The sequence below is a fragment of the Sporosarcina luteola genome, assembly GCF_023715535.1.
In the GTDB taxonomy this organism is placed as follows: domain Bacteria; phylum Bacillota; class Bacilli; order Bacillales_A; family Planococcaceae; genus Sporosarcina; species Sporosarcina luteola_B.
In genome coordinates this window covers 1-57,671 of sequence record NZ_JAMBOI010000003.1, presented here as the reverse complement: position 1 = coordinate 57,671, position 57,671 = coordinate 1, and the positions used below count along the sequence as shown (strand labels likewise).

The 57,671-nt window shown below is 46.7% G+C and carries 60 protein-coding genes, 6 tRNA genes and 1 rRNA gene; 49 read left to right on the top strand and 18 right to left on the bottom strand.

The features are described 5' to 3' along the window. Positions 1-35 precede the first annotated feature (35 nt). Both M3191_RS07245 and M3191_RS07240 read left to right on the top strand, forming a co-directional pair. Positions 36-479 carry an RrF2 family transcriptional regulator gene (locus M3191_RS07245; protein WP_251699455.1) on the top strand — a complete coding sequence of 148 codons (444 nt, stop codon included), beginning with the start codon at positions 36-38 and terminating at the stop codon, positions 477-479. Between the two features lie 36 nt (positions 480-515). Continuing rightward, positions 516-1,442: a manganese-dependent inorganic pyrophosphatase gene (locus tag M3191_RS07240; RefSeq protein WP_251699453.1), complete on the top strand. Its 927-nt coding sequence runs from the start codon at positions 516-518 to the stop codon at positions 1,440-1,442. Positions 1,443-1,766: 324 nt separating this feature from the next. On the opposite strand, the gene M3191_RS07235 is transcribed toward M3191_RS07240, so the two are convergent. Continuing rightward, entirely contained in the window at positions 1,767-3,203 is a 1,437-nt protein-coding gene (locus M3191_RS07235; protein ID WP_251699451.1) for an FAD-dependent oxidoreductase, read from the bottom strand. Between the two features lie 44 nt (positions 3,204-3,247). Between M3191_RS07235 and M3191_RS07230 the strand changes: the two genes are divergently transcribed. Then, positions 3,248-3,898 (top strand): DsbA family oxidoreductase, encoded by a 651-nt coding sequence (locus M3191_RS07230; protein ID WP_353056513.1) that lies wholly within the window; start codon positions 3,248-3,250, stop codon positions 3,896-3,898. Positions 3,899-4,144: 246 nt separating this feature from the next. On the opposite strand, the gene M3191_RS07225 is transcribed toward M3191_RS07230, so the two are convergent. From M3191_RS07225 to M3191_RS07195, 7 genes are read right to left on the bottom strand one after another with little or no spacing between them, the layout of a single operon-like run. Continuing rightward, positions 4,145-4,531, bottom strand: coding sequence for a Na+/H+ antiporter subunit G (locus tag M3191_RS07225; RefSeq protein ID WP_251699449.1), 387 nt, complete (start codon positions 4,529-4,531; stop codon positions 4,145-4,147). Beyond that, entirely contained in the window at positions 4,509-4,793 is a 285-nt protein-coding gene (locus M3191_RS07220; protein WP_251695370.1) for a Na(+)/H(+) antiporter subunit F1, read from the bottom strand. The genes M3191_RS07225 and M3191_RS07220 overlap by 23 nt, the downstream gene beginning before the upstream one ends. Continuing rightward, positions 4,790-5,272 (bottom strand): Na+/H+ antiporter subunit E, encoded by a 483-nt coding sequence (locus tag M3191_RS07215; protein WP_251699447.1) that lies wholly within the window; start codon positions 5,270-5,272, stop codon positions 4,790-4,792. The genes M3191_RS07220 and M3191_RS07215 overlap by 4 nt, the downstream gene beginning before the upstream one ends. Before the next feature lie 23 nt (positions 5,273-5,295). Continuing rightward, positions 5,296-6,780 carry a Na+/H+ antiporter subunit D gene (locus M3191_RS07210; protein ID WP_251699445.1) on the bottom strand — a complete coding sequence of 495 codons (1,485 nt, stop codon included), beginning with the start codon at positions 6,778-6,780 and terminating at the stop codon, positions 5,296-5,298. Then, positions 6,773-7,111: a Na(+)/H(+) antiporter subunit C gene (locus M3191_RS07205; protein ID WP_251699443.1), complete on the bottom strand. Its 339-nt coding sequence runs from the start codon at positions 7,109-7,111 to the stop codon at positions 6,773-6,775. The genes M3191_RS07210 and M3191_RS07205 overlap by 8 nt, the downstream gene beginning before the upstream one ends. A 3-nt stretch (positions 7,112-7,114) precedes the next feature. Further along, a complete protein-coding gene (locus M3191_RS07200) occupies positions 7,115-7,537 on the bottom strand; it encodes a Na(+)/H(+) antiporter subunit B (protein WP_251699441.1) in 423 nt (140 codons plus the stop codon). Further along, positions 7,524-9,935: a Na+/H+ antiporter subunit A gene (locus M3191_RS07195; protein ID WP_251699439.1), complete on the bottom strand. Its 2,412-nt coding sequence runs from the start codon at positions 9,933-9,935 to the stop codon at positions 7,524-7,526. Before M3191_RS07195 ends, M3191_RS07200 begins: the two co-directional genes overlap by 14 nt. Before the next feature lie 284 nt (positions 9,936-10,219). Between M3191_RS07195 and M3191_RS07190 the strand changes: the two genes are divergently transcribed. Then, a complete protein-coding gene (locus M3191_RS07190) occupies positions 10,220-10,894 on the top strand; it encodes a histidine kinase (RefSeq protein ID WP_251699437.1) in 675 nt (224 codons plus the stop codon). A 55-nt stretch (positions 10,895-10,949) separates the two neighbouring features. On the opposite strand, the gene murB is transcribed toward M3191_RS07190, so the two are convergent. Further along, positions 10,950-11,861, bottom strand: a complete 912-nt coding sequence (gene murB, locus M3191_RS07185; protein WP_251699435.1) for a UDP-N-acetylmuramate dehydrogenase — start codon at positions 11,859-11,861, stop codon at positions 10,950-10,952. A 299-nt stretch (positions 11,862-12,160) separates the two neighbouring features. On the opposite strand from murB, the gene M3191_RS07180 reads away from it, so the two are divergent. Continuing rightward, complete coding sequence (locus tag M3191_RS07180) at positions 12,161-12,688, top strand: YceI family protein (protein WP_251699434.1); 528 nt, start codon at positions 12,161-12,163, stop codon at positions 12,686-12,688. A 282-nt stretch (positions 12,689-12,970) separates the two neighbouring features. Here M3191_RS07180 and M3191_RS07175 read toward each other — a convergent pair whose 3' ends face one another. Next, positions 12,971-14,023 carry a P1 family peptidase gene (locus tag M3191_RS07175; protein WP_251699432.1) on the bottom strand — a complete coding sequence of 351 codons (1,053 nt, stop codon included), beginning with the start codon at positions 14,021-14,023 and terminating at the stop codon, positions 12,971-12,973. Positions 14,024-14,273: 250 nt separating this feature from the next. Here M3191_RS07175 and M3191_RS07170 point away from each other — a divergent pair, with 250 nt between their 5' ends. From M3191_RS07170 to M3191_RS07160, 3 genes are read left to right on the top strand one after another with little or no spacing between them, the layout of a single operon-like run. Continuing rightward, complete coding sequence (locus M3191_RS07170; RefSeq protein ID WP_251699430.1) at positions 14,274-14,645, top strand: ArsR/SmtB family transcription factor; 372 nt, start codon at positions 14,274-14,276, stop codon at positions 14,643-14,645. Beyond that, positions 14,626-16,734 carry a heavy metal translocating P-type ATPase gene (locus M3191_RS07165; protein ID WP_435368147.1) on the top strand — a complete coding sequence of 703 codons (2,109 nt, stop codon included), beginning with the start codon at positions 14,626-14,628 and terminating at the stop codon, positions 16,732-16,734. Before M3191_RS07170 ends, M3191_RS07165 begins: the two co-directional genes overlap by 20 nt. 30 nt (positions 16,735-16,764) lie before the next feature. Further along, positions 16,765-17,871, top strand: coding sequence for a GNAT family N-acetyltransferase (locus M3191_RS07160; protein WP_251699426.1), 1,107 nt, complete (start codon positions 16,765-16,767; stop codon positions 17,869-17,871). A gap of 31 nt (positions 17,872-17,902) precedes the next feature. On the opposite strand, the gene M3191_RS07155 is transcribed toward M3191_RS07160, so the two are convergent. Then, positions 17,903-18,058 (bottom strand): lmo0937 family membrane protein, encoded by a 156-nt coding sequence (locus M3191_RS07155; RefSeq protein ID WP_153009923.1) that lies wholly within the window; start codon positions 18,056-18,058, stop codon positions 17,903-17,905. A 119-nt stretch (positions 18,059-18,177) separates the two neighbouring features. Between M3191_RS07155 and mntR the strand changes: the two genes are divergently transcribed. From mntR to M3191_RS07130, 5 genes are all read left to right on the top strand, one after another. After that, complete coding sequence (gene mntR / locus M3191_RS07150; protein ID WP_251699423.1) at positions 18,178-18,588, top strand: transcriptional regulator MntR; 411 nt, start codon at positions 18,178-18,180, stop codon at positions 18,586-18,588. A gap of 19 nt (positions 18,589-18,607) precedes the next feature. Next, positions 18,608-19,468: a CvfB family protein gene (locus tag M3191_RS07145; protein WP_251699421.1), complete on the top strand. Its 861-nt coding sequence runs from the start codon at positions 18,608-18,610 to the stop codon at positions 19,466-19,468. Positions 19,469-19,526: 58 nt separating this feature from the next. Continuing rightward, on the top strand, positions 19,527-20,414 hold the full coding sequence (locus tag M3191_RS07140) for a DUF1002 domain-containing protein (protein WP_251699419.1): 888 nt from the start codon (positions 19,527-19,529) through the stop codon (positions 20,412-20,414). Between the two features lie 45 nt (positions 20,415-20,459). Further along, positions 20,460-20,741: a GNAT family N-acetyltransferase gene (locus M3191_RS07135; protein ID WP_251699417.1), complete on the top strand. Its 282-nt coding sequence runs from the start codon at positions 20,460-20,462 to the stop codon at positions 20,739-20,741. 351 nt (positions 20,742-21,092) lie between these two features. Continuing rightward, positions 21,093-21,566, top strand: coding sequence for a DUF4064 domain-containing protein (locus M3191_RS07130; protein ID WP_251699416.1), 474 nt, complete (start codon positions 21,093-21,095; stop codon positions 21,564-21,566). Between the two features lie 43 nt (positions 21,567-21,609). Here the strand turns inward: M3191_RS07130 and M3191_RS07125 are convergent, their stop codons facing one another. Further along, entirely contained in the window at positions 21,610-22,110 is a 501-nt protein-coding gene (locus M3191_RS07125; RefSeq protein ID WP_251699414.1) for a GNAT family N-acetyltransferase, read from the bottom strand. Positions 22,111-22,392: 282 nt separating this feature from the next. On the opposite strand from M3191_RS07125, the gene M3191_RS07120 reads away from it, so the two are divergent. The 3 genes from M3191_RS07120 (at position 22,393) to M3191_RS07110 (ending at position 24,002) form a co-directional block, all read left to right on the top strand. Beyond that, positions 22,393-22,737 carry a hypothetical protein gene (locus M3191_RS07120; protein WP_251699412.1) on the top strand — a complete coding sequence of 115 codons (345 nt, stop codon included), beginning with the start codon at positions 22,393-22,395 and terminating at the stop codon, positions 22,735-22,737. A gap of 137 nt (positions 22,738-22,874) precedes the next feature. Then, complete coding sequence (gene yidC / locus M3191_RS07115) at positions 22,875-23,699, top strand: membrane protein insertase YidC (RefSeq protein ID WP_251699410.1); 825 nt, start codon at positions 22,875-22,877, stop codon at positions 23,697-23,699. A gap of 57 nt (positions 23,700-23,756) precedes the next feature. Continuing rightward, positions 23,757-24,002: a hypothetical protein gene (locus M3191_RS07110; RefSeq protein ID WP_251699408.1), complete on the top strand. Its 246-nt coding sequence runs from the start codon at positions 23,757-23,759 to the stop codon at positions 24,000-24,002. Positions 24,003-24,041: 39 nt separating this feature from the next. On the opposite strand, the gene M3191_RS07105 is transcribed toward M3191_RS07110, so the two are convergent. Continuing rightward, entirely contained in the window at positions 24,042-25,196 is a 1,155-nt protein-coding gene (locus M3191_RS07105; RefSeq protein ID WP_251699407.1) for an MFS transporter, read from the bottom strand. Positions 25,197-25,335: 139 nt separating this feature from the next. Between M3191_RS07105 and M3191_RS07100 the strand changes: the two genes are divergently transcribed. After that, positions 25,336-26,313, top strand: a complete 978-nt coding sequence (locus M3191_RS07100; protein ID WP_251699404.1) for a M15 family metallopeptidase — start codon at positions 25,336-25,338, stop codon at positions 26,311-26,313. A 52-nt stretch (positions 26,314-26,365) separates the two neighbouring features. Here the strand turns inward: M3191_RS07100 and cls are convergent, their stop codons facing one another. Further along, positions 26,366-27,817 (bottom strand): cardiolipin synthase, encoded by a 1,452-nt coding sequence (cls, locus tag M3191_RS07095; RefSeq protein ID WP_251699402.1) that lies wholly within the window; start codon positions 27,815-27,817, stop codon positions 26,366-26,368. A 276-nt stretch (positions 27,818-28,093) separates the two neighbouring features. Between cls and M3191_RS07090 the strand changes: the two genes are divergently transcribed. Continuing rightward, entirely contained in the window at positions 28,094-29,419 is a 1,326-nt protein-coding gene (locus M3191_RS07090) for an L-cystine transporter (RefSeq protein ID WP_285853282.1), read from the top strand. A 42-nt stretch (positions 29,420-29,461) separates the two neighbouring features. Here M3191_RS07090 and M3191_RS07085 read toward each other — a convergent pair whose 3' ends face one another. Further along, the gene (locus M3191_RS07085) at positions 29,462-30,688 is read right to left on the bottom strand and encodes a helix-turn-helix domain-containing protein (protein WP_251699398.1); all 1,227 of its coding nucleotides are present in this window, start codon (positions 30,686-30,688) and stop codon (positions 29,462-29,464) included. Positions 30,689-30,811: 123 nt separating this feature from the next. Here M3191_RS07085 and M3191_RS07080 point away from each other — a divergent pair, with 123 nt between their 5' ends. After that, on the top strand, positions 30,812-32,113 hold the full coding sequence (locus M3191_RS07080) for an MFS transporter (RefSeq protein WP_251699396.1): 1,302 nt from the start codon (positions 30,812-30,814) through the stop codon (positions 32,111-32,113). A 16-nt stretch (positions 32,114-32,129) separates the two neighbouring features. Further along, a complete protein-coding gene (locus M3191_RS07075) occupies positions 32,130-33,401 on the top strand; it encodes a S41 family peptidase (RefSeq protein WP_251699394.1) in 1,272 nt (423 codons plus the stop codon). A 58-nt stretch (positions 33,402-33,459) separates the two neighbouring features. On the opposite strand, the gene M3191_RS07070 is transcribed toward M3191_RS07075, so the two are convergent. Then, entirely contained in the window at positions 33,460-34,620 is a 1,161-nt protein-coding gene (locus tag M3191_RS07070) for an MFS transporter (protein ID WP_251699393.1), read from the bottom strand. A gap of 297 nt (positions 34,621-34,917) precedes the next feature. Here M3191_RS07070 and M3191_RS07065 point away from each other — a divergent pair, with 297 nt between their 5' ends. Next, positions 34,918-35,058, top strand: a complete 141-nt coding sequence (locus tag M3191_RS07065; protein WP_201024334.1) for an Lmo0850 family protein — start codon at positions 34,918-34,920, stop codon at positions 35,056-35,058. A 215-nt stretch (positions 35,059-35,273) separates the two neighbouring features. On the opposite strand, the gene M3191_RS07060 is transcribed toward M3191_RS07065, so the two are convergent. Then, the gene (locus M3191_RS07060; protein WP_251699391.1) at positions 35,274-36,473 is read right to left on the bottom strand and encodes an FtsW/RodA/SpoVE family cell cycle protein; all 1,200 of its coding nucleotides are present in this window, start codon (positions 36,471-36,473) and stop codon (positions 35,274-35,276) included. A gap of 321 nt (positions 36,474-36,794) precedes the next feature. Here M3191_RS07060 and M3191_RS07055 point away from each other — a divergent pair, with 321 nt between their 5' ends. The 6 genes from M3191_RS07055 (at position 36,795) to M3191_RS07030 (ending at position 43,883) form a co-directional block, all read left to right on the top strand. Then, a complete protein-coding gene (locus M3191_RS07055; RefSeq protein WP_251699389.1) occupies positions 36,795-37,859 on the top strand; it encodes a D-alanine--D-alanine ligase in 1,065 nt (354 codons plus the stop codon). A 12-nt stretch (positions 37,860-37,871) separates the two neighbouring features. Further along, positions 37,872-39,245 (top strand): UDP-N-acetylmuramoyl-tripeptide--D-alanyl-D-alanine ligase, encoded by a 1,374-nt coding sequence (locus tag M3191_RS07050; RefSeq protein WP_251699388.1) that lies wholly within the window; start codon positions 37,872-37,874, stop codon positions 39,243-39,245. Continuing rightward, on the top strand, positions 39,242-39,946 hold the full coding sequence (locus tag M3191_RS07045; RefSeq protein WP_251699386.1) for an alpha/beta hydrolase: 705 nt from the start codon (positions 39,242-39,244) through the stop codon (positions 39,944-39,946). Before M3191_RS07050 ends, M3191_RS07045 begins: the two co-directional genes overlap by 4 nt. 357 nt (positions 39,947-40,303) lie before the next feature. Next, positions 40,304-41,800, top strand: a complete 1,497-nt coding sequence (locus tag M3191_RS07040) for a DEAD/DEAH box helicase (protein ID WP_251695337.1) — start codon at positions 40,304-40,306, stop codon at positions 41,798-41,800. Between the two features lie 108 nt (positions 41,801-41,908). Further along, entirely contained in the window at positions 41,909-42,388 is a 480-nt protein-coding gene (locus M3191_RS07035; RefSeq protein ID WP_251699384.1) for a PH domain-containing protein, read from the top strand. Then, positions 42,381-43,883, top strand: coding sequence for a PH domain-containing protein (locus M3191_RS07030; protein WP_251699382.1), 1,503 nt, complete (start codon positions 42,381-42,383; stop codon positions 43,881-43,883). The genes M3191_RS07035 and M3191_RS07030 overlap by 8 nt, the downstream gene beginning before the upstream one ends. Positions 43,884-43,922: 39 nt before the next feature. Here the strand turns inward: M3191_RS07030 and M3191_RS07025 are convergent, their stop codons facing one another. After that, entirely contained in the window at positions 43,923-44,528 is a 606-nt protein-coding gene (locus tag M3191_RS07025; protein WP_251699380.1) for a rhomboid family intramembrane serine protease, read from the bottom strand. 96 nt (positions 44,529-44,624) lie between these two features. On the opposite strand from M3191_RS07025, the gene acpS reads away from it, so the two are divergent. The 22 genes from acpS to M3191_RS06915 form a co-directional block, all read left to right on the top strand. Continuing rightward, positions 44,625-44,978, top strand: a complete 354-nt coding sequence (acpS, locus tag M3191_RS07020; protein WP_251699379.1) for a holo-ACP synthase — start codon at positions 44,625-44,627, stop codon at positions 44,976-44,978. An 86-nt stretch (positions 44,979-45,064) separates the two neighbouring features. Further along, on the top strand, positions 45,065-46,069 hold the full coding sequence (locus tag M3191_RS07015) for a LolA family protein (protein ID WP_251699377.1): 1,005 nt from the start codon (positions 45,065-45,067) through the stop codon (positions 46,067-46,069). 68 nt (positions 46,070-46,137) lie between these two features. Then, positions 46,138-47,244 carry an alanine racemase gene (gene alr / locus M3191_RS07010; protein ID WP_251699375.1) on the top strand — a complete coding sequence of 369 codons (1,107 nt, stop codon included), beginning with the start codon at positions 46,138-46,140 and terminating at the stop codon, positions 47,242-47,244. A 171-nt stretch (positions 47,245-47,415) separates the two neighbouring features. Then, entirely contained in the window at positions 47,416-47,682 is a 267-nt protein-coding gene (locus tag M3191_RS18530; protein ID WP_285853249.1) for a transcriptional regulator, read from the top strand. Positions 47,683-47,686: 4 nt separating this feature from the next. Next, the gene (locus tag M3191_RS07000; RefSeq protein WP_060205884.1) at positions 47,687-48,037 is read left to right on the top strand and encodes a type II toxin-antitoxin system PemK/MazF family toxin; all 351 of its coding nucleotides are present in this window, start codon (positions 47,687-47,689) and stop codon (positions 48,035-48,037) included. Positions 48,038-48,194: 157 nt separating this feature from the next. Then, positions 48,195-49,025, top strand: a complete 831-nt coding sequence (locus M3191_RS06995; protein WP_251699373.1) for an RsbT co-antagonist protein RsbRA — start codon at positions 48,195-48,197, stop codon at positions 49,023-49,025. Beyond that, on the top strand, positions 49,022-49,384 hold the full coding sequence (locus M3191_RS06990) for an STAS domain-containing protein (RefSeq protein WP_251695330.1): 363 nt from the start codon (positions 49,022-49,024) through the stop codon (positions 49,382-49,384). The genes M3191_RS06995 and M3191_RS06990 overlap by 4 nt, the downstream gene beginning before the upstream one ends. A 2-nt stretch (positions 49,385-49,386) precedes the next feature. Next, positions 49,387-49,788 carry an anti-sigma regulatory factor gene (locus M3191_RS06985; RefSeq protein WP_251699371.1) on the top strand — a complete coding sequence of 134 codons (402 nt, stop codon included), beginning with the start codon at positions 49,387-49,389 and terminating at the stop codon, positions 49,786-49,788. Positions 49,789-49,802: 14 nt separating this feature from the next. After that, positions 49,803-50,813, top strand: a complete 1,011-nt coding sequence (locus M3191_RS06980; protein WP_251699369.1) for a PP2C family protein-serine/threonine phosphatase — start codon at positions 49,803-49,805, stop codon at positions 50,811-50,813. A gap of 75 nt (positions 50,814-50,888) precedes the next feature. After that, a complete protein-coding gene (locus M3191_RS06975) occupies positions 50,889-51,230 on the top strand; it encodes an anti-sigma factor antagonist (RefSeq protein ID WP_251628231.1) in 342 nt (113 codons plus the stop codon). Next, complete coding sequence (gene rsbW, locus M3191_RS06970) at positions 51,217-51,690, top strand: anti-sigma B factor RsbW (protein WP_285847146.1); 474 nt, start codon at positions 51,217-51,219, stop codon at positions 51,688-51,690. The genes M3191_RS06975 and rsbW overlap by 14 nt, the downstream gene beginning before the upstream one ends. Next, complete coding sequence (sigB, locus tag M3191_RS06965) at positions 51,665-52,450, top strand: RNA polymerase sigma factor SigB (protein WP_251695326.1); 786 nt, start codon at positions 51,665-51,667, stop codon at positions 52,448-52,450. Before rsbW ends, sigB begins: the two co-directional genes overlap by 26 nt. Beyond that, positions 52,450-53,046: a PP2C family serine/threonine-protein phosphatase gene (locus M3191_RS06960; RefSeq protein ID WP_251699361.1), complete on the top strand. Its 597-nt coding sequence runs from the start codon at positions 52,450-52,452 to the stop codon at positions 53,044-53,046. The genes sigB and M3191_RS06960 overlap by 1 nt, the downstream gene beginning before the upstream one ends. A gap of 88 nt (positions 53,047-53,134) precedes the next feature. Next, entirely contained in the window at positions 53,135-55,294 is a 2,160-nt protein-coding gene (locus tag M3191_RS06955) for a Tex family protein (RefSeq protein WP_251699359.1), read from the top strand. A gap of 21 nt (positions 55,295-55,315) precedes the next feature. Then, a complete protein-coding gene (locus M3191_RS06950) occupies positions 55,316-55,768 on the top strand; it encodes a SprT family protein (protein ID WP_251699357.1) in 453 nt (150 codons plus the stop codon). A 610-nt stretch (positions 55,769-56,378) separates the two neighbouring features. Further along, positions 56,379-56,453: transfer RNA gene (locus M3191_RS06945), tRNA-Glu, on the top strand. A 102-nt stretch (positions 56,454-56,555) separates the two neighbouring features. Next, positions 56,556-56,630 (top strand) — tRNA-Gln (locus M3191_RS06940). 187 nt (positions 56,631-56,817) lie between these two features. Then, positions 56,818-56,893 (top strand) — tRNA-Lys (locus tag M3191_RS06935). A 64-nt stretch (positions 56,894-56,957) separates the two neighbouring features. Further along, positions 56,958-57,044: transfer RNA gene (locus M3191_RS06930), tRNA-Leu, on the top strand. 21 nt (positions 57,045-57,065) lie between these two features. Next, a tRNA-Arg gene (locus M3191_RS06925) sits at positions 57,066-57,142 on the top strand. A gap of 10 nt (positions 57,143-57,152) precedes the next feature. Continuing rightward, positions 57,153-57,226 (top strand) — tRNA-Gly (locus M3191_RS06920). 224 nt (positions 57,227-57,450) lie between these two features. Next, positions 57,451-57,671: ribosomal RNA gene (locus M3191_RS06915) — 16S ribosomal RNA — on the top strand; the annotation flags it as partial.

Sequence of the window (57,671 nt, the reverse complement as noted above, 5' to 3'; positions counted from 1 at the left end):
ATCGTTATAATGGGATGGTGATTGGCGGTGAAACTATGCGGTTGACGTTATATACGGATTACTCTTTGCGGGTGTTAATGTATGTAGGCTCAAAGGAAGTCGGAGAGCTTTCGACGATCCAAGAGATCTCGGATCGTTACCAAATTTCCAGAAACCATCTGACAAAGGTAGTTCATGAATTAGGAAAGATGGGTCTTGTGGAAACTGTGCGCGGCCGGGGCGGTGGAATCCGCCTAAACGTGAAGCCTGAGGATATAAATGTTGGAGATCTTGTCCGAAAGACGGAAGACGATTTTTATCTAGTCGAATGTTTCCGGGAGGATGGCAATCATTGTATCCTTTCGTCCGTCTGCAGATTGAAAGGTGCTTTGCATGAAGCGCTAATCGCATATTTGGCAGTTTTGGACAAGTATACGATTGCAGATTTTTTAGTAAATCAAGATGAGCTAGCAGCAATTTTGTTCAGCAAACCTTTATGATAGAATAAATAGGAATAGATCTGTAGGAGGATTACGATGGCAAAAGTATTAGTATTTGGACATAAAAACCCTGACACCGATTCAATTACGTCGGCGATCAGCTATGCTTATTTGAAACAACAGCTTGGAATGGATACGGAAGCAGTGCGCCTAGGTTCCATTTCAGGTGAAACTGCTTACGCGCTTGGCCAATTCGGATTTGAAGCTCCGCGATTGATTGAAAAAGCGGCACCGGAAGCACAGCAAGTCATCCTTGTCGACCATAATGAAAAGCAGCAAAGCGTCGATGATCTGGATGAAGTGCAAGTCATCGAAGTCGTCGATCATCACCGGATCGCCAATTTCCAGACGTCAGACCCGCTCTATTACCGCGCTGAACCGGTCGGTTGTACGGCGACAATATTGAAAAAGCTTTATAAGGAAAATGGCGTCGACATTCCAAAGGATATTGCGGGACTCATGCTCTCCGCGATCATTTCGGATTCACTGCTGTTCAAATCGCCTACATTCACGGAAGAGGACCGAGCAGCGGCTGAGGAATTGGCTGCGATTGCAGATGTGGATGCCCAAGTATATGGTCTTGAAATGCTGAAGGCGGGCGCGGATTTGAGCGGAAAATCGCTTGAAGAACTTGTGTCGCTTGATGCAAAGGAATTCACGATTGGGGATGCGAAAATCGAAATCGCCCAAGTGAACGCGATTGAAGTCGATGATGTCATGAGCCGCCAAGCTGAAGTGGAAGTTCTCTTAAACAGCATTATCGAGGAAAAAGGGTTGGATCTGTTCCTGTTCGTTGTAACGGACATCCTGAACAACGATTCGACCGTCATTGCGCTCGGCAAGTCTGCTGAACGCGCTTGTGCCGCATTCAACGTCGCTTTGACGAACAATACAGCTACCTTCAAAGGTGTCGTCTCCAGGAAGAAGCAAATTGTACCTGTTTTAACAGAAGCATTGAAATAATCAAAAGCGGAGGGCGCTCGCTCAGGCGCGACAGGCATAAGCCAGACATGCGAAACGGCGCTCTTTGCCGTGCAGCAGGGCTGGCTTATGACCCGAGCGGCTAGCGCCCGGAGCTGGATGAAATAATGAAGGTTGTGCTCTTTTTAGAGGCACAACCTTTTTTGATTTGATTGATGTCAACTTATCGTTCATTTCCCGAAGGATATCGATCATTTCCTGGAGGTTATCGTTCATTTCCCGGTAGTTATCGGTCACTTTTCAAGAGTTATCGTCATTTCGGGACCTTTGACACATCAAAATAGCGATGAAATTTGAGTAACACAATCATCCCAAATCCAATGGCTTCGTTGCAGGGCCTTCGAGGACGGAGCCATCCCTCCGGAAACGGGATCCATGGCATGGACAATCCCACGTCTGGTCGGCTTCATTCCATCTCGTCCTGCACCCCATATGTGTGCACATAGGGGAGTTGGTCCTTGAAATATGCCCGCCGGTGAATTCCTTCAGCACGAGCCCCGTATTCTTCAAAGCTTGGACGAGGAACGAGCCGAAGCCGGTGCGGTCGGGGGCATAGAGCGAAGCGGCCCTGTTCTGGCGGCCGACGATCTGGTCGCTGATGATCCGCGCGCTGGCAAGCGAATTGGAGAGCCCCCATTTCCTGAACCCCGTATTTAAATGAACATACGGCAGACTGCTAGAAATGCAGCCTGCATATGGAATGAGATCAGGCGTCTGCGGATCCTGTGCAGACCAGCCGTATTTCATCGCGTCAAGCTGATAGACATCCCTTAATTCGGAGGACAATGTTTCATAATGCACTTGCGTCTCTTTTTCCATCCCAGCCTGATGCCCTTCGCCGGATAAAAGGAAATGTGTTTTTCCATCGATATGAGCTGTCCGTACCGAACGCTTCGGATTGTCGACCGAAATATATTGCCCTGTCAACGGCATATTCGCTGGGGCGGAAACGATATAGGAACGGCCGACGATCAATTTCAGGATCTGTAATCCCCTCAGCGCCTCTATCGGGTAATGGGTACAGAGAACAAGTTCATTGAATTGAATTTCATTTTCCGAATTTGTGTAAAGCAATCGTTTTTTCAAATCCATGAGACGCACATCCGATTTCTCGAAAATGCGCGCGCCGGCTTTGACAGCCATTTTCGCCAAATGTTGCCCGAAGCGCACTGGATGGATCTGTGTTTCGTCTTTCACTGTCAACATCAACTCGGTTTTCAAAGGAAGCTCGCTGTTCCTGCTAAGTTCCCCCACGATTCCGATGTCGTCATAAGCCTTTTTTTCATCTTGAAGCCGTTCGGTCCCGTATTTGGACTGTGCAAAAAGGATGGAATCCGCGTTGCGAAGTTCATCCCATTCCGCGAATGAACGCCCGAACAGCACAGCTTGCCGGTTCACCTCATAATAAATCTTTGCATTTTCGCGTCCGAACTGCTTGATCAGGTCTGCATAGACGACGTCATGCTGCACGGTCAATTTTCCAGTCGAATTGCCTGTAGCCCCGCACAGGATTTCGTCTTTCTCCAGCAGGATGACGTCTTTTCCTTCTTTCGCTAGAAAGTAGGCGTTTGCGATTCCGCTCAACCCTCCGCCAATAATGCAAACATCGCATGATAGGTCTTTATCCAAAGCGGGGTAGGAATCCCGCGGGTAAGCTGTCTTTAACCATAGTGAGTTGTACATGATATAGCCCTCCAATTGATCTTCGATAACGATAGCAGCAGGCATATTCATTGTTGCCATTTTGATTGGAATCTAAAATGAAAGAAGAAAGGTGGTCGTAATTTATGAAAATAGAAATCTGGTCAGACTATGTATGCCCATTTTGTTACATTGGAAAAAGGAGATTGGAGGAAGCATTGAGAGCGACGGACTTAGAAGGCAAGGCCGAGGTCGTGTTCAAAGCGTACCAATTGGATCCGAACACACCTGTAGGCGCGGGAAGTCCGGTGCCGGAAGACTTGTCGAAGAAATATGGCATCAGCTTGGATGAAGCAAAAAACATGTTGGAGAATGTTGCAGCGCAGGCAAAAACTGTCGGACTCGACTTTGACGTCGAAAGCATGAAGGGGGCGAACACACTCAACGCCCATCGACTCGCCAAACTTGCCGAAACGGAAGGCAAGGGGGATGCGGTATCGGAGCGCCTGCTGCAAGGCCACTTCGTGAAAGGGGAAGCAGTCGACAACGAAGCTACTTTGCTCGCCATTGCCGAAGAGGCGGGAATTCCGAAAGAACGCGCAGAGCAGATCCTTCAATCCGATGAATTTGCAGATGACGTGAACAGAGATATCGAAGAGGCAGGGCAAATCGGAGTAAAAGGCGTTCCATTCTTTGTCATCAACCGAAAGTATGCCATTTCGGGAGCACAGCCAGTCGAAGCCTTCGCGGAAGCATTGAAAAAAGTTGCAGACGAAGAAGGCATTCAACCCAATTAAAAGTGCTAGGTACAGAGGACAAAGGTGTCTGCAAGGATGACAATTCCGATTTTAATAAATATTATTTCCTATATTGCTTTAAGAAATTCCCGTTGATTGAAGCGGAAGGCGGTGACTCCAGCGGGAACAGCGCGAGCTGAAAGCCCCGCAGGAACGCAGTGACGAGGAGATTGAAGCCGTGCCCGCGGAAAGCGTCCGCCTGAAGTGAAAATCAACTTTGTTACTCGGCATAAAAAAACGACGGTTCTAGCTTTTTTCGCTAGAACCGTCATTTTTGCTTTCATCTTTATATAAAACCTCATACAACTCATCTTCCGTCGATATATCCGCGAGCTTCACCTTCGAGCGGTACGCAGCACGGACAATCAGATGACCTGCCACTGGCGCTGTGAGAAACACAAAAACGATACCGAGAAGCACACGCACGCTGACAAACTGCTCACGGAACAAGAAATATAGAAAAGTACCAGACAGCGTCAGCAATACTGCCAGGGTAGAGCTCTTCGTAGCAGCGTGTGATCTCGTATAGATATCCGGCAATCGGATAAGCCCGAAAGCACTAATGACACTCGCAATCCCGCCGGTTAAAATTAGCACAGCCCCTATGAATTCACCGATCTCGTTTACGCTCAACGATGACACCCCTTTCAATAGATTTCGAAAAGGCGATCGTTCCGATGAATGAAAGAATCCCTAAAATCAAAATGACCTCCAAGAAGGCCTTTGTCTTCAACATGATTGAAACAACAGCGATCATCGCTATCAAATTGACCCCGACCATATCAAGTGCAATGACCCGGTCCGGCATGGATGGGCCGAGGATGATTCGGAGGACGGCAATGGAGATGGTGATGGAAAAAAGAACGAGTGATATCGTCATCATCGTTTCAATCATCGTGTCACCTCCATAATCGCTTTTTCAAAGTTTTTCAGTTGTTTGATCAAACCATCTCTGGATTGCTCGACGTCCATCGCGTGGATATAAAGCATATTGCCTTCAGGCGATACTTCCATGACGACAGACCCCGGTGTCAAGGTGAGGAGAAGCGACAGCATCGTCACTTCCACATCACTCTTCAAAACAGTTTCATATTTAAAGATGCCCGGTTTAATTTTCAAAGTCGGGCTTAAAATCTGCCGCAATACGACGATGCTCGACTGCGTCAATTCCGAGATGAAAATGAAAAGCAATTTAATTGAATAAAATAACCGGCGTAAATAGAATTGTGTGCCGAAAAAACGGTGCATGAAAAAGATGATTCCGATTCCAACGAGGAAACCGGCAAAGAACGTCGTAAATTTCAATTCATCTTCATCCATCAATGTCATCCATAAAAAAGCGATGAACAGATTCAGTAATAACTGGGCTGGCACTTGCCTTCACCTCAACTTTCCGCTTAACGATTTCCTTGTAAGACAGCTTCGATATAGATTTCCGGATTCATAAGCGTCCTCGCTGCATCACTGACATACGGAGCAAGGCCCTCGACGCCGATTCCGATAGCGACTGTCATAATTGCAAATAGGATGCATGGAACGAGCATCCCTTTTTTCAATGGAACGTCGTCGTCTTCATTGATGATCGTCTCTCCCCAAAAGCAGTTCAGGAAGATGCGCAACAGCGAATAGAGGACGAAAATGCCCGATGCAAAAGCTACGATCAACAGTGCAAAGGAGCCCGATTCAATTGCTCCCTGCCCAATGAACACCTTGCCGATGAACCCGCTTAACGGTGGAATTCCAGCTAAAGATAGCATCGTGATGAAGAAGAGCCAGCCGAGTGCCGGATAGTTCCGGATCAAACCGCTCATCTCTTCGATCTTTGTTTTCCCCGTCAAATAGATCATCGTTCCCGCTAGAAGGAACAGCAAAGCTTTGACGATCATGTCATGAATCAAATAATAGATGGCCCCTTGAAATGCAACTTCCGTTGAAATAGCAAGCCCTGCTAATATGAATCCGACGGCGATCACCACATTGTACGAAACGATTTTGCGGATGTCGTTATACGCAAGTGCACCGACACTTCCACCGATCATTGTAAGAATTGCCATCACACCGATCGCAGTATGCGTAATAATTGGTTCGTGATAAAAAATGAGCGTGAAGACGCGGAACAACGCGTACATCCCCACCTTTGTCAACAATGCGCCGAAGAGGGCCGCTATCACAGTCGGGGGCGCACTATATGATCCAGGCAGCCAGAAATAAAGGAGCAGTCCCGCCTTTAAACTGAAGACAATTAAAAAGATAAGACTGATCACCGTCAGCAGCGGGCCTTGTCCCACCTCTGCGATCCGGACTGATAGATGGGCCATATTCAGTGTGCCGATTGTTCCGTATAAATAGGCGATCCCCATTAAGAAGAACCATGAGGATAGGACATTGATCGTGACGTATTTGATTGATTCGATCAGCTGAACCTTCCTGCCCCCCATCGTAATGAGCACGTAAGAGGAAAGGAGCATCACTTCGAAACAGACGAATAAATTGAACAAGTCCCCTGTCAGGAAAGAGCCATTGACGCCCGCCACAAGGAAGAAGACGAACGGATAAAAGAACATATGCTCAAACTGCTGTCCAATGGACGAAAAAGCATAGATAAGAAGGATTCCAGTCACGATTGAAGTCGTCGCGACGAGCAGCATGGAAAATGAATCCGCAACGAATAAAATGCCGTATGGAGGAAGCCAGCCCCCGAAATCGAGCCGTAAAATCCCTTCCTGTTGGATCTGGTGCAGAATAACTAGACTGACAGCAACTGTTGCAATGCTCGACAGGATGCTGAGAACACGCTGCGTCTTCGTGTTATGGCGTAAAAAAACGAGGATGATCCCTGTCAACAAAGGGATGATCATCGGCATGGCGATTATGTTATTCATCTTCGAACCCCCTTAACTCCTGGAGGTTATCCGTTCCAGTTTTTTTGTATGTACGATATGCAAGTACAAGTAGAAATGCGGTGACGGCAAAGCTGATCACGATTGCTGTCAGGATCAGCGCCTGTGGCAAAGCATCCGTATAGCTTTCCGCATCCTCGCCGAGCAACGGTGCACTGCCTTTCTTCAATCCTCCCATAGTCATTAAAAGCAGATGCGCTGCGTGGGACAGGACGGCTGTCCCTAAAATCACGCGAATCAAATTGCGGGACAGCAGCAAATAGACAGCGATCATTACAAGAAAGCCGACAAGTATGGTCATTAACGTTTCCATCTGCTACACATCCTCACTAATGGTTGAAATAATCGTCACGACGACACCGACAACCGTCAATGCCACCCCCGCCTCGAATACGAGGACTGTCGAGAGTTCCGTCTCTCCGAAAACGGGTAAAGTGAAATGTCCGGCAGCCTGTGTTAGGAAATGCTTGCCGAACAGTGCCGAACCAATGCCTGTACCGACGGCAAGGAATGCCCCTAATGCCGCAATTTTTTTGAAGTCGAACGGAATGCCTTTATGCACCGTTTCAATATCATGAACTAAATAAAGCAGAACGAATGCGGAGGAGAGGACAAGACCGCCAATGAAACCGCCGCCGGGATTGTTATGCCCCGACAAGAACAGCTCAACGCCGAACGTCAAGATGATGAATACGACGATTTTCGTTACTGTTTGCAAAATGACATCATTGATCTTCAAAATCCTGCCCCTCCTTTCGCGTTTTTAACTTAATAAGTGTGAACACGCCAATTCCTGCAATGAACAGCACAACGACCTCCAACATTGTATCGAACGCTCGGAAATCTCCTAAGATTGTATTGACAATATTTTTACCGCCTGCAAGTTGGTACGAATCTTCAAAGTAAACCGATATGGATTCAAACATTTTATTCCCCTGAACGGTAAGGGCGAGAACTGTCACAATCGTTCCAGCAGCAAAGGCGATCAACCCGTTCAATAGTTTTGTTCTGATCGGCGAGCGCTCCTTCTTCCAATCCGGCAAAAAGTAGAAGCACAGGAGGAACAGGGCGGTTGTCACCGTTTCAACGACGGCTTGGGTCAATGCTAAATCAGGCGCTCGGAAGACAACGAAGAAGAAGGCGATGGAATAGCCGAGCACACCATTTAAAATGATCGCAGTCATCCGGGATTTTGCGAAAAGCATTGAGAGTCCTGCAACCACCATGGCGAGCACGATAAGATATTCGTTTGCCGTAATTGGTGCGTCATTCGAAAAGTCGAACGTATAGGAACCCGTATATAAGATTGCCCCTCCGACAACTACGATAAAGAAGGAGAAGATGTAGACGAGATAGTCTTTCAAATACCCTTTCATATAAAGACGAGTAAAGAAGTGAGATGCTTTTTCCAGCAAGATCAAATTGGCATTGAAGGCTGCATCCAAGTTCCAAGTCATAGGGGCGATCGTATAAATGCCTCTCCAGTAACGATAGAATTTGTATAGGACAGCACCTAGAATGATGACTCCGATTGTCATCAACAATGCAGGGCTATTGAAGCCGTGCCACGCAACGATTTGCGGCGTCAAACCTTCAGCGCCCGCGAGTGTTGGGTAGACCGCAGCCATTGCAGGGCGCAGCAAGTAGTTTCCGATACTATTCGGGAAGAAGAAGATCCCGATGACGAGAATTGCCAAAATGGAAGGCGCGACGAGCATTCCGAAAGGGGCTTCCCTTGACGGTTTCTCAATCCGCTCCGGTTGGAATTCCCCGAAAAACGTTTGGAATACGATGATCATGCTGTATACGAATGTGAAGACACTCGCGAGCCAAGCAACTATGAGGAAAATTGTTCCCATCGTGCCCACATCAAAAAGCTCCAGATTACGTGCATTCACTAATGACTCAAAAAACATTTCCTTACTCAGAAATCCATTGAAAGGAGGCAGCCCGGCCATTGAAAAGCTGCCGATCAAAGCAATGCTGAACGTCACTGGCATGAAAGCCATAAGCCCGCCTAATCTGCGGACATCCCGCGTCCCTAGTTCATGGTCGAGAATTCCGACAACCATGAAGAGGGCTCCTTTAAAGGTGGAATGGTTGATGAGATGGAACAGTGCAGCAAATGTGGCTTGCGCGTAAATGATTGAATTTGCACTATGACCTTCATTGAGCGCAGCGGAGCCGAGACCGAAAAGACTCATGACCAAACCGAGCTGACTGATTGTCGAATAGGCGAGCAAGGCCTTTAGATCCGTCTGTTTTACGGCGTTGAACGATCCCCAGAACAAGGTGAAGATACCCACGCTGCTAACGATATAAAACCAGGTCATCTCACCTCCGAAAATCGGAGTGAAACGTGCGACCAAATAGATGCCCGCCTTGACCATCGTAGCTGAGTGCAAATAAGCACTGACCGGTGTAGGTGCTTCCATCGCATCCGGCAGCCAAATATGAAACGGGAACTGTGCGGATTTCGTAAATGCCCCGAGTAAGACGAGCAGCATGGCAAATACAAAGAGAGGCTCGTCCGTATACTGACCAATCGTGACTACTATCTCACGTACACTGTACGTGCCTGTCATAGTATGTAGCATGATGAATCCGGCAAGCATCGCAATTCCGCCCGATACTGTAATGAGCATGGACTTTTGCGCGCCGTACCTTGATTTTTTCCGGTGGTACCAGAAGGCGATCAGCAGGAAAGAAGAAATGCTCGTCAATTCCCAAAAAACGTACAACACCATCAGATTATCGGATAAAACGACTCCGAGCATGGCGCCCATGAACAGGAGAAGGTACACGTAAAAGCGTCCTAACGATTCCCGTTCGGATAAATAATAGATGGAGTAAAGGATGACCAAACTGCCGACACCCGTAATGAGAAGGCCGAATATTAAACTGAGGCCATCAAGATAAGTGGTAAAGTGGATTCCGGCAGATTCAATCCACCGGAACGTATGTGAGTATGTTTCCCCTTTTGCAATAGAAGGGATAAAGCTTGCAAGCGTTGCAAAAAGCATGAGTGGAACGAGCAAGACAAACCAGCCGATTTTCCTGCTTTGTATCCTTTTATATAGAAAGGGAACAAAAATGGCAGCTATAAAAGGGATGAATATGGATAATGAAATTGTCAAACAGGTAACCTCCTGAAAAAAGGGATTTCGATGTCTTATGTAAATTTTTTCTTGATTGATGGGATAGGCTTGACTCGCGACAGAACTGGGGACATAATAGGTAGCTACAGATACCATTAGAAAAAGTTCATAAATAGAATTATACACTAAACGGATTTCAGTCGCACTTTGAGACATTTACATCTTGTCAGCCAATCATCTTTTATGTATAATGTTGTGGTTTTCAATTGTGAATAGAAGTTGCGCACAGTGAACGAAAATAATTGTAAGAGGTGACTACGGTCATGGGCAAAGTAAAAGGTCGTATGGACGAAAGCATACTTGTTTGTGTCTACTACGGTCCAAATGGCGAACGTCTCATTAGACGTGGACATAAAATGGCATCCATTATCGATTGTCCACTATATATACTAACGATTGACCCATTGCCATACGATGAATTTGACGCTGAGAAATCCGAGTATGTCGAGAGATGGCAAGAACTTGCCAAGGAGCTCGATGTAGAAGATTTCATCATTATGGATAATGAAAAACGGCCGGTTGCAAAGGTGATCAAGGAAGTAGCTCACAAACACAATATTACGCAGATCATTATCGGTCAAACCGCCCAAAGCAGATGGGAAGAGATCACAAAAGGTTCATTCATGAACGTGTTGCTGCGTGAAATAACATTTGTTGATTTCCATGTCGTCTCCGTTGATCGTGCGATTAAAGATGAAATTGAAGGCATGTTCGAAAAAGGAGTGCGGGCTTATTTAGTCGAAGAAGGGGAGGGCTTTCGAATTAGCTTCACCCTTTCCAAAGAGGCGCGCTTCGAAGGTATTTTCTTTAAGGAAACCGGGACAGATTTCAATAACGGGATCTTCAAATTCATGAACAATAATAAAATGTGTCAAGTGCAGATTACAGATGACAGAGTTACCGAAGCAACTCAATTTGTCTGCAAAATCGAGCAGTGAACTTAATTATAAGCGGATGGCCAGTTGCTGGTCATCCGCTTTTTTTTTTGTTTGTTTATTCCTCACCGACAATTTTCACTTCCAGCTCCAAGTCGACGTCGAATTTCTTCTTCACTTCCGCCTTCACCATGTTGATTGTATTAATATAATCGGAAGCGGTCGCTTTATTTTTATTAATAATGAAGCCCGCATGCTTCGTCGACACTTCCGCTCCGCCATGGCCTCTTCCTTGCAGGCCGCAATCTTGGATCAATTTCCCTGCGAAATAGCCCGGCGGCCGTTTGAACACACTTCCCGCGGACGGATATTCGAGTGGCTGCTTCGATTCACGTTGGAACGTCAAGTCCGCGACTTTTGCATCGATTGTTTCCTTGTCCCCCACGGCCAGTTCGAAATCAGCGGATAATACATAATACCCTTCAGACGTAATGATGCTTTTCCGATAGCCGAGCTCCAACTCATCCTTCGATAGAACAAGGCGTTCGCCCGTCTTTGTCAAAACCGTACACTGTACAATGATATCTTTAATTTCCCCGCCGTAGGCACCCGCGTTCATGGCCATCGCACCGCCGATGGAACCGGGGATTCCGCATGCGAATTCAAGGCCTGTCAACGATTCCTTTGCAGCGCGCCTTGAAACGTCGATGATGAGCGCTCCTGCTTCTGCATGGACCTTATTGCCATCCACGTTAATTGCATCCAGTTTCGACAGGTGTAGGACGATGCCGCGCACGCCGCCATCCCTCACAACCATATTCGACCCATTGCCTAATAATAAAAGCGGAATTCCATTTTCATATGCATACCGCACCGTCGCTTCCGTTTCCTCGATTGTCCCCGGAATGACGAGTATATCTGCAGCTCCGCCAAGTTTTGTCATCGTATATTTACTTAATGGTTCATCTATCCGTAGTATGCCATCTTTAATAATTTCGCGTAGTTCCTCTAACCACTGATGCTTCGACATCAACATCCAGTCCCTTCAATTCTAATGCGATGAAAACCTTCTCTTATTATTGAATCAAAAGAAGCCTTCACTTGTATAAGTATGCTAGCTATCCGGTGTTTTGACAAGAAATAATAACCGAGGCATTTCAAATAGAAATTAAAGGAATATTTATCTTGACTTCAAGACATATTCAAGTTATCATTTGGAATATACCTTGGAGTGAAGATATTTTTGCTTGCGAGAATGTTTTCATGACTGCAGGTATACGGAATAGGGAAATGAAATGCAACGAAAAAATGGGAAGGGTGGATGGTAACATGGCAACATGGAAAGTGGACGCGTCACACACAAGTGTAGGTTTTTCAGTAAAGCATATGATGGTTTCAAAAGTAAAAGGAAGTTTTGCAGGAGTCGAGGGGACAATTGAGGGGAGTCCTGAAGATTTGACAGGTGCCCAAATCAATTTCACTATTGATGCAACTTCCATTAATACAAATAGCGAAGACCGGGACAATCACCTTCGTTCAGGCGACTTTTTCGATACGGAAAAGTTCCCTCAACTGACATTCGTCTCTACGGATATCGTCAAAAGAGACGATGATGAGTACGATGTGACTGGTGATCTGACAATAAAGGACGTAACGAAGAAAGTTACATTCGAAGCAGAATTCGGTGGCATTGGAACAAACCCATGGGGCGTTCAAGTCGCTGCATTCGAAGTCGAAGGGAAAATCTCCCGTAAAGAGTTCGGCCTTACATGGAACCAAGCGCTCGAAGCAGGCGGAGTACTCGTAGGCGACGACATCAAGATTTCAATCGACCTTCAAGTAAACCCGGCTCAGTAATTATATATACGCAAACGGCACGCATGAGAGAAAAATCATGCGTGCCGTTTTTTTATTGGAGGTGAATCGCAGGCGTCCGCGCTCAAGAAATCTGTTTCGCGCTCAAGAATCCGCTTCCCGCCCAAGAATCCGCTTCCGCGCTCAAGAAATCTGTTTCGCGCTCAAGAATTCGATTCCGCGCTCAAGAACTCCGCTTCCGAGCTCAAGAAATCTGTTTCGCGCCCAAGAATCCAATTCTGCGCTCAAGAACTCCGTTTCGCGCTCAAGAATCCGCTCCCGCGCTCATAAATTATCTTTCTCAACAAATGGCCATCGTTCCACAGTCCGTCCATGCCTTCCGGTTGTCGTCTCTGCATGCATCAATGATTGATATACTGCTTCCTCCGTCGCCTCGATGACTGCCTTGAAAAGTTCGTTCATCACTTTGGCGTCATCGCGCAGCAACGTATAGCTCACCGTATCGACGCCTTCACTCGCATGCGGAATCGTATACGCATTTGAGAAGGCGATGATGATGTCTCCGCTTCCGTTATGAATAGAGGAGCCGGTCCGGCCGAGGCCGATTGAGGCACGTTTTGCAAACCGCTTCAGCTGCCGGCTATCCACCGGCGCATCCGTCGCGACAATGATCATGATGGAGCCGTCCGGTTTTTCGCTTTGCATTTCATTCGACGGCTTCAAGTCGTCTGGCGCTGTCGTCATTTGCATTTTATTCCGCGCAAGCCATTCATCAATCAGACATTCTTCCGGATTGCCGAAATTCGTCAACGTCAGAACGCCGACTGTGAATGAATCCCCGTCGTGAGGGACAACCCTTGAAGAAGATCCGATCCCGCCTTTTCGACCGAAGCAGATCATCCCTTTCCCTGCACCGACATCGCCTTGTTCAAACGAACCGGCACTCGCTTCACGGATTGCTTCAATGGCATGCTCGGGCCGCACTTTCAACGAACGCATCGCGTTCAAATAGCTGTCATTGCATTCGCCGACTACGATGTTCAATGAACTGGTGGAATCCCCGATGGCGGTATTCTCCTCGAGCATATGCCGCAACGTCCCTTCCAGCACCGCGCCGACGCTGAATGTATTGGTAAGCATGATGGGGGATTCGATGACACCAAGTTCCTCCACCTGGAGAAGTCCGGCTGATTTGCCGAAACCGTTCAATACGAAACTCGCCGAGGGTACTTTCTGTTCGAAGCAATTTCCTTCATGGGGCAAGATGGCTGTGACCCCTGTGCAGGCGCTATCTGTGCCGGGCTCCTCTTTCAACGTTACATGGCCGACTGCCACACCTGGCACGTCCGTAATAGCATTCCATTTTCCTTTTAACATTTATTCCACACTCCGTTTCACTTGATGGTCCGCTGTGGTCCCTCACTCTACTATGCCACTTTAAGACTGATGCATCCGGCTGCTTCTCCCGCAGCGATTTTATAGGAATAATTATCAACTTCCATACGAATGGTCAAAACCCTTTATTTTGGAATGAAATAAACAATCAAATACTTGTTTGATTGTCCTTGCAATCAGAAAAGTGTCCACATATACTATAATCAAATGAACATTTGAATGAGGTGCCGAAATGAAGGTCAAAGATACATGCGAAGTGACAGTTGTCCATGAGGAGGTAGTCGAGAAAGTTCAAAGAGGGCTGCCGGATGTTGGCGGCATGGTGCAAATATTCAAGGCGCTCGCAGACGAAACGAGATTGAAGATTGCCTATTCTCTCACGCTCGAGGAGCAGATGTGCGTCTGTGACGTGGCAGCGGTCATCGGCGCATCTAATGCGACGGCGTCCCATCATCTTCGCTATTTGCGGGAGCATAGTCTTGCGAAATCAGAGCGCAAAGGGAAGATGGTTTATTATTCACTGGCGGATGGCCATGTTTATGACCTTGTAAAGATTGCCCATGATCATGCCTCGGAAAAGGGGGATGAGCCGGATGACCACTAAAACGGAGTACAGACTCGAGAATCTCACTTGTGCAAACTGTGCAATGAAATTCGAAAATAATGTGAAAAGCATCCCGTCCGTTTCTGAAGCAACGGTCAACTTTGGCGCATCCAAGCTTTCTTTCACAGGCGAAGCGACGATGGAGGAGCTCCAGGCGGCAGGTGCATTCGATGGCATTCAAGTCGTGCCTTTGACGAATAGGAATACGGAGCCGAAAATTCCATTTTACCAAAGGAAAGAAAATATCGTTACATTCTTATCCCTATTGCTCGTCATTGCGGGGATGTATTTCACTTATCGGGACGTCCCGCATCCGACAGTAGCAACTGGACTGTTCGCCGCCGCCATCCTGATCGGCGGGACGGGAATGTTCATCACAGGCGTCAAGAACCTTGTACGACTTGATTTCGACATGAAGACGTTGATGACGATCGCGATTATCGGAGCGGCAATCATCGGTGAATGGCAGGAAGCGGCTGTCGTCGTCTTTTTATTCGCAGTGAGTGAAGCGCTCGAAGCATACTCCATGAATAAAGCGCGTCAATCGATCCGCCAGCTCATGGATATCGCCCCTGCGTCCGCGCTTGTGAAAAGGAATGGCGGCATGATGGAGCTTCCGACTGAGGATATCCGAGTCGGCGATATACTAATCGTGAAACCAGGCCAGAAAATTGCTATGGACGGCATCGTTATGAGCGGGCAATCGACTGTCAATCAGGCGGCAATCACAGGGGAATCGGTCCCCGTGTTGAAACAGCAGGATGACGAAGTGTTTGCGGGAACGTTGAATGAAGAAGGTGCGCTCGAAGTGACCGTGACAAAACTCGTCGGGGATACGACCATCGCCAAAATCATCCACCTCGTCGAGGACGCCCAAGCAGAGAAGGCTCCTTCGCAGAAATTTGTCGACCGGTTTGCAAAATACTATACACCGATCATTATCGGAATCGCATTATTAGTCGCTATCGTCCCGCCATTATTCGGAGGGGATTGGCAGACATGGATTTACCAAGGGCTCGCGGTGCTTGTCGTCGGCTGTCCTTGCGCGCTCGTCGTATCCACACCTGTTGCCATCGTGACGGCAATCGGAAATGCCGCCCGCCAAGGTGTCCTCATTAAAGGAGGCGTCTATCTTGAAGAGATGGGACGCATTACTGCGGTCGCCTTCGACAAGACGGGCACGTTGACAAAAGGATATCCTGAAGTGACGGATTTCATTACTGAGGGTGGAGAGAAACGGAATCTCCTGCAAGCGGTCGCTGCGGTCGAGTCGATGTCCCAGCATCCGTTGGCACGGGCAATTGTCGATTATGCGAAAGAACAAGGTGAAGGATTAGCGGAAATCCGGAATTTCCAGTCGGTCACCGGGAAAGGGGCCTTCGGGGAAGTGGATGGTGCTCTAGTCCACGTAGGGAGCATGAAATGGGCGTCCGAGCTTGCGGAACTCCCTGCTGAAATGAAAAAACGCGCAGGAAGCTTGCAACAGGAAGGGAAATCCGTCATGGCGGTTCTCTTCAATCATGAATTCCAGGCGTTGATCGCAGTGACGGATCCATTGCGGGAGGAAAGTGCCGATGTCCTGCGTCAATTGAAGGGAGTCGGAATCCGGCATACGGTCATGCTGACGGGCGATGATGAGCGGACAGCTGAAGCAATTGCAACGATTGCTGGTGTGACGGATGTCCGTGCAGGGCTCATGCCGGAGGACAAATTGACTGCCGTGAAAGGATTGATCGGTCAATATGGCCGGGTCGCGATGGTCGGCGACGGCATTAATGACGCTCCTGCATTAGCCGCGTCTTCAATCGGGATCGCCATGGGAGGGGCAGGAACTGATGCCGCCCTAGAGACGGCGGATATCGCATTGATGGCGGATGATCTCCGACAATTGCCGTATACGATGAAATTAAGCCGAAAAACGTTGCAGATTATTAAAGAAAATATTATGTTTGCAGTAGGCTTAAAAATTGTAGCGCTGCTTTTGATCATCCCAGGATGGTTGACTTTATGGATTGCAATCTTTGCGGATATGGGAGCGACGTTGCTCGTCGTTTTGAATTCACTTAGATTGTTGCGAATCCATAAGTGAAGTACGCAGCCCGAACGGGGGGGAATTGGAATGAAATTGCGGGAATGGACGATGGAGGAACAAGAACAGCTCATTCATTTTTTGACGACGAATACATGGCCGTTTCATGGAAATGCGCATCCGGAACGTGAACTGATCGAAAAGACGATTGAAGAAGGCGGTTATGAATCGGATGAAGTGAAGACGTTCTGGGTGCAAAACGAGGAAGAAGATATTGTCGGAATCGTGAAGATCCATGATTTGCAGGATGAAATTCCGCTGTTCGATTTACGGATTGCTGATCGTTATAGAGGATTCGGATACGGACCGAAAGCGCTCCGCCTCATTACGGAGTTCGTGTTCGGCATGCCGGAGGAGAAGATCCGTCTGGAGGGCCATACGCGTCAAGACAACTTGGCAATGCGTAAGACATTCGAGCGCGCAGGGTTTGTAAAGGAAGCCCACTTGCGCAAAGCGTGGTTTTCGCCGAAAGAGAACTCGTATTATGACGCTGTCACATACGGGATGACGCGTGAAGACTTCCTGGCGGGAACGACGACTCCTGTCATGTGGGAAGATGCAGGCATCGGAGAAAAACCGAAAAAACGCATACCGAATTTCCCGACTGAATTCGAGTCGGAGAGGCTCGTTATCCGCATGCCCGAAGTGGAAGACGCTCTTGATGTGTGGAATGCAATGCGGAATTCGCAGCCAGCTTTAAAGGAATGGATGCCATTTGCGCAAAAGGCGCCTGAGCTGCATACGACAGAGGAGAATCTGCGGCAGGCAATTGCCGATTTCATTACACGGAAAGACTTGCGGCTCCATATGTTCTCGAAAGAGACGGGAGAATTCGTTGGGTCGACGGGACTTCACCGCATCGACTGGACAGTTCCGAAGTTTGAAATCGGGTATTGGCTGGATACGAAATTCGAAGGGCAGGGGCTTATGACAGAGGCGGTTGAACGTTTGACGCGCTTCGCATTCGAGGAGCTGCACGCTCGCAGAGTGGAAATCAGATGTGATGAGGAAAATGTGAAAAGCCGTTCTGTAGCTGAACGGGCAGGATTTGAGCTTGAAGGGACATTGAGATGCGATTCCCTTTCGGCGGATGGTAAGCAATTGCGGAATACATGCATTTATGGAAAAGTAAAATGAGAAAGGGTGCCACTAATTGGGCACCCTTTCTTCAAACTGATCGCCTGCCGGTTAATAACTGGATGACGAATATGATTCCTGCGATGACTAACAGAAGGTGGATAAGTCCGCCTCCGACCTTCATGACAAATCCAAGCAGCCAGAAGGCGATTAGTGCTACGATAATAATCCATAGTATTTTACCCATTTTTTTCACTCCTTCGAAGTGGTATAGTGAATTTACCCGTAAGTTGGAACTTGTAAACTGTTTGCATGCATGATTTATCATTAAATGGGCAGGGAATGTACATACTGGAGGTGGAATGATTGGCAACACCAAGTATGGAAGATTATATTGAACAGATTTATATGCAGCTCGAGGCGAGGGGAGAGGCCCGCGTCTCCGATGTGGCGGAAGCACTTTCGGTATTGCCTTCTTCTGTAACAAAAATGGCGCAGCGGCTCGACCGTGAAGGGTATGCCATCTATGAGCGATATAGAGGGCTTGAGCTGACAGAAAAAGGATTGACATTCGGAAAGAAGCTCGTCAGGCGACATGAACTTCTTGAACAGTTTCTCCGGATCATCGGCGTCGAAGAGAAGAACATCTATCAGGATGTTGAAGGGATCGAGCACCACCTGAGCTGGAATGCGATGGACCGGATTACAGACTTGGTGGAAGCGATGAAAGAGGACGACGGGTTCGTGCAAAGACTGAAGGAACGACAAAGCTTCTAAATGGAAGAGGAGATATGAAATGACTGAACATAAACCGGGTTTTATTGCCCAACTGACCGTAATTGGCCAGGAAGGATCAAGATGGGTGCTGGATGGCGGAGACGAGCAGGAGATTATGATCAATGCATCGGAATTCGAATCACCTGTCGAAGAGGGGGATGACGTCGAGGTCTTCCTATATATGAACAGGCGTGGTGAATTGACAGCGACTGCTAATATCCCGAAGATGACATGCGAGTCATTCGGTTGGGGACGAGTGATCCGGATCGATGACAAGGAAGGCGCGTATGTAGATATCGGCTCCTCCTTCGAAGTGCTCGTGAATAAAGCGGACTTGCCTAGAGTGAAAGCGTTATGGCCAAAGACGGACGATGAGCTGTTCATGACATTGCGCACCGATCTCGGCGGCAACATCTTCGGGCGCCTTGCAACGGAGGAGAGGGTGCTGGAATTGATTGAGGATGCACCTGAAACGACTTTCAATAAGAACTTGAAGGCAAGGGCATACCGTCTATTGCCGGTAGGATCGTTCTTTTTGAGCATTCCGGAAACGTATCGTATTTTCGTCCACCAGACGGAACGGGAGAATGAGCCGCGTCTAGGCGAGGAAGTGGATATCCGGATTATTGATGTACGCGATGACGGTACGCTAAACGGCTCGTTGCTGCCAAGGAAAGAGGAGCGCCTCGGAGATGATGCGGAAACTGTTTACCGCTACCTCAGCGATGTAGGCGGGAAAATGCCGTTTTCGGATAAATCGACTCCGGATGAAATTAGTGAGATGTTCGGGATGAGCAAGGGTTCATTCAAACGGGCGCTCGGCAAGCTGATGAAGGAAGGGAAAGTTACGCAAAGTGAAGGTTGGACCACTTTGAAATGAGAACTGGAACCTTTTTCAATGCACTTCGTACTACATCATAGTACAGGAGGGAAAGCTTATGAAAAGAGTATTGATGGCGGCGGGCGCATTGCTGCTAGTGGTCGGGGGCTTGCTGCCGACGTATGCGAAAGCCGATACGGCCATTGATGAAAAACTAGGTGTGCCCATTGTTGTGTTGGGGGCGAACTTGACAGACGCGGAGAAGGAAAGCGTCAAGAAAAGCTTGAAAGTCGAAGAGACTGCCGAAGTTGAAGAGATTACGGTCGCTGGAAATGATCTTGTGAAATATATTAAAGACGGCAACAGCCAGGCGAGAATGTATTCATCCGCCAAAATTACAAGGCAGGATGCAGGGAAAGGCCTCGTCATAAAAATCGTCACGCCTGACAATATTACGCAAGTGACGAACGAGATGTATGCAACAGCGATGATGACGGCAGGAATTGAAGACGCAATCGTCGAAGTGGCGGCACCGAAGCCAGTGACAGGACATTCTGCATTAGTAGGGATATACAAGGCGTATGAAGTTTCGGGGGAAACACTTGATACCGAGCGGACGGACGTCGCAAATGACGAGTTGAACTTGGCGACGAAGTTTGCGAAGGACTCCGGAATCGATCAGGACAAAGTGGCTGAACTCCTCACGGAAATCAAAAAGGCGATTGCCGAGAACAAGCCTGCAACGAAAGAAGAAGTCGAGAAAATTGTAAATGACCAATTGAAGAAGCTGAACATCGAGCTGAGCGAAGCTGATCGGCAATTGCTGATCGACTTGATGGACCGGATCCGGAATTTGGACATCGACTTTGGAAAGCTGTCGGAGCAATTATCCGACATGGCGACGACAATCAAAGAGAAGTTCGGCGATATCGATCCTGGTTTTTGGGATAAAGTACAACAGTTCTTTGCGGATCTTTTTGAATCAATCAAGTCATGGTTCAAGTGATATGCCCATGCGCTGTGATAGAATATTGGAAAAGGAGATGATCTCATGGAATTTGAATTAGTTGAGCTTGGCGGGGACGCATTCGCGTTCAAGCATGAAAAGGATGGAAAGTTGCTAGCTGAAATCACATGGACACTTCTCGCCGATGTCATGGTCATGGATCATACGTATGTATCAGAAGACTTGCGAGGGCAGGGAGTGGCAAAGCAACTGCTCGATCGCGCCGCAGAATATGCCCGTGAAAAAGGGTATAAGATGGAAGCGGTATGCTCGTATGTAGTCACTGCGTTCAATCGATACAAAGAATACGATGATGTAAAAGCGTAAGAACAAAACAAAAAAAGGCAATCCTTCAATGGTTAAAGGATTGCCTTTTATTTATTTCGATGTAGAATCATAGTCCCCATGCAGTTGTGACGAAATATACGATGCCTGTTAATACGGATGCGCCTGCGACCGTGTAAAACATGTCCGTCGAAGTGAACAGTAGATTTTTCCCCATATTTCATCCTCTCCTTTCGTATGTTGAAGGATTTGTTTCATAGAAATATACTACCCGGGATTGAGTATTCCAAAACTTGCCTTCTGAAAAAGAAATAGATGAGTAATGAATCCTATTGTTTTACTAATCGTATACTTGTTATGATAGAAAATATGCAAGAGGAAAGGGTGCTTTACTTGAAACGCACAGCAGAAAAAGTATTATCCATCATTGCTGTCATTATGACTGCAATTGGTGTTGTTTTTGGATTCATTGCAATGGCTATTTTTAATATAGTAAAAAACGATCCGGCAGCCATGCGGGATTTTGAAAGGGAAATGATGGCCGATCCGGCAATGACGCAGGCCGAGATGGATGCCATTTACGGAGTCTTTAGTGTCATGGGCGGATTCTTCTGGTTCCTCCTCATTGCTATGATAATCAGTGTCGTTCTGAATATTATTGGTATCGTCAACATCTGGAAAAACAAGAATGCTAAGCTTGCAGGAATTATGTTCATTATCGCCGGATTGTTAGGCGGGATCTTATCGTTGCCTTCCATTCTGCTTTATGTCGCTGCAATTCTCTGCTTTACGAAAAAGCCGCCATTACAGGATGATCTTCAATTTGCGGATCAATCCTATAACAGCGATGGAATGAGGCCGCTGTAAAATAAAAAGACGCTTTCCCATGACGGGGAAGCGTCTTTTAAGCTTAATAGGCGTACACTGTTTCGTGAATATAATAAACGTATTGTGCTGTTTCAACAGGGTAGCCTTCAAAGTATTCTTCGAAGACCTCCAGCAATTCAAATCCTTGTTTTTCATAAAAAGCACGTCCAGCCGTATTTCTGCTATCAACGTAAACGAAAATTTGTTTGGCGTTGCCGAGCATGCTGACCGTATAGTCGAAAAGTTTTTTGCCATAGCCTGAATGCTGATGGGAAGGCAAAATATACATGGCTGTCAATTCCGAGTCGCCATCTTCATCTTCCCTTGTGAAATTGAGGAAGCCGATCGGAATTCCTTTTTCACATTCAGCGACGAGCATATGCGTTTTTTCCATCCGCTTGATCATCATTGCATTGGAATAGGAGCGGTCGATAAATGCTGTCTGAATGTTTTCAGGAATGATCCCAGCATATGTATCATTCCACGTGATGTGGGCAATGTGTTGAATATAGCTAATATCATCGGCAGTCATGGGTCTAATCATGTCGCAGTCACCTCCGGAAACCTTTTTGTTATCATAACAAAAAATGGTGGAATAAACTACGCTTGTCATCATAATGAAATATAAAAAAGTAAATTATCTAAAAAGTTTGTAGAATAAACGGACAATCACCTGAATTATTTGAAATGACTCGAACGATATGAGATGCTACTAGTGACGTCTCGGTTTGGAATGTCATATCCGATGAATTGGAGTTTTCGAATTCGAGAAGAGGGTATACTGCAAGTAGAAAACGATTTCTTAATCAATGGAGGAATGATAGCTATGGCACGTAAAAATGGGAATGGATTGCTTCTTGCCACATTGGCTGCAGGCGCATACGCATATTTCAGCAAAAAAGAAAACCGTGACAAAGCGATGGTTGCGGTGAACAATATGAAAACGAAGGTCGATTCCTTTATACAATCGCAAAAACTGAACCGTTCCGATGAGACGAAAGCCGGTCATTCGGATCCATACGACTTGCAGGATAATAAAATGGTAAGTGAAGGCGCACAAACTAGCGTTCATTACTACAATCAAGAAGTAGAGGATAAATCAGAGGAATCCAAAACGGACGGTCTCTACAGTAAAAAAGAAGACCCGAGCCAAGCACCGCAAAATCAATAACAAACCCGCTTCCGTAATGGAGGCGTTTTTTTATGTCCGATTTTCGATAAATACTCGTAAATCACGGACATTGATTGTAATTGTACAGTGAATTGATGTATACTTTTCAGTAGTTTGAAATAGTGAAGGTGAATTTATTGAAAAAGAAAATTGGTTTATTATCGATATTGATTACCACTGCCGTTTTCCTGAGCGGTTGTTCCGGAGTTCAGAACAAAGAAGGAACGTTCTATAATATTTTCGTCAAGCCGATGGAATGGCTGCTTCACTACCTTGGTGAAACATTCAACGGAAGTTATGGACTGGCGATCATCGTAATCACCGTCGCTATCCGGTTGGTGCTCATGCCGCTTATGTTGAAAAACTATAAGGCGCAGCAAGAAATGAAAATCAAAATGGATGCCCTCCGTCCGGAAATGGAAGATATCCAAAAACGCATAAAAGAAGCAAAAGAAAAGGAAGACAAAGAAGAGCAGATGAAGCTTCAGCAAGAGATGATGGGCTTGTACTCCAAGCACGGCGTCAATCCATTGAACATGGGCTGTCTGCCGTTGATCATCCAGATGCCGATCATCATGGGCCTCTACTTCGCAATCCTTTACGCTCCGCCGGAATTAAAGGAGCATCAATTCCTCTGGTTCAAATTAGGTGAGCCGGATAAAATCATGATGTTAGTTGCTGGTGCGGTTTATTTCGTCCAAGCACGAGTATCATTATGGACAATGCCTGAGCAGCAAAAGCAGCAGATGAAGCTGTTCATCTATATGTCACCGATCATGATCATGTTCATTTCATTCACGGTGATGGCGGCACTTCCGCTCTATTGGGCGGTCGGTGGGCTATTGCTCATTTTCCAAACATACTTGGGCAGGAAGTTTTACTATAAGGAAGTGGTACAACCTCTTCCTGAGACAAAGGCAGATGCGAAGGCAGATACGAAGCCGAAGTCGAAAAAAGATTGAACAAAGGCATACGGGAGGCTGGAGAGCAATCTCCGGCCTTTTTTGGAGGGAATTAACATGAATCTGAAAAGGACAGGCGTCATCGGGATTGTTGTATTGTTAGTTGTGACGTTGTTTTTTGTCGTCAGAGGAAATCTTGATTTTGCGATTCTGACGATGATGGCGCTCTTTACGTTGACGAATGCTTCAAGAGCTAAATCGTTCAAGGAGCAAGGGTTTGAGAGGGAGTCCAAATGGATGCGCTATTTATCCATCCTGTTTGCAATTTCATTTATCGTTGTGTTATTGCTCATCATTTTGTAATAAAAAAATGTCCCCCGGTTACGGAGAACATGGTAACCATCAATAAGCCAACTTTTTGCGGGTTGCGAGTACGATAAAGATAGCAGGGATGGAGCAGACCGTCATTCCTAGAAATGCGGTTCCTGGTGAGATTTCATATAGGTAGCCAGCCGGAAACGTCAGGATGGCAGTGCTCAAGCTCATTGCGAATGCGGCATAGAACCCTTGGGCCGCAGCAATTTGCGAATTGGGAAGCTTTTTCGAAATGTATTGGATGAACGCGTAATGGGCGATTCCGAACGATGCGGCATGCAATACTTGCGTCGCGATGAAAACAAGCGCGGTGGGAAATAGGAAGACGAGCACCCATCGCATCGTCGACCCGATTGCGGCAATGAGGAACATTGTTGATATCCGCACGTCAGATAATAGCCGATCCGCCTTTACGAAGAATAGGATTTCGAAGAGGACGGCGATATTCAAAATAATTCCGATGTAAAATCCGTTGACATTCAAGTCGTCAAGGAACAGGAAGCCATAATTGTAGTAAGAAGCATGGGCGCCTTGCAGAAGTACGGCAAGCACCATTATGACGACGAAGCCTTTCGTCGCGAACAAGGCCTTCAATCCGGTCTTCCGATTGCGCGGGTCTTTCCTATCAGGGATGCTCTGTAAGACGGCAGGCGCAGGACGGGAATAGAATAGGACAGCAATCGCGAGTCCGGCAATCATCATGTAGAGGATAGCTTGTTCATTCCAAATGTCTGTTGCTCCACCGACGAGCAGGAGTGCAACGGTATAACCGATTGAACCAAACGAGCGGCTTTTTCCGTAATGGACGTGTTCCTTCTGCATGAGAATGGATGCGCCGCTTTCGACAGCCGGCAAGATGATCGGGTAGAAGGCGCTGAACAGAACCGTAATGACGAACAATACACTAAATGAAGAGTCGGGAATATAAAAGACGACAAGAAGCAGCGACAGCATCGTCATCCATTTCATGACACGAATATACGATGTTCTTGCTGTCAAATAAGGAAAGATGAGAAATGTGGAAAACGACCGGGCGACCATCCCGGCACCCATGACGATACTGGCGTCCTTCACGGACAACCCCTTTTCAATCGTCAGCCAACCTGTCCAATAGGGGATAAAAACGCCCCATGTAAAGAAGAACGTTAAAAAGCTTATCGATAGCCACCGTTGATTATTCATTAGTAATCCTCGCATTCTTTCATTTACACATTTGCAAATAAATGATAGCATACACGGACTGGAAAGAACATCATCATAAGGCAATTCGAACATAGTAAAAAATAAGAGATACCTAGAGTAGAAGGAAGGCCAACATAAGATGAACCGGAATCGAAAGTATCAAAGTAGAAAAAAATCCAACAAGGCATTGACGATCACACTGCTGTTGACAAGTTTACTCATGACGGCAATCGTCGTTTGGATCGGCATGAATAATTGGGATGTAAATAGAGCGTTGAGGCAAGTGGGCATCGGCGATACACAAACGCCGCCTGTCGAAGAGCGGGTGGAGGATGCGGACGAACCGGAAGAGACAGAGCCGGAGACTGAACCTGAAGTGCAGGAAGAGGATCCTGTCGAGGAAACACCTGTTGAAGAAGAGCCGCCTGCAGAAGTGAAAGAACCGGAAACGAAAGAGCCAGAAACGAAGGAGCCGGAGAAAAACATCACTCCTGCAAAACCGGCACCGAATAATGAGGAGAAGCCGAAAGTGACGGCGAAACCGCCGACAAGCCCGAATAAAAGCGGTTATATCGAAGGTCAACAGCTCCCTGACAAACCGACAGTCATTAACGGAATCGTCGTAGCGAATAAAAAGTATCCTTTGCCAAGCACATATGCTCCTGGCGAAAGCAAGGAAGCGAGGGCGGCGTTCAATGAAATGGCGGCGGAAGCAACACTTTCAGGCATCAATCTGACTGCGTTCAGTACATATCGCTCATATGAATACCAAGTGACGCTCTACGAACGGTACGTCAAAAAGGACGGCGTGGAAAAGGCAGACACATACAGTGCACGCCCCGGTTATTCCGAGCATCAAACAGGACTTGCCTTCGATATCGGAGAAGTGAACTACGAGAAGTACTGGGCCTCCTCCAAATTCGGAGATACCGAAGCCGGGAAATGGGTAGCTGCAAATGCATACCGTTACGGCTTCATCCTCCGCTATCCGAAAGGTAAGGAAACTGTTACTGGGTACATGCACGAATCGTGGCATTTCCGTTATGTCGGAAAAGAAATCGCCGAGGAAATCTTCAAACGCAACATCACCCTTGAAGAATATCTTGGCTTGAAATGAAAAAATCCCCCTGCATCCGGGATTCTGGATGCAGGGGGATTTTTCATTTGCGTCACAGGATCGGCGACAATAATCTTGAAACCGATTCTTTGATCTTGATCCATCGTGTCCGCTTCAAATACATGTCGTACGTCAGCTCCGTCGATAGTTGCATATCCTGTTCGAATAGTTCGGCGAGCTCATGGGATTTTTCGCGGTCATATATGAACGCGTTAATTTCGAAATTAAGCTTAAAGCTTCGGACGTCGATGTTCGCAGTTCCGACTGTGGATACTTCATCGTCGACGACAATCTGCTTCGAGTGGATGAACCCATTTTCATAAATATACACTTTCGCGCCCGCCCGCAATAGTTTTCCAACATTGGAATACGTCGCCCAGTAGACAAACATATGGTCCGGCTTATTCGGGATCATGATGCGGACATCCACCCCTGATAGACATGCAATCCGCAATGCATCAAGGAAACTCACGTCGGGAATGAAGTACGGCGTCTGAATGTAAATATACTCCTTCGCCAGGAAAATCATCTTTAAATACCCGTCTTTGATCTGCTCCCACTCGGCATCGGGGCCGCTGGACACGATTTGCAGCCCGACGGATCCTTTCCGTGGAATTGCAGGGAAATAGCGCTCCGCGTATTCGATATTATCCATTTCAGTCGCTTGGTTCCAATCGAGGATGAACCTTGTCTGCAGCGGATGAAGTGCACTTCCTTCAATACGGAGATGCGTATCACGCCAATAGCCGAACCTTTTATCCAGACCCAAGTACTCGTCGCCGACATTGAAACCTCCGACATACCCGATGCGCCCATCGATGACAACGACTTTCCGGTGATTCCGGTAATTGAGCCGAGGGTTGATTAGCGGGAGGATGGCTGGGAAGAACGCGGCCACTTCGCCTCCGCAGTTGACCAATTCTTTCAAGTGCTTAGTGCGGAGTCCACGCGAGCCGATATCGTCAAACAGGACACGAACTTTCACACCTTGCTTCGCCTTTTTGATAAGAACGTCGAGAATTCGGTTGCCTAAAGAGTCCAACCGCAGAATATAATATTGAAAATGGATATGGTCTTTTGCGTTTTCAAGATCTTTCAGCAAGGCATCGAATTTTGCAACGCCGTCATTAAAAACCTGAACATCATTGTCCTGTGTCAGTACTGCGTGGTTATTTCGAAGATGGAGGTAAATCATGTCTTGGTAAAGCGCTGTGTCATCCAGTCTGAAATCGAATGTCCCTTTCTCGATGGATTCAATTTGGTAATCGATCAATGTCTCAATGCCGATCCGATTTTTCCCTTCCCATCTGGACGAGTGCTTTCTTCGTAATTTTCTTCCGAATAGTAAATAGATGATAAAACCGAATAAAGGTACGAAGAATAAAACGAGAAGCCAAGCCCATGTTGCTGTGGGATCTCTTCTTTCGAGGAAAATCAGCGCAATCGCAAGGAAAATGTTCAATATGAAAATGGATGTTAAGGTAATCGTAACAAGACTTGCCATATAAGCCCTCCTTAAGTGACTGCTACCTATTAGTATACCGAAAACCAACCGAAAAAGAAGGGAATATCATCCACATGTGGGGACTTCTGTAGTCGAAATTCACTTTCAGAAAAAAGATTTGTAGAAGAGAGTTAATCCTACTTGACTGATATGATTTAAGGGTATATAGTCTTTTTATAGTTTTTATTTATTCCTGAAGGGGGAAAAGAAGTGGATACAGTTTTACTGCTTGTTAATATAGTAGCATTGTTGCTTTTAATAGGACTTCTATATACTATGCATCGCAAAAACGTTTCGTTTTCAAAAAGGGTTTTTACAGGTCTCGGGCTAGGAATCGTTTTCGGGTTCATCTTGAATATCGCATACGGTGCCGACTCGGAAGTGCTGGCGGAATCGGTCAGTTGGTTTAATGTCGTAGGAACTGGCTACGTTAAGCTTCTTCAAATGATTGTCGTTCCTCTTGTGTTCATATCGATTCTTGGTGCGTTCACAAAAGTGACGATCGGCAAAAACTTCGGTAAGATGGCTGGAATGATCTTAGGGATTCTTGTCGGTACGACTGCGATTGCTGCTGCGGTCGGTATTTCGGCATCGTTGCTGTTCGGCCTGGATGCCTCTGAAATTGTTCAAGGCGAGGCGGAAGCTGCTCGTGGCGTTTCCATCGAGGAACGTTCCGCAGATATGGCTGGCAAGGCATTGCCGGATCAAATTCTAGAACTCTTGCCAGCGAATCCGTTTTTGGATTTTACAGGAGCGCGTCCGACATCGACGATTGGTGTCGTTATCTTCGCTGCGTTTCTCGGATTTGCCTATTTGGCACTGGTGAGACGGGACGAAGAGAATGCGAATTTAGTGAAGAAGGGGATTGATGCCCTCTATTCATTAATCATGGGTGTCGTGCGGATCGTACTTCGGTTGACGCCTTATGGAATTTTGGCGATCATCGCAAGGACGGTTGCAACATCGGATTTTGCGGCGATCTTTAGCTTGGGGAAATTCGTCCTTGCTTCGTATGCCGCATTGCTTGTCATGTTCCTCATCCATTTGATCATCATAACTGTATCTGGATTGAATCCGGTCACGTATGTGAAGAAGACAGCAGAAGCTTTGCTGTTTGCTTTCTCGTCAAGATCAAGTGCAGGTACTTTACCACTTAACATCAAAACACAAACCGATCGACTTGGCGTTCCGGACGGGGTTGCAAACTTTGCGGGCTCATTCGGATTGTCGATCGGACAGAACGGCTGTGCAGGCGTGTATCCTGCGATGCTCGCTGTCATGATTGCACCGACTGTCGGTCAGAATCCATTGGAGCCAACATTCCTGATCACTTTGATTGCGATCGTCGCTATCAGTTCGTTCGGTGTTGCTGGAGTTGGCGGGGGAGCTACATTCGCAGCGATTCTCGTGTTATCCGCTTTGAATCTCCCGGTTGCATTGGCAGGTTTGTTGATTTCAGTTGAACCGCTGATCGATATGGGACGTACTGCGTTGAACGTAAGTGGTTCGATGACCGCGGGCGTGACAACTGCGCGGGTTAATGGAGAGTTGGATAAGGAAATCTTCAACGGTTCGATTGAGCATCAGTCAATCGAGGCATAATGGAAATGCCGCCGAAGCTATATATGCTTCGGCGGCTTTTTTTCATGTTCTCCGAATCAAGTCATTCGTTTCCATAATGAAATCTTTATAAGGTGTGCGTGGCATATCGGAAATATTATTCACTGCGATGTCAATTGATCGGATAGCTTCGACTTCATCCCCTAGGGCCTGATGGCAAAGAGCGGCATACGCATCTTTCTCGTAAAAGATCGATAAATCGAATGGATGGTGCACATAATCCGCAATTACAATTTTCCCGAAGCAGGCGAGTGCCTTTTCATATTTTCCTAGGCCGTATAAAGCTTTACCTTTTTCCATATAGGAATAGGGCCTGTGCGATTTGGTGAGATGAGCTTCACCATAATGCCCATTGATAAGATCCAAAGCCTTCTTATACTCTTTTTTATAGGAGGTTAAATAATGGACCCTTGCAAATTTAGTGAAAAGGATTGCTTCCTCATCATCAGCAAAATCCCCGTAAAGCTCTATCTTTCGCTCATAATACTCCATTGCCTCCACATCTTCATTCATCATCGCGTGGAAGGTTGCCAAGCGATACAGATGATCAATCCGGTAAAAAACCTGTTTTTCCTTTGAATACTCAATACCTTCATTCATGACGCGGATCGCTTCTTCCGCATTTCCGACCGCATAGTGCAACACTGCCTCCAAATAATCGAAGTCAAGACGAGTGAGGGGATCGATAAGCCCATTTCGCGCCTCGGTTTGGGACCGCTCGGCCAATAAAAGCTCAAGGGCGGCATTGTAATCATGCTCGGTGAATTTCACTAGCGACCGGAATATGCCGACCGCTGCAAATCGACGGGTAATATTCATTTGATCGTAAATGTTTGCCGCCTTGTCTAATAGCTCCTGCCAACCATCCTGCTTTTCGTAGTATAGGCTGCGACCGTAAATATCCAACAGTCTGGCAGCTTCATAGCCTTGTGTCAATTTCTCCACATACGGTCCCACTAAATCGAGGATCTTTCCATGTTCGTCCGTCAGTTCATCGAAATCTACAATGAACAGTTGCTCTGCAGTTTTCAACACTTCTCTCAATTCCTGCGTGTCGTTCTCTTCCAAAAGCTCGGACATTTCAACACCTAGCCGCTCAGCTATATACGATAAGCTCTCCATCGATGGATTCGCTTTATTGTTCTCAATTAAACTAAGCATTCCCTTTGTCAGCTGATCGCCTGCCAATGCTTCCAATGTCATCTTCCGCTGTTTTCGCAGCGTCCTGATCCGTTCGCCTAACGTACCCATAAGGAACACTCCTTTCATCATCTTACATATAGTTTAATTATATTAAACTTTCTCTTGTAATGGAAGGGGGAGCGTGGTATTATTTGTTTAATGAAATTAAACTTACTGAATGGAGTGACTATTTTGAGTGAAACAATGAAATTGAAAAGAGCGACGTACCACCTGTGGACATTTACAATCAGTAAGCTGATTGCATCGTTCGGGGCGCAGGTGTATGCGTTTGCCGTAAGTTTTTATATTTTACAATTGACGGGGTCAGCAACGAGCTTTGCAACGAACCTGATTTGCAGCATTTTGCCGCGTACGTTAGTCGCACCTTTTGCGGGTTATGTCGCAGATAGATATTCACGAAAAACGATTGTCATAACGGCGCAAATTGCTTCCACCTTAGCGATAGGGGGCCTCCTGGCAGTCAGCGTAGCCTCGGGAATTTCGCTTGTTGCAATTTATATAACTACAGCAATATTGGCTGTTACTTCCACGTTTTCAGGGGTGACTTTCAGTTCTTCGATAACTGGACTTGTTGATGAAGCCCGAATTCAGAAGGCGATGTCACTCAATCAAATGTCAATTTCGTTCGCGGCAATCGGCAGCCCGGCAATTGCGGGCGTGTTATATGGAACGGTCACGATGCCGGTATTCCTTATGATGTACATGTCGGCATCGATGATTGCAGTCCTTCTTGAATCGACGATGAATTTCAAGCTATTCGCAAGAAGGAAAGAAGTTGTAGAAGGGGAACCGAAAGAGTCGATGTTGCAAAGTATGAAAGCCGGGCTTTCCTATTTGAGATTGCAGCCGGTTGTCATGGCAATCATTTGGATCTCTTTATTCATCAACTTCCTTTTCGGTGCGTTCATGGTCGGTTATTCATTCATCCTTATCGAAAAGATGAAAATGGCGCCAGAGCACTTCGGCTTTACCGAAGGAGCATTCGCAGTCGGGATGCTGCTCATGTCGATTTACTTATCGATACGTAAAGAAGTGAAGTTCCCGCTATTGGTTGGTAAGCGGGGAATCATCGGAATGTCCTTGATCATGAGTGGAATAGCATTTCCGCTCATCATAGCCATGCCATATCCAGGGATGGTCGTCTACTATGCAACGCTCATGTTCAGCTTCGGATTGATACAGATTATCGTCAATACACCGATGATGGTGATGATGCAAAAGATGATCGACGACGACTACAAAGGTCGCGTATTTTCGATTCTCGAAACGATGGCAATGGCGCTTATGCCGTTAGGAATGGTATTGTACGGATTCCTGTATGATGTTTTACCGGCACAGTGGATTCTGATCGTGTCCAGTCTGTTGCTCATTGGAGTTGTCCTCGTGCTGGCAAGACCGTCAGTCGTACGGATGGCGCATCCGGAGTTGGATAAAACAAAAATCTTAAAAACGAAAATGGTGCAAGAACAGTAGAATGGGGGATTTGGGAATGGAGACAATCTTTAAAGAAATTGTAGACATTATGCAGAATGACTATGCAGGTTGGAAAGATAAGCAAGGGTGTGACAGACCGGATCATTTTCTTGAAATGATTAAAGGGAATGATCAGCTGTCGAATAAGGAATTTAAAGAAATAGTTGAAGAGTACTTGCTTGATTTCAATGATAAACATATCCATTTCATTATGGAAAATGCAGAAAATGAAAAGCCGAAAAATCGCGGTTTCAAAGTGCGCCGCTACGAAGATCGGCTGTATGTTACGGAAGTAGATTCGGAGGAGCGGCTTGAGCCTGGGATGAGTCTTGTTTCGTTGGGTGGAAAAAGCATCCTTGAATTGAAGGAACTTCATCAAAGAAGATTGAATGAAAACCATCCTGAGCGGGAGAATTGGGCACCGATTTTAATGCTTTACCCGGAAGGCGAAGTAGTAGGCGCAAATGGAAAGCAGAAATTCACATTCGGCTTATATGATAAAAATCCTTATGTCCCGACGTATTCTGTAGAGAAGAGGCAAGACGCGGTTTTCATTACGATGACCGATTTTGCAAATCCGGACGCCATCGCGAAAATGGTCGTGGACAATAAAGATTTTCTTGAGACGACGGAAGATTGGATTATCGATGTGCGCGTAAATTATGGCGGATCTGATGCCAGTATTTATCCATTGCTTCCTTATTTGATGCCTGAAGAGGGTATGGAGCTGGCGGGGTCTGACGATGATAAAATGTTGATTAATTGCACAGAAGCAAGCGCGATTCGTGTTTTGCCTGAGCTGGAGGAGATGCTTGCAGGAACGGATGATGAGCATGCGCGTCATGTATTGAAAGTTTTTAAAAACGAATGGGAGCGCAATCGTGGGAAAGGATTCGTGGAATTTGATTTTGGCGATATGGTCAGCGATACCTTCGTCAAAGGAATGAAATACCCATCCTCGATTATTGTTTTGACGGATGTTTATTGTGGCAGTTCGGGAGACTCCTTTGTGGAACTTGTAAAGAAATCTAATAAAGTGACGGTCATTGGCAGGGCGACTATGGGACTGAATGATTACGCGAACTTGGTTAGTATGAATTGGGAGGAAGGGTTTGAGCTGATGTATCCATCTTCCCGTTTAACCAGAATTGATAAAGGGCTGGGCATGACGGGCGTTGGCATTACGCCGCATATTCATATTCCATGGACACCTGAGCATATTAAGAAAGATGCGGATGTGGAAAAGGCTTTTGATCTTCTGTCGAGAAGTAGTGTTGAAGTGAACTAATAGGGTGACCTAAATGAATAGCGAAGCCCATCCGGTATCCGGAAGGGCTTCGCTTTACTTATACGTTGCGTAATGTCTTCGAAGATTTGCGATACATGAAAATGAGGACGATTGAAATGACTGCGAGTGCTGCGGATATAAAGTATATCCCGCCGTTCATTGTCGTGAGTAGCCATGTGAATAAAAGCGGCCCGATGATGCGTCCCATATTGTCCATTGAATACGTCATACCGGCGGCAGTTCCATACTTTCCGCCGGATTCCTTGGACGTCAACGAAACGAGGATTGTCCGTGTGAGCGCGTTACCTGCTGTGAAGATACTGAGCGCAACGCCCGCCCAGAAAAGGCTGCCCGTGAACGGAATTAAAATTAAGCCAATGGCCGTAAGTATTTGGCCGCCCAAGATCCATTTCGTTTCCGATCCATTTTTTACCCGGCGGACGACACCGCCTTGAATGGCTGCGTCGACAAATCCGCTCACCATGAACAAATAGCCGATTTGCTTAGGGGTAATTTCGATTGCGGAAATCTGGAACAATTGGAATGTGGATTCGATTCCTGCCAAAATCAATGTCACCATGAAGGAGAGCAGGAACAAGTTTCGGATCCGGTATTGCCACAGCATCATGCCACCTTTCGGAAGAAGCGCCCGTTTATTCGCCTCGCCAGTACGCTCCGGCTCTTTCAGGATGATTCCTGCGTAGGCTAGTAACAGCAACGTCAATACGCCGGACGCGATAAATGGAGTTTGCAGGCTGATGTCACCGAGCACACCGCCGATCGCTGGTCCGAAAATGAACCCGAGTCCGATCGACATGCCAAGCAAGCCCATGTATTTATTCCGATTCTCCTCAGTCGTCATATCCCCGACAAACCCCGTAACCGCCGTGTACAATGCCCCTGAGAAAATCCCCCCGACGACACGGGAAAGGTATAGCAGCGTTAGGTTATGAATGAAGAATGCGAACAGGAAAAAGCTCAGGCTGAAGCCAAGCAGGCCAACTAGTATCAGTTTCTTGCGCCCGACACGGTCGGATAATGAACCCCATAGCGGAGCGGTGAAGAACGATGCGAGTGAATAAACCGTCAGCAATCCGCCCACGTGGATTTCGGAAAGACCCTGCTGCACAATCACTTCCGGCAAAACAGGGATGATGATGCCGAATCCTAGATATACGAAAAATTGAACAGACATTAAGAGTAGAATTGATTTTTTCATGTATGTACCTGCTTTCACTTAGACATCAATACGACTATTTTACTCTGAGAATCGCATAGTGACAAAGGAAAAGGCGTTTGGCGGAATCGAATCCATTAAAAAGCAAGCTTTTATTTTTCTTTCGTGTATAAAGCATTTACAAAAGGCGAACAATTTGTAACATAATTGAAAGATTTAAAAGTGGACAGGAGTGGTATGATGTGTATAGATGAAAATTGCCATGAATTTCATATCAATGATGAAACTTTCCAGTGCGAAGACGCGTCAACAACATATAGAAAGGTCGAGGTGGAAAAGATGGCGAAAGAAAAAGTTGATTTGAAGAAAATCATCTCCAACTTGGCGAAGTTGGGTGTTTCGGCAACAGCAACGAAATCCCGTATGGAAATGCTGAAAGCCCTCGCGCCACCTGCAAATGACCCGCAAATACAGTCATAACAAAAAATCTCCCGCATACTTGCATGCGGGAGAATTTTTTTATGCTTTTTTGGGACGTGTTATGCGTGAAAAAATAGGTTTATGCTCGAGTAAATAGATTTATGCGCCTTTCCTGCTATTTATGCGTGGATAAATGGATTTATGCGTTTTTCAAGCTGTTTATGCGCGAATAAAACAATTTATGCGTTTCCGCAGCAGGCGCCTTCCGCTTTTCGTTATTCCTCATCATCCGAGCTGAATATATATGTCCGGTGATGGAATTTCATGCTGAAGACGAGGCCTATGGCGAGCATATTGCCCATCAATGAGCTGCCCCCGTAACTGATGAACGGGAGGGGGATGCCTGTGATTGGCAACAGTTGGGTCGTCATACCGATATTTTCGAATACGTGGAACGTGATCATTGCGATGATGCCGGCGCAAATATATGTGCTGAAGGGATCCTTCAGCTCGAGGGTGATTTTCGTCATATGATAAATCAGGAAGAAATATAGGCAGATGACGAGGCTTGCGCCGATGAAACCCCAGTCTTCCCCGATGACACTGAAGATGAAATCGGTATGGCTCTCGGCCACATACACTTCACGCCCTTGAAACCCTTTCCCGAATATTTCCCCTGAACCGATCGCATTCAAGGAAGTGATGAGATGGAGCCCTTCATTCGACGCATAGGAATACGGATCGAGCCAAGAATAAATCCGTTCAAAGTGGTACGGTTTGAAACCGAGCTTTGCCATAAATTCCTGCGCGTATAGTGCCATCCAAAGCAGTGTCCCTCCGAAAGTTGCGGTCACAGCGAAAATCGGTAAGATGATGCGCCAAGTGATGCCCGCCACGATGACCAATGCGACAGTGATGGCAATGAAGACGAGCCCGGTTCCCAAATCGGGCTGCAGCATGATGAATGAGAACGGAAGGAGGAAGACTGCGGCAATTTTACCGAGCAACAAGAAATCGGTTTGCAGCGTCTTTTCCAGATAGCGTTCGTGGTGATTCGTTATCGTGCGTGCCATGCCGATGATGAAAAACGTCTTCATAAATTCGGCGGGCTGGATGCTGCCGATGCCGAATGGAAGGTGGAACCAGCTTTTCGCACCATTTCTGCGGGAGACCAGATCCATGCCTTCAGGCAAAATGAAAAGCAATACCAAGAGGAATACACCGCCGCCGTAGATGATCCAGGCAGCTTTCTTATATTGTTCCGGCTCCAAGTACATCGTGATGGCGATTATGATAGAGCCGATGACATACCATTGGATTTGTGACGGGATGAAGTTTACCGGAATGGAGTTTATCTTATATTGTCCTGTTGTTTGAGCGGATGCGATGGCGATGATGCTGATCCCAAAGAATAGGAGCAGGATGAAAGCGAGCGGCCAATCGAATCGATCTACAGGTTTTTTATCTAAATTCATTTAATTCACCTTATCAGTTAGTTGGATTTGCAGGGAAACTACATATTATTATAACGGAAAACGGAGTGTTTGTACGTATATATCTATAAGTCAATTATCAAACTACTCGTGACACTAGCATACATATAGAAAGAAGAATCTTTCAAACTATAGTATAACGCATGTAGTGCCTGTAATCATATCCTTCAAAGTGACGTCCTGTTGGGCAGGAAGTTGCCGAAAATGAAAAAGGTCCTTCTGGATCATCATATTATACGAACGGGTACGTCGTTTCGTGGTAAACTATAGGAACGAAAATCTAACGGTTAGTGAGGGAGATTGATGAAAAAGAAACTGGGTTTAGTGTATGGCGGCAAATCAGCTGAGCACGAAGTATCCCTGTCAACTGCCACGGCGGTTACAAATGCGATTGACTTTGATAAATATGAAGTGATTCCTGTTTATATAACGTATGAAGGTGAGTGGAGGAAAGGAGAGCCTCTCAAAGCTCCTGCCGAATCAATCGAGGAATTGCGATTGGAACAAGTTGGAGGGAAGCCTGACAGCATCCATGATTTTTTGAATGGAAACGAAACACCTGACATCATCCTTCCACTGTTGCACGGAACGAACGGGGAAGATGGAACGGTTCAAGGACTGTTTGAAGTGATGAACATCCCGTATGCAGGCAATGGCGTACTATCTTCTTCTGCGGGCATGGATAAAGTCGTCATGAAGCAGCTTTTCGCACAAACCGGACTGAAGCAAGTTCCTTATGTCCATTTCATCCGCACCCAATGGAGAAAGGACCAACAGTACTGGGTCGAAAAAATGGAGAAGGAATTGACGTTCCCGATGTTCGTCAAGCCTGCAAACTTGGGTTCAAGTGTAGGCATCAGCAAGGCGAAGGATCATGAGAGCCTCATCGCCGCAGTCAATTTCGCTTTGAAATTCGATCGTAAAATTATCGTTGAGCAAGGCGTCACTGCGCGTGAAATCGAAGTCGGCATTCTTGGTAATGATGATCCGGCGTGCTCCGTCCTCGGGGAGATTAAGCCTGTGGCGGCATTTTATGATTACGAGGCGAAATACCAGGATGGCAATACGGAATTGCTCATTCCTGCGCCGGTGACTGACGAAGTGGAAACGAAATTGAAGGATATGGCGATCCGTGCGTTTAAAGTGCTGGATTGCGCAGGGCTCGTACGGGCTGACTTTTTCGTGACGGATCAAGACGAAGTGCTCATCAATGAAATCAACACGATGCCGGGCTTCACGCCGACGAGCATGTTCCCGCTGCTATGGCAGCATACAGGCACGTCCTACCCGGAATTGATTGACAGGCTGATTGAACTGGCGCTGGAACGGCATGAAGAGAAGAAGCAGATACAATATACAATGGATTGAGTGTGATAGATTGTGAAACGTTTATTGACAGTACTGGCAGAGTGGCTGCAAGCGGATGGGCAGCTCATGGAAAATGTACTTGTAAGCGGGGTGTCGATTGACACACGTACTCTTAAAGAGGGCGATCTGTTCATCCCGTTCCGCGGTGAACTGGTTAATGGCCATCAATTCGTCCGTCAAGCAATTGAAAAAGGGGCGGCGGCATCACTTTGGATGAAAGATGAGCCTGGTGCTCCTGCAGACATCCCCCTCATTTTCGTCGATGACCCGGAACTCGCGCTGCAACAGCTAGCTCGTGCTTACCGGGAAGAGCTTGCGTGCAAATTCATCGGTATTACCGGCTCGAATGGCAAGACGTCGACGAAGGATTTGGTTGCAAGCGTTCTATCGCCGTATTTCAATGTGCGGAAGACGGAAGGCAATTTCAATAATGAATTAGGGTTGCCATTGACGATTTTGTCATTGGAAGAAGAGACGGAAGTCGCTGTCCTTGAAATGGGGATGAGCGGTTTTAATGAAATTTCTTTCCTATCTTACTTGGCAAAGCCGCACTTTGCCGTCATTACGAATATCGGCGAAGCCCATATGCAGGATCTCGGTTCCCGTGAAGGGATCGCAAAGGCGAAATTCGAAATCATCGATGGACTGCAAGTAGGCGGTGCTCTTTTCTATGATGGCGACGAACCATTATTGCATACGTTAGTATCGGCGCATCCTGAGCTGAGAGCGATCTCTTTCGGCCGCGGCGTGAAAACAGGTCTCTCCCTTATCTCAACTGAGTCGGGTGATGAAGGAAGCCGTTTTTCCGTTAAAGGAGTTCTCGATGGCAGTTTTACAATTCCTGTTTTCGGTTCCCATCAAGTTAAAAACTCACTCGCAGCGATATTGATTGCGCATGAACTTGGTCTCAGCCATGATCAGATCGAGGCGGCACTCCGTCAATCAAAGCTCACGGACATGAGGATGCAGCCTGTCGTCGCTGACAATGGCGCGTTGTTCATCAATGACGCATATAACGCGGCGCCGACATCGATGCAAGCGGCACTCTCTTTCATGCGTGAAACGGGACTTCGCAAAGAAAAATGGGTCGTTTTGGGGGATATGCTGGAACTTGGCGAAAATGAACGGCATTACCATGAATCGATTGCCCGGCAGCTTGGCACTATAAGCTTAAAGGGAATCCTTTTATTTGGACCGCGAATGAAATGGCTTTATGAAGAGCTGCAGAAAAATGGGAATGAAACAAAAGTCATCTGGTCGGAAAACAATTATGATCCGTTAATCGCGTCGCTTCTTTCCTCCATCGACGGGAATTCCATCATTTTACTGAAAGGGTCAAGAGGAATGGCGCTGGAAAGGATCATGGATGGTGTAATGCAAGCATGAAAACAGGTGTATTGTTCCTTCATGGATTTACCGGAGGAATGTTTGAAGTCCGTCCTTTCATTCATTATGTGGAGGAGAGGACGGACTGGATCACTTCCGTGCCGATTTTACCGGGACATGATTTTCCGGTCGATCTAAGCAAGGTTTCCGCGGAAAACTGGATGATGGAAGCGGAGCTTGCCCTCAACCGGTTGAGGAAGGAGACCGACCGCATCATCATTGTCGGCTTTTCGATGGGAGGCATCATCGCGCTTTATTTAGCTTTGCGCTACAAAATCGAAAAGCTTGTCCTTCTCAGTGCGGCGGCGAAGTATATCAGTCCGCGGATACTTCTTGCGGATGCGGCCGTTTTATTGACTGAATCCGTAACGAAAAGTTTTCCGCCGAACACGTTCTATCATTTGTACGACTATAAATTACGGCATACGCCGCTCCGTGCTGCGAAGGAGTTCATGCGGGTTGTCAAAATGGTGGAACCGTATTATGGAAGGATCACGACGCCCGTCTGCGTAGTGCAGGGGAAAAAGGACGGCATCGTTCCGTTTTCGACAGGGGAGCATCTATTGCGCGCACTCGGATCTCAACAAAAGCAGCTGATCGTATCGGAAAACGGAAAGCACCATATTTGCTACAGTGACGATAACAACGAATGGTTTGCAAAGGTGTATGAATTCATGAAGAAAGACTCACGTGAAGTCTGATTATTACTTTTAAAGCGGATTGATTGCGGATAACCATCGGGCGTGATAAACTACTATGAGTATTGGATACATTTACACGAGACTCTTCCGGTGACGAAGAGTACTTTTTTTTGAATAAAAAGGTTTAACGTCTTCCGGGACATTTTCCCGAAGCGAAACCCGATCGGCAAAGACAAGCTTTCCTTTTCACTATTGCCTCTGAATTTTTATGAAGTTCAACCCTTGAACTTTTATCCACTCCAGAGAATACAAAATATCGGAAACGTTCCCATAGAAGTTTAAGGCTCGAATTTGCCGTGCTTTCATTTGCAAATGTAACCAATTGCTAAATGAAGAAACCAAAGGAGATTGAGAAGTTTGACAAAATTTTCAGAACTTAATATTAGCGAATCCACACAAAGTGCTTTATCGCGCATGGGGTTTGAAGAAGCAACACCAATCCAAGAAGGTACTATCAGATTTGGCATGGAAGGCCGAGATGTCATCGGTCAAGCACAAACAGGTACGGGTAAGACTGCTGCCTTCGGGATTCCGATTATTGAGAAAATCGATGTGAACAATCCTGCAGTACAAGCATTAGTCATTGCACCAACACGTGAATTGGCGATTCAAGTATCCGAAGAAATTTATAAAATCGGATACGGAAGACGCGCTCGTGTATTATCTGTGTATGGTGGCCAAGAAATTGGTCGGCAAATTCGAGCATTACGCAATAATCCACAAATTATTGTCGGAACTCCGGGACGTATTCTTGACCATATCAACCGTAAAACGTTGAAACTGAACAATGTAAATACGCTCGTCCTTGACGAAGCGGATGAAATGCTTAACATGGGCTTCATCGAAGACATCAACACGATTTTGGCAAGTGTTCCAGATACTCGCCAGACACTTCTATTCTCTGCTACAATGCCTCCTGCAATCCGCAAAATTGCTGAGACATTCATGAAAGAGCCTGAAATTGTAAAAATCAAGTCGAAAGAAATGACTGTTGAGAACATCGACCAATACTTCGTTAAAGCACAAGAAAGAGAAAAGTTTGACGTACTTTCACGTCTGTTGAACGTTCACCAGCCTGAGCTTGCGATCGTATTCGGTCGTACGAAGCGCCGTGTCGATGAAGTGGCACACGCATTGAGCATCCGCGGCTACTTGGCAGAAGGAATCCATGGCGACTTAACACAAGCAAAACGGATGTCTGTTCTTCGCCAGTTCAAGGACAATAAAATCGACGTTCTCGTTGCAACAGACGTAGCGGCTCGAGGACTCGACATCTCTGGTGTCACACACGTTTACAACTTCGATATTCCACAAGATCCAGAAAGCTATGTACACCGTATCGGCCGTACAGGACGTGCTGGTAAAAGCGGTATGGCGATTACATTCGTAACGCCGCGTGAAATGGGTTATCTCCGTACCGTCGAGGAAACGACGAAAAAACGGATGACTCCACTTCAGCCGCCAACAGAAGATGAGGCATTGATCGGTCAGCAACGTCTTGCGATGGAACAGCTAGCTGAGATTATTGAGAAAAATGAATTGACTGATTACCAACCATTGGCAGCAGAGCTTCTTCAGAAATTTGATGCGAAGGATATTGTTGCGGCTGCAGTCAGATCATTGACGAAAGAACCGGACGATACACCTGTTAAAATTACGGAAGAACGCCCATTGCCTTCTCGTAATTCGGGCTCACGTGACCGTGGCGGCTATAAAGGCAGCCGTGGCGGCGGACGTTCACACGGAGGCGGACGCGGTTATGGCGGAGGCGGCGGTTCACGTCGTGGAAGCCGTGATGGCGGAGGCGGACGTAGAGACCGTTCAAGTAGTTCTAGAGGCAAATCGGATAGATAATAATACCCCCGGAGATGACAACCTCATCCCCGGGGTTTTTTTAATATATCTTGAAACATTTTCAGGATTGTTACGTATACAATGGAAGAATAGAAAGAGGTGTTGTGAATGAGAGCTCAACTTGCTAACAGGATATCTCCGAAAGGCTTGAAAGTCTGGCGATTATACGGCTGGATTCAAACAATCATTCTCGCTTTGGTGGCCATCGGCGTCGGCGTGCTTGTATACATATTTGAATGGCCGTGGTGGATCTATCCGCTGGAAGCCGCTGTACTCCTCCTATTCGGTTATTTCATCATCATTTTATTCCCGAAGGTGAGATGGATGAGGTGGCGGTATGAAGTGAGGGAGTCCGAAATCGAATTGCAGCATGGTCTGTTCATTGTGAAACGGACATTGATCCCGATGGTGCGCGTCCAGCACGTTGACACATCCCAAGGTCCAATCCTGAGGAAATACGGCTTGGCTGAAATTTCGATTTCGACAGCAGCCACGGTCCATACAATCCCAGCGCTGATCATGGCGGAGGCGGATGAACTGCGCGGCAGGATTTCCGTGCTTGCGAGGGTGGCGGAAGATGATGTCTGAACAACGTTATAAGCTCCATTGGATCACTGCAATAATTGAAACGCTCAAAACGTTGAAAGAGGCAATCCTGCCACTTGTCGTTCTAATTTTCGCAAATGGATTCAAAGGTGGAGGGACAGGTCTCTGGTATGTGGATTATTTATCCTTCATCATCTTCGGTGTGTTGATCATCAGTTTGTTCGTAAGCGGAATCATTAAATGGAAGCGGTTTGAGTATTGGTTCGAAGACGATGAACTTCGAATCGAGTCAGGTTTATTCGTGAAAAAGAAAAGGTATATCCCTTTCGACCGGATCCAAAGCCTGGACTATACGGAAGGGATTTTCCACCGACCGTTCGGGCTTGTGAAAGTGAAAGTGGAAACAGCGGGCAGTTCTAACGCGAAGCAGGCAGAAGGGGAATTGACTGCGATAACAAAAGAAGCCGCTAAGCGTGTGGAAACCGAAATGGCTGAAGCGAAGAAGCGGCAGAGGGGGATGCCTGCTGAAGAGGGAGAAATGGTCACTTCTATAGAAGAGATGCCGATTGAAGAGGAATTGAATTTCCGTAAAATGTTCTCGATGACATCGAAAGACCTGTTGGTGCTTGCCACAACTTCCGGAGGTGTAGGTGTCATTCTGTCCGGGGTGGCGATCTTCCTATCGCAATTCGGGGAACTGCTTCCATTCGAGTGGATGTTTGAAGAGATTTCTGCATTCATCAAGTTCGGTGTGTTGATTGTGGCGGTTGCTGTTTTCCTCGGTTTGCTCGGTGTGTGGATACTATCTGTCGGAATGACACTCCTTTCCCATTACAATTTCACAGTTGAAATGAATAAGGAAGACATTGTTATTACGAGGGGATTACTAGAAAAGAAGAAAGTGACCGTGCCTCTGAAGAGGATCCAAAGCGTCGTAGTCGTCGAGAATCCGGTTAGGAAGTTATTCGGTTATGCAACGGTATCTATCCATAGTGCTGGGGGCGGGATAGGCCAAAGCTCAAAGATCAATTTATTCCCGATTGTAAAAAGGAATAGGGTAATGACGTATTTGGAGGATGTCTTCCCCGACCTGTATTTGGAAGAGCCTGCGAACAGGGTTACTGCAAAAGGCAGGCCTTTCTATTATCGCATCGACTTTTTGTGGATGCTGCCGGTTATCGGGGCGCTCACGTATTTCTTCTTCCCGTACGGTCTGTTCTCGCTCGCAATCATCCCTGTCATTATTGCACTTGGCATTTGGCAGCACCGCTCCGCCGCATATGATATTACCGGCAATCAGCTGACGTTCCGGTTTAGGGGAATCAGCTTGCAAACGGCATATATGAAGAAGAAGCGGATCCAGTCCATGGAAATGAAACAAAGCTACTTCCATAGACGAAAAGGCGTTGCGACGGTCATCGCCAACATTAAATCCGGTATGGGCGTCTTTCATGCAAGCGTGCATCATATGGACGTCAAAGACGCGGAGAGGATTTTCAATTGGTACGAAAAAGGTGGCTCGACTATTGACGAATGAAAAAAGCCTGCGAATTACTCGCAGGCTTTTCGTTACTTCTTATCTTCGCCAACTTACAATCCGTTTTGGGCTGAAATAGCTTAGACCGATGATGAAGCCGACGATCAACCCTGCGATATGCCCGATGACATTGACTCCGGGTTGAAGAAAGGTCATAATCACGCTAATGACGATGATCGGCAGCATAATTTGACGCAGTTGTGGAAATGCGTTTTTCGTATAATAGACGAGTGCCCCGAACGCGCCGAAAATGCCGAATATCGCGCCGCTCGCTCCGACGTGGGCGAAATCAGTTCCGCCTAGGAAGAAAGAGGCGACATTGGCAAATATGCCTGACAGAAGGTAGATTGTCAGGAAGCGCGCCTTGCCGGCAACACGTTCAAGCTCAGGGCCGAAGATGAACAAGGAAAACATGTTGAACAGAAGATGCATGAGTCCTGCGTGTAAAAACATCGGCGTGACGAGGCGCCACCATTCCCCTTCGGAAATCAATGAATTGATCCCGACACCCATATAATATAAATACCGGCTCCCATGGATTGGAAGGCTTGTTGCAATGAAAATAAGGATATTCAATGCTAACAGCGTGGTTACGAACGGATACAAACGTATATACTGGGAAAAGTTTTCTCTTCGAATAAACACTTTTTTCACCTGACCTTTGGTTTTATTATACATAGTTTATGATTGGATAAGAAGTGCGAACTACCATCACAATTGTGCATGAAAGGGACGAAGATAATGATAATGGGCATCGGATTGGATATCGTGGAATTGGATCGTGTAGCAAGGTTGGATGAACGATCTGATAAATTCCGGATACGCATCCTTTCAAATAGAGAGCTTGCGCTGTACGAATCGCTGCCGGCACTTCGGAAGATTGAATTCCTAGCCGGGCGTTTTGCGGCGAAAGAGGCATTTGCAAAAGCGAGGGGAACGGGAATCGGGAAGGGCTGCCGTTTCGAGCAGATTGAAATACTGAAGGAACCATCAGGGAAACCGATGCTTTTATTTGACGGCAAGGAAGTCACTGGTTTCGTATCCATCACACATACCCGCACCGTTGCAGCTGCGCAAGTCATTTTGGAGAAATAAATTACTCAATGTAAACAAGCTAGCATAAATGACTGTCCACTCTCATAAGATGACCTACCCGATTGAAATGAGAAAGGATGAACTGTATGCGCAGCCGAATTTTTGTTTTATTGCTAGTTGCAATCATGACACTCCTAGCAGCTTGTGGATCACCGTCTAAAGAGGATGTCATGAAGAAGCTCAGTGGGAAGTGGAACGAGGCGAAAGGGTACGAATTGCAAGCGACGATGGAAATCAAAACAGGTTCTGAACCAAGGGTGTACGATGTAACTGTATGGCATACGAAACCTGATTTTTACAAAGTGAATGTTTCGCAAGCGGGGAGCCAAGATTCCCAAATGATCGTCAGAAATGAAGAAGGCGTTTTTGTCATCACCCCGTCACTCGGAAAAACGTATAAGTTCCAAAGTGATTGGCCGACTCAAAACAGCATGCCGTACTTGATCGGCACGCTATCGGACGACATCAAGGCGGATAAGAATTCTACAATGCAAGAAAAGGATAAGACGTATGTATTCGAAACGGCATCAAGGAATAATCATAAGAAAGTCCTTCCGATGCAGCGAATCCATATTGATAAGAAAACATTGCTGCCGAAGTACGTATCCGTCATGGATGAAAACAAGGAAGAGAAAATCCGTGTAACATTCAATAAAATAGCACTTGGCGTAGAACACAAGGCATCTGAATATCAAGTTGATATGGAAAAGGCGCAGCCGGAGAAAAAACCGCAATCGACTGAAGATGGCCAAACAGGCATGATGAAGTACTATCCGAACTTGAATTGGGAAGGAACGGTCGTTGAAGAAGAAATGGTCGCTACAGAAAACGGAACAAGATTTTTCACGACATTCGGCGGCGGAGACAAGGAATTCATTGTCGTACAGGAGCCGGCAGAAACTCCGGATAATCAAATGGCAGTATCCATCGAAGGGGATCCGGTCGATTTGGGCTTCACTGTGGCTGCGTTGACGAATAACTCGATCCGTTGGGAGCAGGATGGAGTGGCGTTCTTTGTCGCATCATCCACATTGACGGCTGACGAGTTGATTGAAGTCGCATCTTCGATGAGTCCTGAAGATAGCAAATAAGAATTGATTGACGTGAAAAGCTCATAGGATTGATAATAGTGTCATCCAGAAAAAAATGAGGGGTTCATATGGAGAATTATCGTCCTACAAAGGCAATCGTCAATTTACAAGCGATACAAGAGAATCTTAGAAACTTGAAACGGTATTTACCTCACCGAACATCCGTCATAGCCGTCGTGAAAGCGGACGGCTATGGGCATGGGGAGGTCGAAGTGGCACGTGCCGCAATCGCCGCTGGGGCACGGATGGTGTCGGTAGCGACGCCTGACGAAGCCTTGCATTTGCGCAATTGCGGCATTACCGCCGATATCCTCGTCATGGGTTTGTCTCCGGTCAGATTTGCGGAAAAGGCCGCTGCATTAGGGATCCACTTAGCTGTTTCGGATGCTGGATGGCTTCGCCAGGCGGCCGATTATGTTAAGGAAGTAGATCATCCGTTGAGTGTCCATGTGAAAATCGACAGCGGAATGGGCCGGATTGGACTGCGGGATGAAATTGCCCTTCAGGATATCGTTGAAGTAATTGAAGGATCGACTACCATCCGTCTTGCAGGCGCCTTCACTCATTTCGCCTGTGCGGATGAGGAGAATCCTAGTCAAACGAAGGAGCAATTCAAACGGTTCATAGAGTTTGTTGACAAATTTCCGCAAAGACCGCCGCTTGTCCATGCTTCCAATAGTGCAGCGGCTTTGCTTTATCCGCAATATGCGCTCGATGCCGTCCGGTTCGGCATCAGCCTTTACGGCATTGCACCTTCCACCTACGTAGGAGCAAAATTGCCGTTTGACCTGAAGAAAGCGTTCACGCTTGAAACGGAATTGGCATATGTGAAAAAGCTCGGAAAGGGCGAAAGGATCAGCTATGGGGGAACATATGAAACAATGCACGATGAGTGGATCGGCACGTTGCCGGTCGGCTATGCAGACGGTTTGAAACGCGGGCTGCGCAACCAGGATGTGCTGATTGGCGGCGAACGGATGCCAATCGTCGGAACGATCTGCATGGACCAATGCATGGTGAAACTGACACGTGAATTCGCTGCCGGGGAAAAAGTGACATTGATCGGCAGGCAAGGTGATGAAGAAATTACGATGGAAGAATGGGCGGACCGACTCGGGACGATTCCATATGAAATTGCAGTGACAGTTGGAAAGCGCGTGCCGAGAATATATTGAACCTAACATGGATAAGATGAACGCAGTTCCATCTTTCGACAAATGACCACATTATTTGAAGATTCTTGTCAATAAAAAACCTTCTTTGTCTTCTCATTGTCGAAGTTCAATGGTAAGATAGACTTTGAATAGAATCGATCGAGGGAACGGGGTCTGTCGGAGGTGCTAGAATTGCGAGAGAAAAACATAAAAATCGTAAAAGTATCGAAGGGGAATGAAATTGAACATACGGCCGTCCATCAGGAGCCGGAGCGCGGAGAATTCGCTTATGTTTCAACGAAGCGGTATATGTCTGGTCATGACGCGGATACGATCCGTGAAGCGATGATGATCGGCTACGTTGAAATGTCGCAAATCAACTTACGAATCGCAAAGGAATGCTTGCATGCGGAACTCGAAGCCCAGCATACGGTGGAACGTCTCGTAAGCGGAGGATGAAAAGTTGGCAATAAAACGTGGGGACGTCTTTTTTGCAGACCTGTCACCCGTCGTTGGTTCCGAACAGGGAGGGACGAGACCGGTGCTTGTCATCCAAAATGACATAGGCAACCGATTCAGTCCGACGGTGATTGTTGCAGCAATCACTGCACAAATCCAGAAGGCTAAATTGCCGACACATGTCGAAATTGATGCGGAACGGTATGGGTTCGAGCGGGATTCCGTAATCCTGCTCGAACAAGTCCGCACGATTGACAAGTCGAGGCTGACGGATAAAATCACCCATTTGGATGAACCATTGATGGAAAAGGTTGACGAAGCGCTGGAAATTAGCTTCGGGCTCGTCAAATTTTGAATACATATGTAAAGCACTGCGGACCTCGTCTTCCGGAGTGTTTTTTTATTTTGAAGTTGATTTTAAAGGGGACAGCTGTAAATAGATGTCTAATTCAACTTTTTTCTGTACAATGGGGGTATGGGATTTTCAATATGGCAGGGAGGCATTTTAACGTATGAATAAAATAATGGTAGAAGGCATCAATAAGAACATGGACGAAATCATCGAGCGTTGGATCAGGAGGATGAAGGAGGAAAAGGGAGAACGTTTTTTCCACTTCATGCCTGATCATCTTGTCGAAAAAACGAGCAGGGAATTTGCGGAGCTAATGACTTCCAACATTACCGACTCATCCGCTGCCAATACTGAAAGAATCAACGACTTCACCGAGAAAGTCGTCCGCTTCGGTTGGGCGATCAAATTCGTCAATAAGGCGATCGACAATTTCTCGGATGTCGTATTCGAATTTCTTGAGGAGCAGGAGATCATCAACGAAGGTAACTTGCGTTCTTTCAACACCATATTCAGAAATTGGATCAATCCGTTACGGGAAAGCATTATCGACGCCTATTCCACGGAATGGGAAAGGACGGTCAGCCTGCAGAAGATTGCATTGCAGGAGTTGTCCGCGTCTCTAATTCCAGTATTCGACAAAATATCAGTCATGCCTTTAGTCGGAACGATCGACACAGAACGCGCGAAGTTGATCATGGAGAACCTTCTGGAAGGCGTAGTGAGCCAGCGGGCTGAAGTGGTGCTGCTCGATATTACAGGAGTCCCGGTCGTAGATACGATGGTTGCGCATCATATTATCCAAGCGGCGGAAGCGGTCCGTTTGGTAGGTGCGAAATGCATGCTCGTCGGCATCCGTCCTGAAATTGCACAGACGATTGTCGCCCTAGGCATCAACCTACATGAATTCACGACGAAAAGCACATTGCAGAGGGGAATGCAGGCAGCTTTGGGAATGACAAATCGAGCAATCGTGGAGGTGGAAGCAAATTGAATGCACGTATACCGATTTTGAAATTAAATGAAGTACTCATCGTGTCGATCCAATGGGAGCTGGATGACCAGACGGCTATTCAATTCCAGGAAGACCTATTGAACAAAATGCATAAAACTGCAGCTCTTGGCGTTGTAATCGACTTGACGCCGATTGATTTCATTGATTCCTTCATCGCAAAAGTATTGGGGGATGTGATCAATATGACTGGTTTGATGGGCGCGAAAGTTGTAATCACTGGTATTCAGCCTGCAGTTGCGATTACATTGATCGAGCTTGGAATCCGCTTGAGCAATGTAATGACTGCGCTAGATTTGGAAAACGGTTTGGATAAACTTTATAAAGAATTGGAGGCCTGAAAATGGATCTTAGGTCTTCTGTAGAGATAATCACGGAATGGGATATCGTTGCTGCAAGGCAATTAGGGCGTAACGAAGCAAAGAAGGCCGGTTTCGGAACCGTCGACCAAGCTCGCATCACGACCGCAATCAGCGAATTGGCGAGAAATATTTATCTTTATGCAGGCAAAGGGAAGATTGAGATTGAAAGAGTGACTGATAATGGGAAGTTCGGCATCAAGATCATCGCTTCCGATGAAGGTCCAGGAATCCCTGATCTGCGTAAAGTAATGGAAGATGGCTTTTCGACATCTGGCGGCCTCGGAGCGGGAATGCCCGGAGTGAAACGGCTTATGGACGAGTTCAAAGTCGTTTCGGAAACCGGGGCTGGAACGACCATTACTACAACAAAATGGCTTCATTGAGGAGGCGATAGTGAATGCCACAAGAAGTCGGCAGGCAGTATAAAGAAATTATGGGAAAATATTTGGAAAGACCGAGTGAAGAGGATCTCTACGTCGGACAGCAATTCAGCAGACGCTTCATCGAAAAGGAAATTGCGCCTGAGGATGTCATCAGCATCCACAAAACCGCATTAATCGAGTTGCATCCCGAGCTGCAGGACGAAGTATGGAACTCCTTGGATTTCCTGATCGAGATGATGATTCATTATGGTCTTACATTACGTGAGCACCAAAGCCTCATCCGTAAACAGGAAGCGATCCAAATGGAGATGAATGTCGCAACGAAAGTGCAGGACACGCTTCTTAAGACGAAGATGCCATGCGTCGGCGGTCTGGACGTGGGATACATCTCCCAGCCTGCTACACAGATGAATGGTGATTATGTCTATTTCCTGAATAAGAAGCACGAATCGGGCGTTGCTGTAGCGGATGTGATCGGTAAAGGGATCCCTGCCGCATTGTGCATGTCCATGATCAAATTCGGCATGGACGGTTTGCCTGATGGAAATACGAGTCCGCAGAATGTCCTTGGCATCATTAACCGCATTGTTGAAAAGAGTGTCGACGATTCAATGTTCATCTCAATGTTCTATGGCAAATATAATGCTGAAGACACGACATTCTCTTACGCGTCGGCGGGTCATGAACCGGCATTGCATTTCAATAGCAGGACAGGAGAATTTTCGGAATTGGATGCCAAGGGATTGCTTCTCGGCGTCAAACCGGATACAGAATATGAGGAGCGTTCGGTCGTACTGAACGATGGGGACTTCATTGCAATGATGACAGATGGCGTTACTGAAACGAGGACTGAAGAAGGATTCATTGACATGAATGCGATCCAAAACCTTCTTCATGACGTGAAAGACAAGTCGGCTCAGCAAATTGCAGAACATGTCTATCATCACCTCGCGGGACTTCAAAACTATCGATTGAGCGACGACTTCACAATTGTCATTTTTAAAAAGCAGCCGGAACAGGTTTAACTTTTTGAGTGGCGGGTATGTAAGGTTGTAGTGTATTAATTTTAAATACAAATATCGAGAGTCGGGGTGCAGGAAATGAATTTACAAGTAGAGTTGCTAGAACAAAATAGTGTTCAATATTTCAAGGTTGTCGGAGAGATCGATGCTTTTACGGCACCTGTTCTACGGGAGCGTCTGGCGGCTGTGGAAAATGTCCAAGGTTTGAAGGCGGAGTTGGATCTATCCGAAGTGGATTATATGGACAGTACAGGCCTCGGTGTTTTCGTAGGTTTCTATAAGGCTGTTTCCGCTAACGGCGGGCATGTGAAGATAACGGGCTTGAACAAACGGTTGAACCGCCTGTTTGAAATTACCGGTCTGAATGAAATTATCGATATTGAACAGAAGGAAAGTGAGGACCATAATGCAACATTATGATTATATAGAGATCAAGATACCCGCAAAAGCCCAATATGTCGGTGTTGCTAGATTGATGATTTCAGGCATTGCAAGTCGGCTCGGGTTTACATACGATGACATCGAAGACTTGAAAATTGCGTCAAGTGAAGCAATAACGAATGCTGTCCAACATGCTTACGGCCAGGACGAAGATGGTGAAGTCGTAGTTGGGTGTGCATTGTATGAAGAGCGGTTGGAGATCATGATTGCGGATCACGGAACCAGCTTCGACTTTGAAGAGACGAAAAAACATATCGGACCATATAGCGACACATCAGATGCCCGTTTCCAGCGCGAAGGGGGACTTGGGCTTTATTTGATGGAGACGCTCATGGATGAAGTGAAATTTCATCACGAGGAGGGCGTGACGGTCTTTATGACCAAATATCTCGGCAGAGAGCGAGGCGAAGAAGATGTCAAACGAACAGCCAACTCATAAGCCGGATACGAAAGAGAAAGTGTTGGAATGGATCAGGCAGTACCAGGAGACGAACGACGATGAAGCGCAGACGAATCTCGTCCTTCACTACGAAAGGCTCGTCCATTCCATTGCCCGCAAATATTCAAACGGGAAGCCATACCATGAAGATATCGTCCAAGTAGGTATGCTCGGTCTCCTCGGGGCTATCCGCAGATATGACCCGGACCTCGGACGCAGCTTCGAAGCTTTTGCAGTGCCGACGATTGTCGGGGAAATCAAACGGTTCCTGCGTGATAAAACATGGGCAGTCCATGTCCCGCGACGCATCAAGGAACTCGGTCCGAAGATCAAGGCTGCGGTCGAAGCGTTGACGATTGAAATGCAACGTTCGCCGCTTGTGAGCGAAATCGCGGAATACTTGGGTACCGATGAAGAATTGGTCCTTGAAGCAATGGAGATGGGGAGGAGCTATCAAGCCCTTTCGATGGACCATACGCTCGAAGCCGATTCAGAAGGCGGCACAGTGACATTGTTCGATATCATTGGAGAATCGGATGACGGATTTGAGAGGACAGACCACCGACTAGTTGTGGCAAATGCGCTTAATGTGTTGTCGGAACGCGAAAAGCAAATTATCCAATATACATATATTGAGCAAATGAGCCAGAAGGAAGCGGGGGAACGACTCGGTATTTCGCAAATGCATGTATCTAGATTGCAACGGAAAGCGATCAAAAAACTTCAAGAAGCCATAATGGCAGCTGGTGGTGCATCGTAGTGGAAGTGTTCAAAAATGATCATGTAGAGGCATACATCTATAACGCAGCGAAGCATGGCAATATCGAGTCGGGAGATACGTATTATATTCATTCCGAAGAGGACTACTTCATCTGTGCAATTGCCGACGGTTTGGGAAACGGCAAAGTCGCAAGGCAATCCGCGGAAGTGATTCCTGAAGTCCTTGAACACTTTCACCACGAATCGCTAGACGAATTGCTGAGCCGCTGCAATGAATATATGGTGCAGAAACGCGGAGCAGCCGTAGCAATCGTGCGTGTCAACTATAAGGACGGCACGATCGAATACAGCTGTATCGGTAATGTCAGGATGTATATTTTGCATGGTCGTGAAAAGATGATCTATCCTTTGCCAGTCATGGGATATCTATCGGGAAGACCGCAGAAGATGAATACCCAGACATACAAGTACGAAGTGGGCGATCTGTTTTTCCTTCATTCAGATGGAGTGACGCTGAACAGCCCGAAAGCAAGTTTGAAACAGAGCACTAACGCATATGAGTTGTACAATATCGTAAAAGAATCGGCACAATCCGGCGACGACGCCACATTCATCGCCGGCAGCCTGCTTCAATAAATTGAAGCAGGTTTTTTTCATGTGCGGGAATGGAGTAAGGATACATGGAAATGGTAAACTGAGATAAGAATAGAAAGGGTGGGAATGAATGACGAACAGTCTAATAGAAGCAACAGCCAAAAGAGCGTCGATTAGTAAGAAGCAAACCGCCAATGTCATTTCTCTTCTCAATGAAGGCAACACGGTCCCTTTCATCGCAAGGTACCGGAAAGAAGCGACCGGCTCACTCGATGAAGTGGAGATCAAAGCGATTGAGGATGCGTACCATTATGAAAAGGGGCTTGAACAACGGAAAGAGGAAGTCATCCGGTTAATTGAAGAGCAAGGGAAATTGACTGACGAGCTGAAAAAGGAAATCCAATCAGCAACCGTATTGCAACGCATTGAAGATCTGTATAGACCGTACAAGCAGAAAAGACGTACGCGTGCGATGATTGCGATTGAAAGTGGACTCGAACTGCTCGCGGACAAGTTGATGGCATTCGGTCTGGATAATCCAGAAGACCTTGCTGCGGCTTTCGTGAATGAAGAGAAAGCGGTCGCATCCATCGACGAGGCGCTTGCTGGAGCGCGTGATATTATCGCAGAGCGGATTGCGGATGATGCTGCACTCCGGGAAAGCGTACGTAAACTTGCTTGGTCCGATGGCCAAATGGCTTCCGTGCTCCGTAAAGGGGCCGAAGACGAACGCAGTGTGTATGAAATGTATTACGAATATAAAGAACCATTGAAAAAGATTGTCCCTCACCGTGTGCTTGCGTTGAACAGGGGAGAAAAAGAAGAGGTTCTGCGTGTAGGCGTGGCGTTCCCAGCGGAGCGTATCATCGGTGTCCTTGAGCGCGAATTGATCAAAAAACAGCAATCTCCTTCAGCTCCGCATGTAAAGGAGGCGACAGAAGATGCATTCAAACGGCTGATTGCTCCGTCTGTCGAGCGGGAAATCAGGACAGCGTTGACAGAAAAGGCGGAAGCCCAAGCGATCCATGTATTCTCGGAAAACTTGAAGAGTCTCCTATTGCAGCCGCCTTTAAAAGGCAGGATGGTATTAGGCGTTGATCCGGCTTTTCGTTCAGGTTGTAAATTGGCGGTCATCGACGAAACAGGGAAGATGCTTGAAGTATCGGTCATTTATCCCCACCCTCCGAAAGCGGATAAGGAAGCTTCGAAGAGAATGATTCTTTCAACACTCGCAAAATATAAGATCCCAATCATCGCAATCGGCAACGGAACAGCCTCGAGGGAAACGGAGAAGTTCATTGCAGACTGCATCAAAGAATCGAAAGAACCAGTTTCGTATGTCATCGTCAATGAAGCGGGGGCAAGTGTCTACTCGGCATCGGCACAAGCGCGGGAAGAGTTCCCCGACCTCCAAGTCGAACAGCGTAGCGCCGTTTCCATTGCGCGGAGATTGCAGGACCCATTATCCGAACTCGTCAAAATCGATCCTGAATCGATCGGCGTCGGTCAATACCAGCATGACGTCGCACGGAAAAAACTATCCGAGTCGCTATCGTTCGTTGTCGAAACTGCGGTGAACCGGGTAGGCGTAAACGTGAATACCGCTTCCTCATCTTTACTGCAATACGTGGCGGGCCTTTCGAAGACGGTAGCGGAAAACATCGTCAAGGCGCGTGAAGAGGCAGGACTGTTCCAAAAGCGGACCCAACTGAAGAAAATTCCGCGTCTCGGTGCGAAGACATATGAACAGGCAATCGGCTTCCTTCGAATACCGGAGGCGAAAGACAGATTCGACTCAACCGGACTTCATCCCGAAAGCTATGCGGTAGCGGAACAAGTACTGGCGGAAGCAGGAGTGGACAAGAGTTTGTTAGGGAAGGAAGAGGCAGTGAGTGCCTTGAGTGCTTTGGATATCCCGACGTTAGCTGCGAAATTGGATGTCGGCGAAGTGACATTGCGCGATATTATCGATACGCTTAAGCGTCCGAACCGCGACCCGCGTGACGATTACCCGCAGCCGCTGTTGAAAGCGGACGTACTCGATATGAAAGACTTATATGAAGGACTTGAGATGCAAGGGACTGTCCGGAACGTCGTCGATTTCGGTGCATTTGTCGATATCGGCGTATCGGAAGACGGACTCGTCCACATTTCGAAATTGAAAAAAGGATTCGTCAAGCATCCGCTCGACGTAGTCGCTTCCGGCGATATCGTGACCGTCTGGGTGGAAGGCGTAGATAAAAATAAAGGCAGAATCTCGTTGACGATGATTCCTCCGACAGGGAAGTAAGCCGCGAACGTGAAAACCGGCATGGAACAACGTGAACTGCAGCAACTCGTCCAACGACTATCTATAGAAGCTTTCGGAAAACCATTCAAGCACGAAGCGCGATTCAACGCCCGCCTACGAACGACTGGCGGGCGCTATAAACTGCTCGACGGATCCATTGAAATCAACCCGACTGTAATAGAACTCTATGATATGGAAGAACTCGTCGGCATCATCAAGCATGAACTTTGTCATTACCATCTCCATCAAGAGGGAAAAGGATATAGACATGGGGATGCGGACTTCAAAAAGCTATTGCGGGAAACCGGCTCGCCAAGATATTGCAAGCCGCTAGGGAAGATAACTGGCAAACCGAAGAAGATCCATCTCTATCAATGTAAATCATGTCGATTGGAATATAGACGGAAGAGTAAAATGGATGTGCGGAAATATAGATGCGGTAAATGCGCCGGGGAAATCGTCCTGCTTCAATAAATAATAAGCAATCGCTACAGAAAGCCGGCGAATTACGCATAAGTTTGTGTAATCACGCATAAATTAGTTTAGATACGCATAAATCGAATTACATGCGCATAAAGACAGCGAACTACGCATAAATTGGATTACGTGCGCATAAAGCTGTTGAATTACGCATAAATCGGATAACATACGCATAAAGCACAGCGAGTTGCGCATGATCGCATGAAACGCGCATAAACTGGTTTATGCGCGTTTCTAAAGATTTATGCGTCCTTCTTGCTGTTTATGCGTGAATTGGCGGATTTATGCTTCTCTCGGAGAACTTATGCGTTAATCTTTGAACTTATGCGTATTCCACAGCGTTTATGCGCTTTTAGAATCCACTCCAGATGAAGATCCTGTAGGTCGGAGCAAAAATCATCCTCGAAGCATCGTAAATTGAATAAAACCGACAATCTCCGCATAACACGAATCAAGTAAACGCTGTAAATAAGCGGTTTTTCTCAATGCGAAAAATTAATTCAATAAAACTGTTGACGAAAGGATGAGGAGTGTCTATAATAGGAAAAGTCGATTAGGGAATGACATTGAAACAAAAGAAACTCCCTTCTCCAATTAAATAGATGGCCCCTTGGTCAAGCGGTTAAGACACCGCCCTTTCACGGCGGTAACACGGGTTCGAATCCCGTAGGGGTCACCAACTTTTATGTATAACTTCCATGTTTATGTACAAAGTAAAAAGGGGAAAGAAATTAAGCCTTGCGATGTACAGAGTTTCGAGCATGTAAGTTGATCAAATTGTTGGGGTATAGCCAAGCGGTAAGGCAACGGACTTTGACTCCGTCATTCGTTGGTTCGAATCCAGCTACCCCAGCCAATCTTTTTAAACGCTCCACATTTAAAAAGATTTGCGAGTAATCCCAAAGGGATTAGGAGCAAAAGGTTTTAATACCTAAAGCAACACAAGTACTAAACTCAAAACGGTTTTAACACCCAAACCAATACAACGTCTTCATATATAAGGTTTCACAAAAAACCTAACATCGAGACAATACAACAAGCACGAGCCATTAGCTCAGTTGGTAGAGCATCTGACTTTTAATCAGAGGGTCGCAGGTTCGAATCCTGCATGGCTCACCATTCTTTCAAAAAAACTATTGACATCTTTACTGAGAGTAGTATAATAAAGTGTGTCGCAAATAATGCGGTAGTGGCGGAATGGCAGACGCGCTAGGTTGAGGGCCTAGTGGGGGTTAACCCCGTGGAGGTTCAAGTCCTCTTTACCGCACCATATTCCATATAACAAAACCGAGCGCCCGTAGCTCAATTGGATAGAGCGTCTGACTACGGATCAGAAGGTTATGGGTTCGACTCCTGTCGGGCGCGCCAAATTTAATACGCGGGTGTAGTTTAGTGGTAAAACCTCAGCCTTCCAAGCTGATGATGAGGGTTCGATTCCCTTCACCCGCTCCATTAATTAATTTCAAAATAACGCTTGACGCGTTAGTGAGAAAATGTTATACTAGAATAGTTGCTGCAAGAGAGCAACACAATGAACCTTGAAAACTGAACAGCAAAACGTCAACAAATAAAGTTCTGGAGCCGACCTCGTCGGTGAAAAGAACAAACGAATCTTCGGATTCAAATTGACATCTTAATTGATGCCAGCAAGAAACTCGAGCTACTCGAATTTCTCTATTATGGAGAGTTTGATCCTGGCTCAGGACGAACGCTGGCGGCGTGCCTAATACATGCAAGTCGAGCGGATTGACGGGAGCTTGCTCCCTGATATCAGCGGCGGACGGGTGAGTAACACGTGGGCAACCTGCCCTGCAGATGGGGATAACTCCGGGAAACCGGGGCTAATACCGAATAATCGGTTCTTCCGCATGGAAGAACTCTGAAAGACGGTTTCGGC

What these genes read in the sequence shown, in the direction of transcription:
- M3191_RS07155 (WP_153009923.1), bottom strand. Translation starts at nt 18,058, where the DNA reads ATGGGTAAAATACTATGGATTATTATCGTAGCACTAATCGCCTTCTGG.
- acpS (WP_251699379.1), top strand. Translation starts at nt 44,625, where the DNA reads ATGATAATGGGCATCGGATTGGATATCGTGGAATTGGATCGTGTAGCA.
- M3191_RS07220 (WP_251695370.1), bottom strand. Translation starts at nt 4,793, where the DNA reads ATGATTGAAACGATGATGACGATATCACTCGTTCTTTTTTCCATCACC.
- M3191_RS07100 (WP_251699404.1), top strand. Translation starts at nt 25,336, where the DNA reads ATGAACCGGAATCGAAAGTATCAAAGTAGAAAAAAATCCAACAAGGCA.
- M3191_RS07245 (WP_251699455.1), top strand. Translation starts at nt 36, where the DNA reads ATGCGGTTGACGTTATATACGGATTACTCTTTGCGGGTGTTAATGTAT.
- M3191_RS07065 (WP_201024334.1), top strand. Translation starts at nt 34,918, where the DNA reads ATGGCGAAAGAAAAAGTTGATTTGAAGAAAATCATCTCCAACTTGGCG.
- M3191_RS06995 (WP_251699373.1), top strand. Translation starts at nt 48,195, where the DNA reads ATGAATAAAATAATGGTAGAAGGCATCAATAAGAACATGGACGAAATC.
- M3191_RS07180 (WP_251699434.1), top strand. Translation starts at nt 12,161, where the DNA reads ATGGCAACATGGAAAGTGGACGCGTCACACACAAGTGTAGGTTTTTCA.
- M3191_RS07060 (WP_251699391.1), bottom strand. Translation starts at nt 36,473, where the DNA reads ATGAATTTAGATAAAAAACCTGTAGATCGATTCGATTGGCCGCTCGCT.
- M3191_RS07135 (WP_251699417.1), top strand. Translation starts at nt 20,460, where the DNA reads ATGGAATTTGAATTAGTTGAGCTTGGCGGGGACGCATTCGCGTTCAAG.
- rsbW (WP_285847146.1), top strand. Translation starts at nt 51,217, where the DNA reads ATGCAACATTATGATTATATAGAGATCAAGATACCCGCAAAAGCCCAA.
- M3191_RS07210 (WP_251699445.1), bottom strand. Translation starts at nt 6,780, where the DNA reads ATGAATAACATAATCGCCATGCCGATGATCATCCCTTTGTTGACAGGG.
- M3191_RS07015 (WP_251699377.1), top strand. Translation starts at nt 45,065, where the DNA reads ATGCGCAGCCGAATTTTTGTTTTATTGCTAGTTGCAATCATGACACTC.
- M3191_RS07240 (WP_251699453.1), top strand. Translation starts at nt 516, where the DNA reads ATGGCAAAAGTATTAGTATTTGGACATAAAAACCCTGACACCGATTCA.
- M3191_RS07205 (WP_251699443.1), bottom strand. Translation starts at nt 7,111, where the DNA reads ATGGAAACGTTAATGACCATACTTGTCGGCTTTCTTGTAATGATCGCT.
- M3191_RS07230 (WP_353056513.1), top strand. Translation starts at nt 3,248, where the DNA reads ATGAAAATAGAAATCTGGTCAGACTATGTATGCCCATTTTGTTACATT.
- M3191_RS06950 (WP_251699357.1), top strand. Translation starts at nt 55,316, where the DNA reads ATGGAACAACGTGAACTGCAGCAACTCGTCCAACGACTATCTATAGAA.
- M3191_RS07070 (WP_251699393.1), bottom strand. Translation starts at nt 34,620, where the DNA reads ATGAAAAAATCAATTCTACTCTTAATGTCTGTTCAATTTTTCGTATAT.
- M3191_RS07105 (WP_251699407.1), bottom strand. Translation starts at nt 25,196, where the DNA reads ATGAATAATCAACGGTGGCTATCGATAAGCTTTTTAACGTTCTTCTTT.
- cls (WP_251699402.1), bottom strand. Translation starts at nt 27,817, where the DNA reads ATGGCAAGTCTTGTTACGATTACCTTAACATCCATTTTCATATTGAAC.
- M3191_RS07120 (WP_251699412.1), top strand. Translation starts at nt 22,393, where the DNA reads ATGGCACGTAAAAATGGGAATGGATTGCTTCTTGCCACATTGGCTGCA.
- M3191_RS06975 (WP_251628231.1), top strand. Translation starts at nt 50,889, where the DNA reads ATGAATTTACAAGTAGAGTTGCTAGAACAAAATAGTGTTCAATATTTC.
- M3191_RS07165 (WP_435368147.1), top strand. Translation starts at nt 14,626, where the DNA reads ATGAGCCGGATGACCACTAAAACGGAGTACAGACTCGAGAATCTCACT.
- M3191_RS07045 (WP_251699386.1), top strand. Translation starts at nt 39,242, where the DNA reads ATGAAAACAGGTGTATTGTTCCTTCATGGATTTACCGGAGGAATGTTT.
- M3191_RS07125 (WP_251699414.1), bottom strand. Translation starts at nt 22,110, where the DNA reads ATGATTAGACCCATGACTGCCGATGATATTAGCTATATTCAACACATT.
- M3191_RS07085 (WP_251699398.1), bottom strand. Translation starts at nt 30,688, where the DNA reads ATGGGTACGTTAGGCGAACGGATCAGGACGCTGCGAAAACAGCGGAAG.
- M3191_RS07160 (WP_251699426.1), top strand. Translation starts at nt 16,765, where the DNA reads ATGAAATTGCGGGAATGGACGATGGAGGAACAAGAACAGCTCATTCAT.
- M3191_RS07030 (WP_251699382.1), top strand. Translation starts at nt 42,381, where the DNA reads ATGTCTGAACAACGTTATAAGCTCCATTGGATCACTGCAATAATTGAA.
- M3191_RS07175 (WP_251699432.1), bottom strand. Translation starts at nt 14,023, where the DNA reads ATGTTAAAAGGAAAATGGAATGCTATTACGGACGTGCCAGGTGTGGCA.
- M3191_RS07035 (WP_251699384.1), top strand. Translation starts at nt 41,909, where the DNA reads ATGAGAGCTCAACTTGCTAACAGGATATCTCCGAAAGGCTTGAAAGTC.
- M3191_RS06980 (WP_251699369.1), top strand. Translation starts at nt 49,803, where the DNA reads ATGCCACAAGAAGTCGGCAGGCAGTATAAAGAAATTATGGGAAAATAT.
- murB (WP_251699435.1), bottom strand. Translation starts at nt 11,861, where the DNA reads ATGTCGAAGCATCAGTGGTTAGAGGAACTACGCGAAATTATTAAAGAT.
- M3191_RS07110 (WP_251699408.1), top strand. Translation starts at nt 23,757, where the DNA reads ATGAATCTGAAAAGGACAGGCGTCATCGGGATTGTTGTATTGTTAGTT.
- M3191_RS07235 (WP_251699451.1), bottom strand. Translation starts at nt 3,203, where the DNA reads ATGGCAACAATGAATATGCCTGCTGCTATCGTTATCGAAGATCAATTG.
- M3191_RS06955 (WP_251699359.1), top strand. Translation starts at nt 53,135, where the DNA reads ATGACGAACAGTCTAATAGAAGCAACAGCCAAAAGAGCGTCGATTAGT.
- M3191_RS07140 (WP_251699419.1), top strand. Translation starts at nt 19,527, where the DNA reads ATGAAAAGAGTATTGATGGCGGCGGGCGCATTGCTGCTAGTGGTCGGG.
- M3191_RS07055 (WP_251699389.1), top strand. Translation starts at nt 36,795, where the DNA reads ATGAAAAAGAAACTGGGTTTAGTGTATGGCGGCAAATCAGCTGAGCAC.
- sigB (WP_251695326.1), top strand. Translation starts at nt 51,665, where the DNA reads ATGTCAAACGAACAGCCAACTCATAAGCCGGATACGAAAGAGAAAGTG.
- alr (WP_251699375.1), top strand. Translation starts at nt 46,138, where the DNA reads ATGGAGAATTATCGTCCTACAAAGGCAATCGTCAATTTACAAGCGATA.
- M3191_RS07075 (WP_251699394.1), top strand. Translation starts at nt 32,130, where the DNA reads ATGGAGACAATCTTTAAAGAAATTGTAGACATTATGCAGAATGACTAT.
- M3191_RS07145 (WP_251699421.1), top strand. Translation starts at nt 18,608, where the DNA reads ATGACTGAACATAAACCGGGTTTTATTGCCCAACTGACCGTAATTGGC.
- M3191_RS07190 (WP_251699437.1), top strand. Translation starts at nt 10,220, where the DNA reads ATGGGCAAAGTAAAAGGTCGTATGGACGAAAGCATACTTGTTTGTGTC.
- M3191_RS07170 (WP_251699430.1), top strand. Translation starts at nt 14,274, where the DNA reads ATGAAGGTCAAAGATACATGCGAAGTGACAGTTGTCCATGAGGAGGTA.
- M3191_RS06985 (WP_251699371.1), top strand. Translation starts at nt 49,387, where the DNA reads ATGGATCTTAGGTCTTCTGTAGAGATAATCACGGAATGGGATATCGTT.
- M3191_RS07090 (WP_285853282.1), top strand. Translation starts at nt 28,094, where the DNA reads ATGCATCGCAAAAACGTTTCGTTTTCAAAAAGGGTTTTTACAGGTCTC.